58 protein-coding genes and 1 tRNA gene (1 of these 59 only partly in view) are annotated in these 56784 nt (G+C 58.0%); 53 read left to right on the top strand and 6 right to left on the bottom strand.

The window, feature by feature from the left end:
• The 25 genes from QMX84_RS01265 to QMX84_RS01145 all read left to right on the top strand — a co-directional run.
• A protein-coding gene (locus QMX84_RS01265) for a phage major capsid protein, P2 family (RefSeq protein WP_282362909.1) crosses the window boundary here: on the top strand, nt 1-779 show its 3' portion. Its footprint begins 241 nt before the window's first position; the window shows 779 of its 1020 coding nt (coding positions 242-1020); its start codon lies off the left edge, out of view; the stop codon is at nt 777-779.
• Complete coding sequence (gene gpM, locus QMX84_RS01260; RefSeq protein ID WP_282362908.1) at nt 776-1492, top strand: phage terminase small subunit; 717 nt, start codon at nt 776-778, stop codon at nt 1490-1492. Before QMX84_RS01265 ends, gpM begins: the two co-directional genes overlap by 4 nt.
• 100 nt (nt 1493-1592) lie before the next feature.
• A complete protein-coding gene (locus QMX84_RS01255) occupies nt 1593-2063 on the top strand; it encodes a head completion/stabilization protein (RefSeq protein WP_282362907.1) in 471 nt (156 codons plus the stop codon).
• Nucleotides 2060-2512, top strand: a complete 453-nt coding sequence (locus QMX84_RS01250) for a phage tail protein (protein WP_282362906.1) — start codon at nt 2060-2062, stop codon at nt 2510-2512. The genes QMX84_RS01255 and QMX84_RS01250 overlap by 4 nt, the downstream gene beginning before the upstream one ends.
• Nucleotides 2502-3182: a phage virion morphogenesis protein gene (locus tag QMX84_RS01245; RefSeq protein ID WP_282362905.1), complete on the top strand. Its 681-nt coding sequence runs from the start codon at nt 2502-2504 to the stop codon at nt 3180-3182. Before QMX84_RS01250 ends, QMX84_RS01245 begins: the two co-directional genes overlap by 11 nt.
• Before the next feature lie 11 nt (nt 3183-3193).
• On the top strand, nt 3194-4309 hold the full coding sequence (locus QMX84_RS01240) for a DUF2586 domain-containing protein (RefSeq protein WP_282362904.1): 1116 nt from the start codon (nt 3194-3196) through the stop codon (nt 4307-4309).
• A gap of 6 nt (nt 4310-4315) precedes the next feature.
• Nucleotides 4316-4765, top strand: coding sequence for a phage protein (locus tag QMX84_RS01235; RefSeq protein ID WP_282362903.1), 450 nt, complete (start codon nt 4316-4318; stop codon nt 4763-4765).
• A complete protein-coding gene (locus QMX84_RS01230; RefSeq protein ID WP_282362902.1) occupies nt 4765-4977 on the top strand; it encodes a TraR/DksA family transcriptional regulator in 213 nt (70 codons plus the stop codon). The genes QMX84_RS01235 and QMX84_RS01230 overlap by 1 nt, the downstream gene beginning before the upstream one ends.
• Nucleotides 4974-5177, top strand: coding sequence for a hypothetical protein (locus QMX84_RS01225; protein WP_153350329.1), 204 nt, complete (start codon nt 4974-4976; stop codon nt 5175-5177). Before QMX84_RS01230 ends, QMX84_RS01225 begins: the two co-directional genes overlap by 4 nt.
• The gene (locus QMX84_RS01220) at nt 5177-5644 is read left to right on the top strand and encodes a lysozyme (protein WP_282362901.1); all 468 of its coding nucleotides are present in this window, start codon (nt 5177-5179) and stop codon (nt 5642-5644) included. Before QMX84_RS01225 ends, QMX84_RS01220 begins: the two co-directional genes overlap by 1 nt.
• A complete protein-coding gene (locus QMX84_RS01215) occupies nt 5641-6090 on the top strand; it encodes a lysis system i-spanin subunit Rz (protein ID WP_282362900.1) in 450 nt (149 codons plus the stop codon). Before QMX84_RS01220 ends, QMX84_RS01215 begins: the two co-directional genes overlap by 4 nt.
• Before the next feature lie 45 nt (nt 6091-6135).
• Nucleotides 6136-6423: a putative phage tail assembly chaperone gene (locus tag QMX84_RS01210; protein WP_048369575.1), complete on the top strand. Its 288-nt coding sequence runs from the start codon at nt 6136-6138 to the stop codon at nt 6421-6423.
• Between the two features lie 23 nt (nt 6424-6446).
• The gene (locus tag QMX84_RS01205) at nt 6447-6587 is read left to right on the top strand and encodes a hypothetical protein (protein ID WP_282362899.1); all 141 of its coding nucleotides are present in this window, start codon (nt 6447-6449) and stop codon (nt 6585-6587) included.
• 6 nt (nt 6588-6593) lie between these two features.
• Entirely contained in the window at nt 6594-8576 is a 1983-nt protein-coding gene (locus tag QMX84_RS01200; protein WP_282362898.1) for a phage tail tape measure protein, read from the top strand.
• On the top strand, nt 8573-8890 hold the full coding sequence (locus QMX84_RS01195) for a DUF2590 family protein (RefSeq protein WP_282362896.1): 318 nt from the start codon (nt 8573-8575) through the stop codon (nt 8888-8890). The genes QMX84_RS01200 and QMX84_RS01195 overlap by 4 nt, the downstream gene beginning before the upstream one ends.
• Complete coding sequence (locus QMX84_RS01190; RefSeq protein WP_282362895.1) at nt 8887-10062, top strand: baseplate J/gp47 family protein; 1176 nt, start codon at nt 8887-8889, stop codon at nt 10060-10062. The genes QMX84_RS01195 and QMX84_RS01190 overlap by 4 nt, the downstream gene beginning before the upstream one ends.
• On the top strand, nt 10055-10666 hold the full coding sequence (locus QMX84_RS01185) for a phage tail protein (RefSeq protein WP_282362894.1): 612 nt from the start codon (nt 10055-10057) through the stop codon (nt 10664-10666). The genes QMX84_RS01190 and QMX84_RS01185 overlap by 8 nt, the downstream gene beginning before the upstream one ends.
• Nucleotides 10656-12269 (top strand): phage tail protein, encoded by a 1614-nt coding sequence (locus QMX84_RS01180; RefSeq protein ID WP_282362893.1) that lies wholly within the window; start codon nt 10656-10658, stop codon nt 12267-12269. Before QMX84_RS01185 ends, QMX84_RS01180 begins: the two co-directional genes overlap by 11 nt.
• Nucleotides 12270-12277: 8 nt before the next feature.
• The gene (locus tag QMX84_RS01175) at nt 12278-12988 is read left to right on the top strand and encodes a phage tail protein (RefSeq protein ID WP_282362892.1); all 711 of its coding nucleotides are present in this window, start codon (nt 12278-12280) and stop codon (nt 12986-12988) included.
• Nucleotides 12985-13905, top strand: a complete 921-nt coding sequence (locus QMX84_RS01170; protein ID WP_282362891.1) for a hypothetical protein — start codon at nt 12985-12987, stop codon at nt 13903-13905. Before QMX84_RS01175 ends, QMX84_RS01170 begins: the two co-directional genes overlap by 4 nt.
• On the top strand, nt 13902-14453 hold the full coding sequence (locus tag QMX84_RS01165; protein WP_282362890.1) for a DNA-binding protein: 552 nt from the start codon (nt 13902-13904) through the stop codon (nt 14451-14453). Before QMX84_RS01170 ends, QMX84_RS01165 begins: the two co-directional genes overlap by 4 nt.
• Before the next feature lie 2 nt (nt 14454-14455).
• Nucleotides 14456-15160 carry a hypothetical protein gene (locus QMX84_RS01160; protein ID WP_282362889.1) on the top strand — a complete coding sequence of 235 codons (705 nt, stop codon included), beginning with the start codon at nt 14456-14458 and terminating at the stop codon, nt 15158-15160.
• Nucleotides 15133-16086 (top strand): hypothetical protein, encoded by a 954-nt coding sequence (locus tag QMX84_RS01155; protein WP_282362888.1) that lies wholly within the window; start codon nt 15133-15135, stop codon nt 16084-16086. The genes QMX84_RS01160 and QMX84_RS01155 overlap by 28 nt, the downstream gene beginning before the upstream one ends.
• Before the next feature lie 15 nt (nt 16087-16101).
• Nucleotides 16102-17799 (top strand): hypothetical protein, encoded by a 1698-nt coding sequence (locus QMX84_RS01150; protein WP_282362887.1) that lies wholly within the window; start codon nt 16102-16104, stop codon nt 17797-17799.
• Nucleotides 17796-18680 (top strand): hypothetical protein, encoded by an 885-nt coding sequence (locus QMX84_RS01145; RefSeq protein WP_282362886.1) that lies wholly within the window; start codon nt 17796-17798, stop codon nt 18678-18680. Before QMX84_RS01150 ends, QMX84_RS01145 begins: the two co-directional genes overlap by 4 nt.
• Before the next feature lie 1330 nt (nt 18681-20010).
• Here QMX84_RS01145 and QMX84_RS01140 read toward each other — a convergent pair.
• Nucleotides 20011-20095, bottom strand: a tRNA-Leu gene (locus QMX84_RS01140).
• Nucleotides 20096-20201: 106 nt separating this feature from the next.
• On the opposite strand from QMX84_RS01140, the gene queA reads away from it, so the two are divergent.
• The 6 genes from queA to QMX84_RS01110 all read left to right on the top strand — a co-directional run bounded on the left by queA (nt 20202) and on the right by QMX84_RS01110 (nt 26282).
• The gene (gene queA / locus QMX84_RS01135; RefSeq protein WP_048367107.1) at nt 20202-21263 is read left to right on the top strand and encodes a tRNA preQ1(34) S-adenosylmethionine ribosyltransferase-isomerase QueA; all 1062 of its coding nucleotides are present in this window, start codon (nt 20202-20204) and stop codon (nt 21261-21263) included.
• An 11-nt stretch (nt 21264-21274) separates the two neighbouring features.
• A complete protein-coding gene (gene tgt, locus QMX84_RS01130) occupies nt 21275-22390 on the top strand; it encodes a tRNA guanosine(34) transglycosylase Tgt (RefSeq protein ID WP_082148614.1) in 1116 nt (371 codons plus the stop codon).
• A 42-nt stretch (nt 22391-22432) separates the two neighbouring features.
• A complete protein-coding gene (gene yajC, locus QMX84_RS01125) occupies nt 22433-22771 on the top strand; it encodes a preprotein translocase subunit YajC (RefSeq protein ID WP_048385865.1) in 339 nt (112 codons plus the stop codon).
• Between the two features lie 66 nt (nt 22772-22837).
• Nucleotides 22838-24706 (top strand): protein translocase subunit SecD, encoded by a 1869-nt coding sequence (gene secD / locus QMX84_RS01120; RefSeq protein WP_048385866.1) that lies wholly within the window; start codon nt 22838-22840, stop codon nt 24704-24706.
• Between the two features lie 9 nt (nt 24707-24715).
• Nucleotides 24716-25630, top strand: a complete 915-nt coding sequence (gene secF, locus QMX84_RS01115) for a protein translocase subunit SecF (RefSeq protein ID WP_153350430.1) — start codon at nt 24716-24718, stop codon at nt 25628-25630.
• A 124-nt stretch (nt 25631-25754) separates the two neighbouring features.
• The gene (locus QMX84_RS01110; protein ID WP_048367100.1) at nt 25755-26282 is read left to right on the top strand and encodes a glycine zipper 2TM domain-containing protein; all 528 of its coding nucleotides are present in this window, start codon (nt 25755-25757) and stop codon (nt 26280-26282) included.
• Between the two features lie 150 nt (nt 26283-26432).
• Here QMX84_RS01110 and suhB read toward each other — a convergent pair whose 3' ends face one another.
• The gene (gene suhB / locus QMX84_RS01105; protein WP_047273836.1) at nt 26433-27248 is read right to left on the bottom strand and encodes an inositol-phosphate phosphatase; all 816 of its coding nucleotides are present in this window, start codon (nt 27246-27248) and stop codon (nt 26433-26435) included.
• Between the two features lie 143 nt (nt 27249-27391).
• Here suhB and trmJ point away from each other — a divergent pair, with 143 nt between their 5' ends.
• The 21 genes from trmJ to QMX84_RS01000 all read left to right on the top strand — a co-directional run bounded on the left by trmJ (nt 27392) and on the right by QMX84_RS01000 (nt 46310).
• Nucleotides 27392-28162: a tRNA (cytosine(32)/uridine(32)-2'-O)-methyltransferase TrmJ gene (trmJ, locus tag QMX84_RS01100; RefSeq protein ID WP_048367099.1), complete on the top strand. Its 771-nt coding sequence runs from the start codon at nt 27392-27394 to the stop codon at nt 28160-28162.
• Nucleotides 28163-28164: 2 nt separating this feature from the next.
• Complete coding sequence (gene cysE, locus QMX84_RS01095) at nt 28165-28941, top strand: serine O-acetyltransferase (RefSeq protein WP_048385870.1); 777 nt, start codon at nt 28165-28167, stop codon at nt 28939-28941.
• Nucleotides 28942-29205: 264 nt separating this feature from the next.
• Nucleotides 29206-29697 (top strand): Fe-S cluster assembly transcriptional regulator IscR, encoded by a 492-nt coding sequence (gene iscR, locus QMX84_RS01090; RefSeq protein WP_047273839.1) that lies wholly within the window; start codon nt 29206-29208, stop codon nt 29695-29697.
• Nucleotides 29698-29746: 49 nt separating this feature from the next.
• Complete coding sequence (locus QMX84_RS01085) at nt 29747-30961, top strand: IscS subfamily cysteine desulfurase (protein ID WP_048367095.1); 1215 nt, start codon at nt 29747-29749, stop codon at nt 30959-30961.
• Between the two features lie 94 nt (nt 30962-31055).
• Nucleotides 31056-31442 carry a Fe-S cluster assembly scaffold IscU gene (gene iscU, locus QMX84_RS01080; protein ID WP_003443374.1) on the top strand — a complete coding sequence of 129 codons (387 nt, stop codon included), beginning with the start codon at nt 31056-31058 and terminating at the stop codon, nt 31440-31442.
• A 66-nt stretch (nt 31443-31508) separates the two neighbouring features.
• On the top strand, nt 31509-31832 hold the full coding sequence (gene iscA, locus QMX84_RS01075; protein WP_153328862.1) for an iron-sulfur cluster assembly protein IscA: 324 nt from the start codon (nt 31509-31511) through the stop codon (nt 31830-31832).
• Between the two features lie 8 nt (nt 31833-31840).
• On the top strand, nt 31841-32362 hold the full coding sequence (hscB, locus tag QMX84_RS01070) for a co-chaperone HscB (protein ID WP_262126434.1): 522 nt from the start codon (nt 31841-31843) through the stop codon (nt 32360-32362).
• 51 nt (nt 32363-32413) lie between these two features.
• Entirely contained in the window at nt 32414-34276 is a 1863-nt protein-coding gene (hscA, locus tag QMX84_RS01065) for a Fe-S protein assembly chaperone HscA (RefSeq protein ID WP_153336026.1), read from the top strand.
• 2 nt (nt 34277-34278) lie between these two features.
• Nucleotides 34279-34620 carry an ISC system 2Fe-2S type ferredoxin gene (fdx, locus tag QMX84_RS01060; RefSeq protein ID WP_048367090.1) on the top strand — a complete coding sequence of 114 codons (342 nt, stop codon included), beginning with the start codon at nt 34279-34281 and terminating at the stop codon, nt 34618-34620.
• Between the two features lie 14 nt (nt 34621-34634).
• Nucleotides 34635-34835: a Fe-S cluster assembly protein IscX gene (iscX, locus tag QMX84_RS01055; RefSeq protein WP_153389539.1), complete on the top strand. Its 201-nt coding sequence runs from the start codon at nt 34635-34637 to the stop codon at nt 34833-34835.
• 94 nt (nt 34836-34929) lie between these two features.
• Nucleotides 34930-35355: a nucleoside-diphosphate kinase gene (ndk, locus tag QMX84_RS01050; RefSeq protein WP_019408668.1), complete on the top strand. Its 426-nt coding sequence runs from the start codon at nt 34930-34932 to the stop codon at nt 35353-35355.
• Between the two features lie 28 nt (nt 35356-35383).
• On the top strand, nt 35384-36532 hold the full coding sequence (rlmN, locus tag QMX84_RS01045; protein WP_048367086.1) for a 23S rRNA (adenine(2503)-C(2))-methyltransferase RlmN: 1149 nt from the start codon (nt 35384-35386) through the stop codon (nt 36530-36532).
• Between the two features lie 12 nt (nt 36533-36544).
• Nucleotides 36545-37303 (top strand): type IV pilus biogenesis/stability protein PilW, encoded by a 759-nt coding sequence (gene pilW / locus QMX84_RS01040; protein WP_153336028.1) that lies wholly within the window; start codon nt 36545-36547, stop codon nt 37301-37303.
• Nucleotides 37303-38286: a RodZ family helix-turn-helix domain-containing protein gene (locus tag QMX84_RS01035; RefSeq protein WP_282362885.1), complete on the top strand. Its 984-nt coding sequence runs from the start codon at nt 37303-37305 to the stop codon at nt 38284-38286. Before pilW ends, QMX84_RS01035 begins: the two co-directional genes overlap by 1 nt.
• Nucleotides 38287-38289: 3 nt before the next feature.
• Nucleotides 38290-39399, top strand: a complete 1110-nt coding sequence (gene ispG / locus QMX84_RS01030; protein WP_019408672.1) for a flavodoxin-dependent (E)-4-hydroxy-3-methylbut-2-enyl-diphosphate synthase — start codon at nt 38290-38292, stop codon at nt 39397-39399.
• 22 nt (nt 39400-39421) lie between these two features.
• Nucleotides 39422-40711 (top strand): histidine--tRNA ligase, encoded by a 1290-nt coding sequence (hisS, locus tag QMX84_RS01025; RefSeq protein WP_262126437.1) that lies wholly within the window; start codon nt 39422-39424, stop codon nt 40709-40711.
• 40 nt (nt 40712-40751) lie between these two features.
• Nucleotides 40752-41393, top strand: a complete 642-nt coding sequence (locus tag QMX84_RS01020; protein ID WP_048367082.1) for a tetratricopeptide repeat protein — start codon at nt 40752-40754, stop codon at nt 41391-41393.
• On the top strand, nt 41386-42537 hold the full coding sequence (gene bamB, locus QMX84_RS01015) for an outer membrane protein assembly factor BamB (protein WP_153336037.1): 1152 nt from the start codon (nt 41386-41388) through the stop codon (nt 42535-42537). The genes QMX84_RS01020 and bamB overlap by 8 nt, the downstream gene beginning before the upstream one ends.
• 138 nt (nt 42538-42675) lie before the next feature.
• Nucleotides 42676-44145, top strand: a complete 1470-nt coding sequence (der, locus tag QMX84_RS01010) for a ribosome biogenesis GTPase Der (protein WP_262126438.1) — start codon at nt 42676-42678, stop codon at nt 44143-44145.
• Nucleotides 44146-44379: 234 nt separating this feature from the next.
• Nucleotides 44380-45528, top strand: a complete 1149-nt coding sequence (locus QMX84_RS01005; RefSeq protein WP_262126439.1) for a pyridoxal phosphate-dependent aminotransferase — start codon at nt 44380-44382, stop codon at nt 45526-45528.
• Nucleotides 45516-46310 (top strand): amidohydrolase, encoded by a 795-nt coding sequence (locus QMX84_RS01000; RefSeq protein ID WP_282362884.1) that lies wholly within the window; start codon nt 45516-45518, stop codon nt 46308-46310. Before QMX84_RS01005 ends, QMX84_RS01000 begins: the two co-directional genes overlap by 13 nt.
• A gap of 961 nt (nt 46311-47271) precedes the next feature.
• Here QMX84_RS01000 and leuA read toward each other — a convergent pair.
• The 4 genes from leuA to xseA form a co-directional block, all read right to left on the bottom strand.
• Nucleotides 47272-48951, bottom strand: a complete 1680-nt coding sequence (gene leuA / locus QMX84_RS00995) for a 2-isopropylmalate synthase (protein WP_048367074.1) — start codon at nt 48949-48951, stop codon at nt 47272-47274.
• A gap of 382 nt (nt 48952-49333) precedes the next feature.
• Nucleotides 49334-53539 (bottom strand): DUF6543 domain-containing protein, encoded by a 4206-nt coding sequence (locus QMX84_RS00990; RefSeq protein WP_282362883.1) that lies wholly within the window; start codon nt 53537-53539, stop codon nt 49334-49336.
• Between the two features lie 147 nt (nt 53540-53686).
• Nucleotides 53687-54511 (bottom strand): peptidoglycan DD-metalloendopeptidase family protein, encoded by an 825-nt coding sequence (locus QMX84_RS00985; protein ID WP_262126442.1) that lies wholly within the window; start codon nt 54509-54511, stop codon nt 53687-53689.
• A gap of 4 nt (nt 54512-54515) precedes the next feature.
• Entirely contained in the window at nt 54516-55895 is a 1380-nt protein-coding gene (gene xseA / locus QMX84_RS00980) for an exodeoxyribonuclease VII large subunit (protein ID WP_262126443.1), read from the bottom strand.
• A 79-nt stretch (nt 55896-55974) separates the two neighbouring features.
• On the opposite strand from xseA, the gene QMX84_RS00975 reads away from it, so the two are divergent.
• Nucleotides 55975-56721 carry a sulfite exporter TauE/SafE family protein gene (locus tag QMX84_RS00975; RefSeq protein ID WP_282362882.1) on the top strand — a complete coding sequence of 249 codons (747 nt, stop codon included), beginning with the start codon at nt 55975-55977 and terminating at the stop codon, nt 56719-56721.
• Nucleotides 56722-56784: the final 63 nt, after the last annotated feature.

Here is a 56784-nt window from a genome sequence, read left to right as displayed (position 1 = left end):
GAACTGACACCAAGGAAAATGACCGTACTGCCAAGGATGCATCGGCACTCGGCAACTCGCTGTACGAGTTGTTTTCAACCGAGTCCGACGTGGGCATGCCATACGCCAAGATCGACGCCTGGGCGAAGTTCCCGGACTTCCACGATCGTTATTCAGCAGCCGTGCAAAAGCGTATTGCCCAAGACCGTATCGTGGTCGGTTTCCACGGCACGCATGCGGCGGTACAGACCGACATCAAAAAGTACCCGCTGCTTCAAGACGTCAACAAAGGCTGGCTGCAGCAATTGCGCGAGTTGGCGCCGCAACAGGTGCTCAAGGAAGGCAAAGAGCCGGGTAAGGTCACGCTGGGCGAGGGTGGAGACTATGCCAACCTCGACGCACTGGTGCATGACACCAAGCAACTGGTTGACGAGATCTTGCGTGAGGATGGGGATCTGGTCGCAATCATCGGTTCTGACCTGCTCGCCGCTGACAAAGCCAAGCTCTACACCAAGCAGGGCGCTACTCCAACCGAGAAAGAACGCATTGAAGACGCCCAGGTCATCGCGACCTATGGCGGTCTGCCGGCGTTCAGTGTGCCGAACTTCCCGGTGAACGCCGTGCTGGTCACCAGTTGGGACAACCTGTCGCTGTACTACCAGGATTCCAGTTGGCGTAAGCAGGCTGTCGATAACCCGAAACGTTCCCGCGTTGAGGATTACAACAGCCGCAACGAAGGCTACGTGATCGAGCAGATCGAGAAGATCGCTCTGACCGAAAACGTGGAGCTTCTGCCGTGAGCCTGGCCCTGGCGCACAAGCGCCGCCTGTTGGCAGCAGGCGCAGCCGCAGTAGTCGCAGCAGCCAGTGCGCCGGTGGCCTATTCGCCGGAATCCGCCCTGACCAGCCCAGCCAATGCCCGCAAGAATCTGCTGCTGCAGGAAGCAGCCTTGGATCAAGACCTTGAACGCCTCAGTGCAATCAATGGGTTGGCTGGTAAGCAGGCACTCAAGCGTGACGAGTTACTGCCCAAGTACCAGGACTATGTACAGCGCTATTGCGAGTCGGGTTTGAACTTCCCGAATCGCGTCCTGGTACAGGTGATGATTTGGCTGTTCGACACGGAAGAATTTGACGACGGCATGGAGCTGGCCCACTTCGCGATCGGGCAAGGGCAGCAGATGCCCGAGCTATTTAAGCGCGACATCCAGACCTTTGTTGCGGACGCCGTGTGCGATTGGGCCTATGCGGAGTACAAGGCCAATCGCAGCCCAGAGCCTTACCTGTCCGACTTGTTGCCACTTGTTGACGGTGAATGGCAACTGACTGAGCAGATCCCGGCCAAGTTTCACAAGTTGATCGGCATCCGGGCTATGGAAGGCAAGGAATGGGCAACTGCGCTGCTGCATTTCAATCGTGCCACTGAGTTGTATTCGAGCATCGGCGTGGGTGTTCGCGTCGAAAACTGCCTGCGTGCCCTGAACAAAAAACAGGCCAAACCGGTCACCGAATAACCGACTACCCCCCCCCGGCGAGAAACTGTGGATGTGAGCCAACCATTTATGGCCATGCCCCACTGAAACAGTTTCCTCGCCCCTATTTGAGCGGCCAGCGATGAGCTTTTCAGGCAACCCCACCACGTTTGTGGAGCGTCAGATCGAGAACGACGGATTTTGGCCCGACCTCTCGCTGACTGAGTTTCAGAAGGCCTACCGCCTTCCAGGGGAATACCTGGTCGAAACGCTGGTCGTTGGTTTGATCTCGGCAATGACCGAGGTCAACGAAGACCTAGCACGCGTGAAAGACACCCTGCTGGCTGCTGGTTTATCGAACCTTGAGACTGCTGCAGGTGTAAGCACACCTGCAGAATGGGCCTACGCCCATAAGGTTGAGCTATACAAGCGCGCCGTGTACTGCCGCGCCAAAGCCAACCTGTTGACCCAGTTCGCTACCATCACCCGCCGCGAAAGCGCCGAAAACACGGGCAAGGAAGCCCCGGAGCGCGCCGAAACCTTTTTGGCATTCAGCCAGGCCGCTGTCCGCTCGCTGCAGGGCCGTGGCCGCATGACGGCGGTGCTGCTGTGATCAAGCTTATTGCCCTGACCAAGTTCCTCAAAGAGCGCCAGTTAGTGTTGCCCGAACAGCTCGACAGCTGGACCGACCAGGTCACGCTCGATCTGTTCTGGAAACCTGACGTTGACGGCTTGCACATGGGCGACATGCGCTACAGCGCAACGATCGCTTTCGAACGCTTCGCGGATCACCCCGCGCGCCTGATGGCGTTGGTGGGCAGTTGGCTGGAAGGCAACGATACCGACCGCGATCGCCGCTACGACCTGCCAGCGCCGAAGTTTGATGTATCGATGCTGGACAACGATCTGGCTGACGTCGAAATCACCCTGGAATTCATCGAGCCGCAGTATCTGGCCGAGGATCCCAACGGCGAGATCAAGGCCTTCGGCAAGACCTGGGCGTTTGTTCCGTTCGATCTGTGGGTTGCTGAGCACGGCGAGGTGGCCGCCCGTGGCCGCTAATCCGCTGAACCTCGATGTTCGGGGCCTGCTCAGCGTTGAAGCCCAAATGGCCTTGCTTGAGCTGTCGCCCCAGTTGCGCCGCCGGCTGCTGAACAACGTCAGCAAGCGCGTACGTACGCAAAGCCGCAAGCGTGTGCGCGAACAGCAGAACCTGGACGGCACACCTTTCGCTGAGCGCAAAGGCTCGTCCAAGGGCAAAAAGAAGATGGAAGCCGGGCTGGCCAAGCTGCTGCAGGTGACCCGTGTCAGTTCCGATGAAGCCGAACTGGGCTGGAAAAACGCCCTGACGCGCTGGGTTGCCTCACAGCAGCACAACGGTGTCAGCGAACGCCGTACGGCTGCGCAGATGCGCCGCTGGAACAAGGTCCCGCCCGGTATTGCCTGCACCGACAAACAAGCCAAGCGCCTGCGCCAAGTGGGTTTCCGCGTACACGTGAAGGGCAAAAAGGCCATGGCCAAGCCCTCTGTGGCGTGGATTCAAGAGCACGTGAACTACGCGAAGGCGGGGCTGCTGATTCGCATCTTGAACGATGAAAGAAAAGCGTCCTCGGGTGCGCAAAGCTGGGACATCACCTTGCCCAAACGCCAGTTCTTGGGCGTGAACACCGGCAATGAAACCAGCGATCTGGTTAACCAGGTCTTTCAACAAATCCTTAACTCACCCCGCTAACGAGGCATTGCATGTCACTCGGCCAAGTCACCGTTAACAATCTCAATCTGGGCCAGGGTGCCGTGACTGAGATCGAACGCTATTTCCTTTTCATCGGCCCCGGCGCGAAGAGCGTCGGCGAGTTGATCCCTTTGAACACCGACAGCGATCTGGAAAGCACCCTGGGCATTCCGGCCAGTGACCTGAAAACCCAGATCACTGCCGCCAAACTGAACGGTGGCGATCGCTGGGCCTGCCTGGCGGCGCCGATCGCTGCAGACGGTGACTGGGCTAAAGCGCTGGAAAAGGCCATGCAACAAGGCCATTCGGTTGAGGCCGTGGTGATCACCAAGCCGGTGAAAGCCGCCGCCGAACTGTCGGCCATGCATGACGCGGCCATTGCGCTCAATAACACGTATGGCCGCCGGGTGTTTGTGATGGCGGCCAGTGTCGGCATCACCGCGCTGCAGACGTGGAATCAGTACCTCACTGAGCAGCGTGCCATCACCACGGGCCTTGTCGCGCCGCGTGTTCTGGTCGTGCCTCAGTTGCACGGCAATGACCTGGGGGTGCTGGCCGGTCGACTGGCCAATGCTGCCGTAAGCGTTGCTGATAGCCCGATGCGCGTCGCGTCCGGTGCGCTGCTGGGCTTGGGCGCTGTTGCTGTGGACAAAGACAGCGTACCGCTTCCATCGGCGATCCGTGCCGAGCTGGACAAGGCTCGTTTCTCGGTTTCGCAGACCTATCCGGATTACTCGGGCGTGTACTGGGGCGACGGCAACATGCTCGATGCACCGGCGAGCGACTTCCTGGTGGTCGAGTACCTGCGCCTGGCTGACAAGGCTGCGCGTCAGGTACGCCCACTGCTGATCCGCCGTGTGGGTGACCGTCGCCTGAACAACACGCCCAACAGCATGGCCGCTGCTGTCAGCGCCTTCATGACCCCACTGCGCCGGATGGCCAAGTCCGTGACGTTCGCCGGTCAGGTGTTCCCGGGCGAGATCGAATCGCCCAAAGACGGCGACATCGTTCTGGTGTGGCTCAGCAAAACCAAGGTTGAGATCTATATCAAGGTCCGCCCACTCAACTGCCCGAAAGACCTGACGGCCAACATCGCCCTCGATCTTTCCACCGACGATTCGGAGTAACCCCCTATGTCACGTATTGGCGGTAAGAACTTCGATGTGAACCTGGGCGACCTGCAGGTTCACGTTGAAAACATCACCCTCGACATCACCGACAACACCGCTGTGGCCAAGAGCCGTGGCGTTCCTGATGGCTACGTTGACGGTGACGTCTCGGCCGCAGGCGAGATGGAGTTCGACACCAACAACTTCAACATGCTGGTCGAGGCGGCGCGCTCTGCAGGTAGCTTTCGCGGGCTTGCGCCGTTCGACACCGTCTTTTTCGCCAAGGCAGGCGACGAAGAACTGCGCATTGAGGCGTTCGGCTGCAAGTTGCGGGTTTCCAGTCTGCTGGGCGTAGACCCAAAAGGCGGTGAAAAGACCAAGCACAAGGTGCCGTACGACGTCACCAGCCCGGACTTTATCCGCATCAACGGTGTGCCGTATCTGGCCTCGACTGAGATCGAGGGCCTGCGCTGATGGTTTGCCCGTTCGATCGCTCCCAAGCGCTGGAACAACGCGACCGTGACCGTGCGATCGCTGCCCAGTTGGCCAAGTCGCGTTCGAGCGGGCCAAGCCTTAGCGAGTGCCAGGACTGCGGTGGTGACATCCCCAAGGCGCGGCAAGCGTTTGGCGGGATTGTGCGCTGCATAGGCTGCCAGACCATTTTCGAGAAAAGGACTACCCGATGAGCACGAATCAGGCCGCTCAGGACACTGTCATCGCTGTGGCCAAGGCCGCACCGGCCATTGGTGTGGCGGCCACCGGCGCGACTGGGGCTGTCGATTGGTCGGCAGTGGCCTACATGCTGACCGCGTTCTACATGGTGCTGCAGATCGTGCTGTTGGTGCCCAAGTACCGCCAGATGCTGCGTGACTGGAGGGGCAAGTAATGAACCTGCGCAGCAAGATTGTCGTGAGTGCGCTGACTGGCGTGCTGGGCATGACCGGCGCCCTGGTCAGTTGGTTTGAGGGCCGCTCATTGGTGGCCTACCTGGACCCTGTGGGCATTCCTACCATCTGCGAAGGCGTCACCCAGGGCGTGAAGCTGGGCGATCGGGCGACACACGAACAGTGCGACGAGCTGCTGCAGCGTGAATTGCGCATCGCGTTAAACGCGGTTGATCGCCAGGTACGCGTGCCGCTGCCTGAAACACGCCGCGCTGCCCTTGGGTCATTTGTTTACAACGTGGGGGAGGGTCAGTTTGCCAGCTCAACGTTGTTGCGCCTGCTGAACGCGGGTGATGCACGTGGTGCCTGCGCCCAGTTGTCGCGCTGGACCTATGCCGGGGGCAAGCAATTGGCCGGGCTGGTGAACCGCCGCGCGGCTGAACGTGAGCTGTGCGAGGTCGGCCTATGAATTGGCTCACTGCTGCCTTGTCGTGTCTGGTTATTTGGTTTGTTGCTGACGGCCTCATCGATGAGCGCGACAGCGCACGCATTGAGCGCGACACCGCCCAAAAGGAGGTGGCCGACCTGCGCGAAGCGGCCCGTATCAGCGGCGAAATGCTCGCCGATCGCGACGAGATAGATCGCACCCGCACCCAGGAGTTGAACCATGCACGTTCTGAAATCGCTGACCTGCAGCGCGCTGTTGACGCTGGCACTCAGCGGCTGTTCATCAAAGCAGCCTGCCCAGTCACCGTGCCCGCCAAAACCGGCACCGGCGGCGTGGCTGATGGAGCCGCCGCCGAACTCTCAGCAGACGCTCGATCGGATTATTTCACCCTCAGAGATCAACTCGCCGTCAGCCGCGAAATGATCCTGGGCTTGCAAGACCACATGCGCCGGATCTGCCTGCGCTAACAGCATTCCCTTTTTGATCACTGACCCTTTACCGGAGTACCCCCCATGACTGAACGCCGCGAAATCACCCTGGAAGTAGGCGACAAGGAATTCACGTTCACTGTGACCCCGCAGGACGCGACCAAGTACTTCAACAGCCTCACTCAGACCAGCAAGGTGGCCCCGGCCAACAACCTGCTTATGAACACCGTTAAGCAAGAAGAACGCGCCACGCTGAAAGAACTCCTGGCCAACCCTGTACTGATCATGCAACTGGCCGGCGCGCTCCTGGAAGAGTACGCCCCGGACGTTGAAATCATCGTAAAAAAGCACTCGACCACGCTGAGCGCCTAAGCGAAGACGGGCTGGGCCAGTTAATGGCCCTGACCAACCGCTGGATGCCCGGCGCCGAGCCCTCGATCGAGAACATGGGCACGGCCAAGTGGCTTGAGGACGAGTACTGGCGACGGATGGAAATCGCCGTGGCCAATGGCATTGCCATAGCACTGAACGGATAAACACACATGGCAGATCGCAGCGCCCGTCTGGCTTTCATTCTCAGCCTGACCGACAAGGTCACCGCGCCGTTGAGCAAGGTTAAAACCAGCTTTTCGGACTTGGCTGAGCAAGGCCAAAACAACATCAAGACCATGGGCCTTGGGCTTGGCGGTCTGGTGGGAGCGGGGGCGGCGATCAAAGCGTCACTGGAGCCTGCACTGGAGATGAATCGTGCCCTGGGCGAGGTTCGTTCCCTGGGCGTGGCCGAAGACGCGCTGGATGCGCTCAATCGCAAGTCGCTGGAGTTTTCGGTGGCCTACGGTGAAAACGCCCGGGACTTTGTCGCCTCGGCGTACAGCATCGAGGGCGCTATCAAGGGCCTGACAGGCAGCCAGCTGGCCACCTTCACCAACACCAGCAACCTGTTGGCCAAGGCCACCAAAACCGACGCCGGCACCATGGGCGACTACGTGGGCACCATGTACAACCTGTTCAAGAACCAGGCTGATGCGATGGGCAAAAGCCAGTGGGTCGAGAAGATGGGCGGGCAAACGGCCTTGGCGGTGCAGCTGTTCCGCACAGACGGCGCCCAGCTTAAGGATGCGTTCAAGGAGTTCGGCGCGATCGCGACCACTGCAGGTGTCGACCTGGCCGAGCAGTTCGCGGTGATTGGTTCGCTGAGCAGCACTATGGAAGGTGGCGACGCCGGCGGCCTGTACAAATCGTTTTTCGAGAACATCGGCGCCGCTTCGCAGAAGCTTGGGATGAAGTTCACTGACCAGAACGGCAAGTTGCTGCCGATGCTCGACATCATGGACAAGCTGCAGGGCAAGTTTGGTGACCTGACCAGTGCGGCCAGTGGTACGGCGTTAACGGATGCGTTTGGCGGCGAAGGCGCGCGTGTGATTGGTGCGCTGGCCAAGGACACTGACCGGCTGCGTAACGGTCTTAATCAACTGGGCAATGTCCGTGGGCTTGAAAGCGCCCAAAAGATGGCGCAGGCCATGGTTGATCCATGGCAGCAGTTCGCTGCTGCAGTGGAAGCGCTGAGGATCGCGTTTGGTCAGGCCCTGATTCCCATTCTTGGGCCGCTGATGGCCAAGCTGACCAGCGTGGCGCAAACACTGACGCGTTGGTCGCAACTGTTCCCCAACATCACCCGCGTTATCAGCATTGCCTCGCTGACCATCCTCACGATCACTGCCGCCATGTCGGCGCTGACCCTGGTCGTGGGTATGAGCAAAATGGTGTGGCTGGGCATGGTGGTGGTCTGGAAAGTTCTCACCTGGACGGGTTACCGCAGCATTGCCATGTTCCTGTTCCACACGGCCATGGCCGTGGCGTTTGTGGCTGGGCTTGTCCTCATGTACAGCTGGATGGGCCTGGTTAAGGTCGCGATGTTGGCTTGGCAGGGTGCGATCTGGCTGGTCAACGCCGCCATGTATGCCAACCCGGTAGGGCTGATCATCGCTGGCATTGTCGCCTTGGTTGCGGTCGTCGGCGCCGCGATCTATTTCTGGGATGAATGGACGTCTGCGCTACTCAACAGCGCGGCGTTCAAGTGGGTCAGCGAGCAGCTCGGCGCGATGTCGGACTGGTTCAACTCCATGGGCGGCTGGTCGGGCATGGCGAAAGCCGCTTGGGACAGCATCGCCAACGTGTTCAAGCAGGCCATCAACGGCCTTATCGACATGATGAACAAGATCCCGGGTGTGAACATCGAAACCCGCTTTGGCGATCTGCCGCCGGTACCGGGCGCCGAAGCGGCGATAAAGGCCGCAGACACGGCCAGTTCAGCGGACAAAGCCCAGCAGACCATCAATGCGGCTATCCCAAGTCTTTCGCCGTCGCGACCTTCGGCTGTGCCCCGTGGCGGGCTGTTGACCAGCATTCAGAACACCAGCAACCAGACCAAGGGCAATCACGTTGAGAACGTGAACATCAATAACGCCAAGCCAATGACCCCGTTGGAGCTGGAAAACATAGTCGCCATGGCGGTGGGCGGATGAGCCTCTATATCGATCTGCTGATCACCCACAACGATCTGACCCTGGACCCTTCAAACCAGCCCTTGCTGGTGGATGACCGTATCAGCATTGCCCAAGACATCGGCCACATGATCCGCGAGAGCGGGCTGTTGGTGACGCTGGTGGCCGAGCGCGATCGCTTTCGTCGTGCCGACTGCATTCAGCAACTGGAACTGCTGGTGGAGACGGACGTGCGCCTGGTACCGGGATCCGTGCAAATCACTGAAGAAGGCAAGGGCAAGTACTTGGTAGGCGCAAAAACCGTTGATTTTGGATCTGTCGAGGTAGTGTTGTGAGCGACGTAGACTTTAAAAAGGCGCTGAGTGACGCCGGTATTCCGACCACCGAGGCCAAGCTGCGCGCCGCCTGGGAATCAGAAGTCGTCGCCCAGGGCAGCAAGTTGAGCAACACCAGTGCCTGGTCGCCGTTCTGGCGAGTCATCACCGCACTGGTGACCAAGCCTGTTATGTGGCTGATCGACTTTCTTGCCGGCACGGTGCTGCCCAACTTCTTTGTGAAGACGGCCATCGGTGCCTGGCTGGACATGCTGGCTTGGGCGGTCAACGTCACCCGCAAACCTGCCACCAAGGCCGAAGGCATGCTGCTGTTCACTCGGAGTGCCTTGGCGGGCCTGTTGGAAGTGCCCGCCGGTACCCGCGTGCAGTCGATTGCGATCAACGGCAACGTGTACGAGCTGGTCACCGTGGCAGCGGCCAGCTTTGAAGATGGCGAGTCACAGATCCGCGTGCTGGCACGGGCCAAGCAGGCGGGCAGCGGGTTCAATCTTGCACCTGGTTACTTTTCGATTCTGCCGGAGCCGGTGGCAGGCGTGGTTCAAGTGGTCAACGCTGACGGCTGGCTGACGCAACCTGGTGCAGACACCGAGCCCGACGACGAGCTGCGCTTGCGGGTGCGCAACCAGTTCTCGGCGGTCAACCAGTGGCACACCGATGCGGTATACCGCGCCATGATTTCAGGGTTTACCGGTGTGCAACCGGATGGTGTGTACTTTGAGCACAACGCGCCCCGGGGCCCAGGCAGTGCCAACGCACTGGTGCTGTTTGAAGCTGACTCGCCGGCAGACACCTTTTTGGCTGAGATCAACAACTACATTCGTGACCAGGGCAACCATGGCCATGGTGATGACCTGTTGGTGTTGGAGATGCCCGCCACGCTGCACAACGTGAAGCTGAGCGTCTGGCCCAAGGCCGAAGTGGGCACTGAGCGCTGGCCAGCGTTGAAGTCGGACATCGAACTGTTCATCCGTGCCGCCTTTCGCGAGAGCACGGCCAGTGATTATCAACCGACACTGACGCACCCGCAGTCACGGTTTTCGTTTAGCCGTCTGGGCGAGGAACTGCACCAACAATTCGCCGGTATCGAGTCACTGCATTTTGACAACGCCGACATCCTGTCAGAACTGACCATCCCGCGCCTGGCTGGGCTTGAGGTGGTGCTCAATGCTTAAGCTGAGTTTGCCGTTTTGGCTCGATGGCCCTGAGTTGGCCAAGCTCCAAGCCGCAGCCCAGTCGTGGTGGGGCAAGGTCGAAAACTGGCTCAACTGGCCACTGCTGCAGTTGGATGCCGAAACCTGCCACCTGAGCGTGCTCGATCTGCTGGCTTGGCAGCGTGACATTCAGCGCTTTCATGGCGAGCCCGAAAAACTCTACCGCCTGCGGGTCAAGTACGCGTTTATCAACGCCGTGGACGCGGGCAGTACCGCCGGCATGGTTCGCATCTTTGAACGCCTGGGCGTGGGCTATGTGGAGATCGAGGAACGGTTACCGGGCCTTGATTGGGACGTGGTGCTGCTGCACCTCTCCGACACGCAGTTGAGCGAAAACCCGGTGTTGCTGCGCGTGCTGATGCAGCAATACGGCCGCACGTGCCGCCGGTACGACTTCGTCACGATCACGCCGGTGAAACTCAACATCGCCGTGGCCGACTTCAACGATGACCAGCAGACCCTGATCGCCACCCTGGACGATAGCGCGAGCCGTCTTGTGGTGATCAACGAACTGGCTGTGCTCACCTTTTTGAACGATACCGTTAGGAGCCCCCATGGGAGCTAGCATTACCCTTGCCGGCGAAAGTCTGATTGCCCAAAAGCAGGGCGCCGGGGAAAAACTTGATATTGCCCGTTTCGTCCTGGCCCTTGTGCCAGGACTTGATCCGAATGCCCCCGTGGATCGCGCCGCCGGCAAGCCGCCTGCCGATCAAATCGTCTACACCAAGGGCTACGACCGCAAAGGCTATGTCAGCCCCAACCAGGTGGTTTACAGCCTGATGGTGGGTTCAGACGTCGGCGATTGGGACTTCAACTGGATCGGCCTTGAAGCGGCAGAAGGCGTCCTGCTGGCCGTGGCCACCGTGCCGGTGCAGCAAAAGCGCAAGAACATCCCGCCGCTGCAGATCGGCAACAACGTTACCCGTAACTTTCTGGTGGAGTTCAACGGCGCCCAGGAGCTGACCGGCGTCACCGTCGACGCCAGTACCTGGCAGCACGACTTCACGGTGCGACTGAACGGCATCGATCGGCGCGAGCGCTTAAGCAACCGTGACGTGTTTGGCCGTGCGTGCTTTTTGGCCGACAGCCTACAGATGGAGCGCAGCTTTGGTCTGTACCAGGTCAAAGCAGGCATTGCCTACGTTGAGGGGATCCGGGTCGACCTGGCCGAGCCGGTGCATGCGCAGTTACCTGTGTTGCCCGCCAAAGCCTGGCTGGACGTTGCACTGGCACGTGAGGGCAGCGATAGCGTGGCCACGTGGAAAGTGGTCTTTGGCGAGGCTAAAGCGGACTACGTCGACAGCAACGGTACCGCTCATTACGTGGTGGAGCTGGCCAGCGTGGATGTAGCCGGCGACATCACCGACTTGCGGGCCAGCGAGCCCATCACCGGCGCCCTGGTCAAACAGTTCGCCTTGCGCAACGGCGACTACGAGCATCTGCGCGCCCGGGCTACCACGAAAGAGGACGTAGGCCTAAGCGAGATCCCCAACGCCAAAAGCGACGATCCCGGAACGAACAGCAGCGAGATTCTGGCGACCACCAAGGCACTCAATATGCTGCGTCAACTGATCGCAGAGTCTGAGGTCGGCGAAGTATTCGCGGTGGCCATGGATACGCCGCCGTCTGGCTCTTTGAGGGCCAATGGGGCGGCGGTGTCTCGTACGGCTTATGCCAGGTTGTTTGCCAAGATCGGGACCCGATACGGCGGCGGTGACGGGGTCAACACCTTCAATCTACCTGACCCACGTGGTTTACACCTGCGCTACCTGGATGACGGGCGTGGGATCGATGCAGGCCGGGTACTGGGCAGCTATCAAGCGGATGCCATTCGTAGCCACACCATCACAGGCACGACCAACCCGGGCGGGGCGCATACGCCCACGGCGCGAACAGGCGCCTCTGGCAAGCATGCTCATAAAGTTCGATCGGGCGTGTTTACCCCTGATGGGGTTGACCAAGAAGGCGACATCGATGAACCGCGCAACATCGTCAATTACGCCGATGCCGGGGTTCATGACAAGTCGACCAGTGAGGACGGCGAGCACACCCACCCCGTTGTGGTCGATCCGGTACCCAACCACGACCACCCGTTCACCGCTACCTATGTCGGCGGGCTTGAAACGCGCCCGCAAAACATCGCCTTCCTTGCCTGCATTAAGTACTGAGGCCCCTCATGAGCACGAAAGTCGTCTATCAAACCGATCACCTGGGCATCTACACCGGTACCACTGTGGCGGATGAGTCGCCGTTAGAACCGGGCGTTTGGTTGATTCCGGGCGGGTGCGTTGAAGTGGCGCCGCCGGCGGTACCAGAAAAAAAGGCTGCGTTGTGGGATGGCCGCAAATGGCAACTGGTCGACTCGTATCAGGGGCTAACCGTCTACAGCACAACCACCCGCGCACCCGTAGTCATTGATCGGGCCGGTGCGCTGCCTGAAGGGTACACCCTTGAAGTGCCGGGTCCTGGTCAGGTCTGGAGTAATGGCCACTGGATCGATGACATGCCGACGGTGCTGGAGCTGCGCTATAGCGCTCAACTGGCAGCGGTGAACAAGGCGTGCCTGCAGGAGATCACTGGCGGATTCTGGTCAGCAGCGTTGGGCGAGCGTTTTTTCTATGACGCCCAGGTCGAGGATCAATTGAACCTGACCGGCTTGATTTTGCGCGGTTTGGGCGGTGGTTATGCCTGCCGCGATCAATCGGGCGTGCAGGATCTTCGCGATCACACGCACGAGCAACTGCTGCAGGTGAGCAATGAGTTCACCGGGTTCAAACTGCAGCGCCTGCGCAAGGCCAACGACCTCAAGCAAGCCTTGGCAGCAGCCCGAGCTGATGCGGATCTGGACGCCATCAACGCCGTGTCCTGGGAATCGGTGTTGCTATGACGTGGGGCCCTATCAAGCTGCGTTGGCCTGAGCAGTCCACCCAGTGGCTGAGCGACCTCGATGCCGCCAAGGACCTTGCCAGCAGTGAGTTGGCCAGCGCTGGGCAACGACTGGCCGATCTGGCGGACATGGCCACCACGTCACCAGGCCCAGTCGGCGCTGCTGCAGAAGCGGCTGTCGCGGCGGGCCGTGCCGGCTTAAGTGAAGCCCTGGGAGAAATACCGTCTTGCCTGGTGGTGACGCCATTTCAAAGTGGCGTGGGGCAGGGCCGCGGTTATCAGCGCTACCTGTCTGCACCCAACTTGCTGCAGCAACTGGGCGAAAAGCTTGAAGACACCGGCGACGACAGCCGCCCGGCGGGCTCGCAATACGCGCTTGTGGTGATGTTCCTGGGCACCCGTTACGACAAGTTTGCCGCGACCTTGGCCCACTTCAATGCTGTGCTGCCAATGCCGGACCTGCAGCGCGCTGAACGTCGGGCCAAAAACCTGTTCGCCCTGGACGCCGAAAAATGGGAGTTGCCCAACGCTGGCACCTTGCCGCGCTGGGGGGCTTTGCCGCTGGAGCGCTGCACTGTGACCAAAGCGGCCACCCAGGCACTGAATAGCCAACTGTCGGCACTGGAGAGCTACGCCGACAGTTCGCCCATGGCTGACCTGGCCAAGTTGGCCGCTCGCAAAGCCAGCCAAGCTCAGGCGCAGGCTCAAAAGCTGCTCGATCTTAAATCGATGTTCGACGGCGCCGAAGCGGACGACAGCATGCGCGCGCGGTTGATCGGCCCGGGCAATGCGGCCGAGTTGCGCCGGCAACTGCTGCAGGGTGATGCACCAGGTCACGAATGGGGGCTGTCGGCGGGTTTGATGTTGGTCGGATCCCTTAAGGGGTTGAGCTTCGTTCGGGAGTTGGTGGGCCTATGACCTTACTGCTCGATGGCGAACAAGTGCGTGGCAAAAACATCAAGGTCACGGCCAACCTGCAGATCGAAAGTGACGATCTGTCGGGCCAGACCAGCAACACGGACTCGGCTCACAAGGGGTTCAAGCCCAAAACGCTGACGGTCACCCTGCAGATCCCGTTCGTCGACAGCGCGTACCTGCGCAACATCATGCGCTTGGCCGAAGCGACGGGTAGCGGTGGCCAGCGCAAAACCTATCGAGTGGTTAACGACACCGCGTCAGCGTTTGGTGTGCGTCAGGTGGAGTTTTCTGACGGCGTCAGCGCCCGTGAAGACGACAACCTACGGTCGTGGCAGGTGCAGTTCACCCTGTCTGAAAAGCTCTCAAACCCCGAGCGGGTCGAGACGCGCCGCGCTGGCAACGGAGTAACGCAACAAGGCGCCCAGGGTCAGTCAGTGACAGGTCCAAACGCAGGGGCAGGCGGCGCAAATGGCGAGTCAGTTCAGGAATTGACCGGCTTTGAAGCCACCCTGAAAAAGCTGGATAAGTACCTGGCCGGTGTCTTGTGAGCATGAAACTGCACAAGGTGCTGACCATCGGCGGTGTGGTCTACCCCTTGGTCAGTGATGACGTGCGCCTTGAGTTGCGCACGCCAGGCCGCGCAACCCTGACCATTCAGGCGACGGCGCCGGTGAAAGGACTGGTGACGCTGGACATCGGCTACAACGACAACCCGCTGCAGCGCCACTTTATCGGCTACGTCGAGCGCTGCACGTCGTCCAACGCGATCGAGCAGGTGCTGTTCTGCCGCGAGCTGGCCGCGATCCTGTCGCAACCGTTGCCGCTGAACCTGCGTCACGCCGATCTGACCACCGTACTGGCCGAGATCAACCAGAAAACCGGCCTGAGCTTTCGCGTTCCGGACAAGGCATACGCCAAGGTTAAAGCCCCGTTCTTCTACAACCTGGCCGCCGGTTACCAGGCCATGGACAGTTTGCCCCGGGTTTTCGGCATCACGGACTTTATGTGGCAGCAGCAGGGCGATGGCGAAGTGTTTGTGGGCAGTTGGGCCGACAGCTTCTTTGGTGCTCGATCGCCGCTACAGCTGCCCGTGGAGCTGTTCAACGACTACCAAAACAACCAAAGCGCGATGATTGCGGCCCTTCCCGGGTTGCGACCAGGTGCATCCATCAACCAAGGCGAGCGCATCACCCACGTGACGCTCTCCGGCAACCAAATGGCGATCCGATGGAAGACGCAATCCGCCGCAGTGTAGAGCGGCAATTTCCTGAACTCACTGGCGGTTATCACCTGCCGCGCTTTGCCCAGGTTGTCGGTATCGCTGACGCCCCGGCCAATGCCGGCATCTGCGACGACTTCCGTCCGCGCTTTGCGGTGGATCTGCAGCTGCTGGACGAGAACGACGAACCGGACACCGCGCTGCCTATGCTGGCCGGTGTGCCACTGCCAATGTCTGTGGGCGGCGATGAAATGGGGTTCTTGGGCTTTCCCGAGGAAGGCACCCGCGTTGTGGTGTGCTTTGCCTACGGCCTGCCCAACAAGCCCTACGTACAGACGATCTTGCCGCACGGGCTGAGCCTGCCAAAGGTGCCGAAGGGTGACCAGGTGTGGCAGCACAGCGAAGGCGCGCAACAGCGCGTTGACGCCGATGGCAACTGGCTTCGCCAGACCGATGGCCGGATCCGGGACAAGTCGATCGAGCGCGACGTTGAGAGCTTGACCAACGCGGAACGCCACCAAAGCAGCACGGTAGAGGTTGAAGACCATTCAAGGGAGTCAGTCGGCGGGGTCAAGACGATCGAGGCGGTCGGTGCGCTCAAGCTGCTATCGGGTGGGGCCGCGAGTCTGGCTGCGCTGGATGACTTGAACATGGCCAGTGGCCGCGACCTCAACCTGGTGGTGGCCAAAAAACTAAACGCCACGATCGGCGGCGACATGCAGGAGCGAATCCAAGGCATGCGCAGCAGTCTGGCCAACAAGACATGGCTGGGTTCCGAAGGCGTGAACGTGCTGCAGATCCTGTGCGATCTGCTGGACCTGGTGCAGGCGATGAACACGCAGTTGGCCAGCCACACCCATGTGCCCGGTCCCGCACCCGGCCCAACCGATGCCGCTGGATTCACTGAAAAGGCCGCCCAGGCACTGGTGCTGGCCACTCAGTTGAAACCCATCACCGCTTAATCGAAGGAACACGACGTGGAATTAAAGAACTTTTTCGCCCAGGACGACCAAGGCAACAAGTTGCCAGGTGCGACTTGTTATCTTTATCAGCGCGGTACTGAAAGCCCGGTACTTGGAATGTTGAAGGCCAATGGTATTGAGTTGGTGAACCCATTCTTTGCCGATAAGAACGGTTTGGTTCAGCTCGCTGCGCCTAATGGCTTGTACGACATACGAGTGGTAAGTGGTGCAAGAGATTATCGCTTGCAACTGCAGTTCAATGATGTGACCGAAACAGTCGAAGCCGCTGAGGCCGCTGCTTTGCGTGCAGAGACGGCCCAAGATGCTGCAGTGATTGCAGTGGGAGTAAAAGACGATGTCGCTCACGGATTGGCTACCACTTCACCAGGTGAAAACTTCCAAGCCCTGAGTCCTGGGTCGGATAAGTACGTCACCATCTATAAAAACAAAGGTAGTGGTGTTGCAGAACCATTGGCTAGTTACCCGAACACCAAGGCTGTCACGGATTTGACAGATGATTACCAGACCACGATTGCGAAAGGTGATTCGAATCGCTCTCTGTATTGGGGCGGCATCTTGTCGAAGTCTGGCATGGTAGGTGTTGCCTTCCGCAAAACCGATGGCCATCCGATTTTTGCCGATGGACGTGACCTGCTCGGTGATGTTTCAGCTCTACGCAGTCGGATAAAAACAGTGAGGGCTCTACGCAGCGGCGTTTTGATGGGGTTTGCAACACCATCCGGTCGTCTCTTAGGGCATTTTGATGCACACACCGGTGCCTGGATAACGGGAGGTCGTGACGCGTTGGCAGAGATAGATCTAGTGAACGTGCGTCTGCAGGCGGTGGAGGGCGCGCTGGGCAATCCACTCGCTGATTTCCCTATTGCTGACTGGGCGATGTGGGGGGATTCACTTGTCGCACCTGGCTCATCGGGTGATTGGGTGTCTAAATTCGCCGCGTCCATCAGTGTCAATGCCTATAACGGCGGGCAAGGGGGGGAAGGTATTCGGCAGATAGCGGCGAGACATGGTGCGGTTCCTGCGCTAATGACCGTCGTAGGTGGGGTCATTCCCGCGTCCGGGCCCGTGGCGGTAACCACCAACGCCTACTTTCCAGCCTCCAACGGAAGGAGCACCCTCGGGTCACTTTCTGGAGTTTCGGGAACATATGCGCGCTCAGCGGACGGCTTGTCTGCGACTTTCACCCGGACAACTCCCGGCGCAGCGACACCAAGTTCGGCGAACTCAAAATTCACGCCTCTCTTCGGCGCAGTTATGCGAGACCGGAACATCATTTTTTTGGCGGGTCGTAACTCGTTCCTGTACGGAGCGGACCCGTTCGAAACAATCCAATGTATGCGGCAAATGATTGACTACCTTACCCCACGGGTGAAGCGGGTCATGATTTTCGAAATCCCTCCTAAGAACACTGAGGTCATTGGGAGTAATGATCGAAAGACCCTGGACACTATCAACACACTTCTGAAGACATCCTTCCCGGAATACTTTGTTGATATGGCGTCTTGGTTGCGCACGCAGGCAGCGGCTACAGCCGCTGGAATTACTTTTACCCCGCAGGACTTAACGGATATTGCAAATGGAGTTACGCCAACTTCATTTACCTCAGACGGACTTCACTTTACTCAGCCATGCGGTACAGCCATTGCTTACCGCACCCAGCAAGAAGCTATTAAACGAGGATGGATTGCATGAGCACTTTTATGTTTGCGGACAGTGACCCTATCCAGCCTGCTGCGGGGATGCCCTACCTGGAGAAGGATGGGGCCATCTTGCGGGGAGTTACCAAGGCGTTTTTTGACTACTCGAACCCAGAGACTTACGCCGGGACTGGCCCATTGGCCATTGGTGTGGTGTTCAATAATCTTGTGGAAGGTGGAGGCTCCGGTGGTGTTACGGGCGCAGGTGGTACAACTTTCCCTCCGATTTATCACGGGACTGTACGCACCTTGGGTATGGTTACAGGCGCCAACGGTTCGAACCTGACGCTACCCACCTCTTTTATGCTGTCTGGGACGTCTACCCGCTTCTTGAGTGTCTTCTGGCTGCGCATGTCCAAGGTGGGCTGGCCTGCGGTTTCTACCCCAAAAGGTCTGATGGGATGGGGGAGTGGATCGCCTGCCGCTACGCAATACGCTGTGACAGTGGTTTTCGATGCCACTGGAGCGGTTAGCGCTCTGCGCTGGACTGTTTACGGAATGTCTGGGGTTACGGTGCAGACGATTCAACTCCAAGTAACTAGCGCTGCGGTACTCGATAAGATTCTAGATGGGACGCTGCATCAAATCGGTTGTGCGTTCGAAATCATTGGCGGGGTGGGTATTCCGTCGCTGTACGTGGACGGGGAGTTGGTTGCTACTGGAGTAGGCGGTGCTATTGCAGCGCTTAACGTAGTTGCGACGCAGGGTCAGCTCTTTGGCTTGTCCGCGGCCGGTAGCGTAACTCAGCCGGGCTACCATGAACTGGACACCCGCATTGGACGGCCTCAGTTGCACGACCTCACGTCCCACCCTGAAATTGCCTTCACCGACATTCTTAAGCGAGACAAGAACTCTGCATACGGATACTTGAGCTGATAGGTCGGCCCCGGGCCTGTCCGCTTACACGGCTGGCTTCAACCACTAAGCATCATCCCCCGCCAAGTGCGGGGTTTTTTATAACTGGAGGAAAATGCAGAAAGCCCGCAACTAATCGGGTCGTATCTTGTGTTTTATGTAAAAAGTATCGTCACCCTCTAATTATACCCCTGCTGAGTAGGTGTTAGGAGTATTTGAGCGCCCAGTCTGAAAATTTATTTAATGCCATTCAAATGCGCTCGTGCGGGCTCAGGTGGGGTGTGTGGCGGGTCATTTGCACCAGGTGCGGCAGATACTTGCCCGATTGGTCGGCAAGTGGTGGCGTTGGTCTGAAAAATCGTCGCGGAAAGAAAAATTCCAAAGAAAAAGCACTTATCCCCCTCCCGCCGACGGGCCTTGTGTCCTTTTTTTGTGCAAATTCAACTGTAGTGCAAACCATCCTGCAGACCAGGCGGGCCGTGGGGCTCTGCAGCCGATCGTCATTTGCACAGAATGCAAAGTTTTGACAAGAAATGCAGCGCGCTTGCACAGAGGCACACGGCGCGGTCAGTGAAGCGGTTGCGGCCAAGTGCCCGGATTCATTGGGCGAAAAATTTTAAAACTCAGGTTTCGATGGGTTTTCAAAAACGCGCACGATCTTTTTGCGGCTGGTATTGGTGATGAGCGGGGGAAGGCTGAATTCCCTGTAGGCCGCGTGCTGCGTGGCTTTGCGCTATATCGCTCGGTTGCACGGGCTTTCACTGCTTGGTGGGGTTTATTGGTGAGCGAGCGACGGGGCAGGGGGAGTGCTGAAAATAAGCTTTTCTAGGTAACCCCCTCCAGACGCGTATGTTGTGTCGGGAGTGTATGAAAGCGGCTGAAAACCCCGTGTTTACTGGGTTTGGTCAAATACAGTCTGAGTGTATAAAACTGTATGTGTAAATCACTGTGTAAAAAAAGCCTTATAAATCAAGGGTTTGAGAATTTATTATCTTACAGTCAAAAACTGTAAGCCAAAAACGGCTAGCAGACACTTTGCTTACAGTCTTGAGGATGGGTAAAGCCCTTTGTTTATAAGGCTTACAGAGAACTTATGAATCTCACTTACACTTCTTACATGTTTTTGAGGTCAGGCCCAGAGATTTTTTTCCCTCGCATAGGGTGGGTGTGGGTGATGCGTGGGCACTCAGGTTTGGGCTTTAGAAATCGGGCCTATCACAGGCGCCTATCTCGCTGGCTGGCCTAGTCGCTTGCGGTAGCTGCTAGGCGCGTAGGCAGTGTTTGCGGTTACGCCAACTTTACGCCAGGCGAAAAAAAAGTCCTTGATAATCAAGGACTTTCTTCATTGTCTTGGTGCCCCGAGGGAGACTCGAACTCCCACTTCTTGCGAAAACGGATTTTGAATCCGCCGCGTCTACCAATTCCGCCATCAGGGCTCAATGGCGGCGAAGTATAGAGATGACATTTAGGTCGGTCAACAACTTATTGGTCTATTTTTACTAAGTCCGTTAAACTCCCCGGCCCTGCTAGACGAAACCTATCATGCGCGTTGCTGACTTTACTTTCGAGCTCCCTGATTCACTCATCGCACGCCATCCTTTGGCGGAGCGCCGTAACAGTCGCCTGCTGACCCTGGATGGGGAGAGTGGCGCACTGGCACATCGTCAATTCACTGATTTGCTTGAGCATTTGCGCCCAGGCGATTTGATGGTGTTTAACAATACCCGGGTGATTCCAGCCCGCTTGTTCGGCCAAAAGGCGTCGGGCGGCAAGCTGGAAATTCTGGTTGAGCGGGTGCTCGACAGTCATCGGGTGCTGGCGCATGTGCGCTCCAGCAAGTCGCCAAAACCAGGCTCAAAAATCCTCATTGATGGCGGTGGCGAAGCTGAGATGCTGGCCCGCCACGATGCGTTGTTTGAGTTGGGCTTTACCGATGAGGTGTTGCCGCTGCTCGATCGCGTCGGGCATATGCCGCTGCCGCCGTATATCGACCGCCCGGACGAAGGTGCCGACCGCGAGCGTTATCAAACGGTCTACGCTCAGCGCCTGGGCGCCGTGGCCGCGCCGACCGCGGGGCTGCACTTTGATGAGCCGCTGATGCAGGCCATCGCTGCCAAGGGCGTCGAAACGGCGTTTGTCACGCTGCACGTGGGCGCGGGTACGTTCCAGCCGGTGCGCGTTGAGCGCCTTGAAGACCATCACATGCACACGGAATGGCTCGAAGTCGGCCAGGATGTGGTCGATGCCGTGGCGGCGTGCCGTGCGCGTGGCGGGCGGGTGATTGCGGTGGGCACCACCAGTGTGCGCTCGCTGGAAAGCGCGGCGCGTGACGGTGTGCTGAAGCCGTTCAGTGGCGACACTGACATTTTCATCTTCCCGGGCCGCCCGTTTCATGTGGTCGATGCCCTGGTGACGAACTTCCATTTGCCGGAATCCACGCTGTTGATGCTGGTTTCGGCGTTCGCCGGTTATCCCGAAACCATGGCGGCCTATAAGGCTGCGGTTGAGCATGGATACCGCTTCTTTAGTTACGGTGATGCAATGTTCATCACCCGCAATCCCGCGCCGACGGCTCCAGCCCCGGCCCCAGAGGATCAAGCATGAGCAACTGTCGTATGTCCTTCGAGCTGCTGGCCACTGATGGCAAGGCTCGTCGTGGTCGCCTGACCTTCCCCCGTGGTGTGGTTGAAACCCCGGCTTTCATGCCTGTGGGCACCTATGGCACGGTCAAGGGCATGCTGCCGCGTGACATTGAAGCCATCGGCGCGCAGATGATTCTGGGCAACACCTTCCACCTGTGGCTGCGCCCGGGCACTGAGGTGATCAAGAAGCACGGCGACTTGCACGATTTTATGAAGTGGCAAGGTCCGATCCTGACCGACTCCGGTGGTTTCCAGGTGTTCAGCCTGGGCGCCATGCGCAAGATTAAAGAAGAGGGCGTGACCTTTGCGTCCCCGGTTGACGGCGCCAAGGTGTTCATGGGGCCGGAAGAGTCGATGCAGGTTCAGCGTGACCTGGGCTCTGACGTAGTGATGATTTTTGACGAATGCACCCCGTACCCGGCCGATGAAGACGTGGCTCGTGTGTCCATGGAGCTGTCGCTGCGTTGGGCGCAGCGCTCGAAAATCGCCCATGGCGACAACACCGCAGCCTTGTTCGGCATCGTTCAGGGCGGCATGCACCAGAACCTGCGTGAGCGTTCGCTCGAAGGCCTGAACAAAATCGGCTTCGACGGCCTGGCCATCGGTGGTCTGTCGGTAGGCGAGCCCAAGCACGAGATGATCAAGGTGCTGGATTACCTGCCCGCGATGATGCCTGCTGACAAACCTCGTTACCTTATGGGGGTTGGCAAGCCAGAAGATCTGGTGGAGGGTGTGCGCCGCGGTGTGGACATGTTCGATTGCGTGATGCCAACCCGCAATGCCCGCAATGGGCATCTGTTTATTGACACGGGTGTTTTGAAGATCCGCAATGCGTTCCATCGCCATGATGATTCGCCGCTGGATCCGACCTGCGATTGCTATACCTGCCAGAACTTCTCTCGCGCTTATCTGCATCATCTGGACAAGTGCGGCGAAATGCTGGGTAGCATGCTCAATACCATCCACAATTTACGGCACTATCAGGTGCTGATGGCTGGTTTGCGCGAGGCTATTCAACAGGGTACATTGGCCACCTTTGTCGATGCCTTCTATGCCAAGCGCGGGCTTCCTGTGCCGCCTTTGGACTAAGTTTCGTACCTCTAAGAACCAACATTGCAACTGGAGTGCTTAATGAGCTTTTTCATCTCTTCCGCTTTCGCGGACGGTGCAGCACCTGCCGCTGCTGCCCCAATGGGCGGCGGCTTTGAATGGATTTTCCTGGTCGGCTTCCTGGTCATCTTCTATCTGATGATCTGGCGTCCACAAGCCAAGCGCGCCAAAGAGCAGAAGGCCCTGTTGGGTAACCTGCAAAAAGGTGATGAGGTTGTGACCACTGGCGGTATCGCCGGCAAAATCACTAAAGTTTCCGACGCTTTTGTTGTCATCGAAGTGTCTGACACTGTAGAGCTGAAAATTCAGAAGGGCTCGGTTGCAGCCACGCTGCCTAAAGGCACGCTGAAAGCGATCTAAGTTTCAACTTTTAACAATCGACGGGGCGCGCAAGGCGCCCCGCGTTTTAAGCGGGCGGCGTGATTGATGCTGAACAAATACCCTCTGTGGAAATACATACTGATCCTGGCAGTGCTGGCGATCGGTTTTATTTATTCCGCTCCCAATCTGTACCCGGATGACCCGGCCATTCAGGTGTCGGGTGCGAGCACGGCATTGCAGGTGACTGAAGCTGATCTGGACCGTGCAAGCAAGGCGCTGACCGACGACGGTATCGTTGTCAAAGGTGCTTCCCTGGCTCAGAACGGCAAAACCGGTTTGCTGCGTCTGGCCAAGAAAGACGACCAGTTGCCAGCCAAGGATGTTGTGCGTAAAGCGTTGGGTGATGACTTTGTCGTTGCGCTCAACCTGGCGCAGACAACGCCTCAGTGGCTGCGTAGCCTAGGTGCTCACCCAATGAAATTGGGTCTGGACTTGTCGGGTGGTGTGCACTTCTTGCTGGAAGTGGACATGGACAAAGCCGTTGATGCACGCATGAAAGTGTACGAAGGCGATGTCAAAAGCCTGCTGCGTAAAGAGAAAGTGCGTTACCGCAGCCTGCCGCAACTCAATGGTGCCATTCAGCTGGGTTTCAGCGATGAAGCAACCCGTGAGCAAGCGCGCGGCCTGATCCGCAAAAACTTCAATGACTTCGACGTAACGGCAGCGGACCTCAATGGCCAGCCGGTTCTGCGTCTGGCGATGACCCCGGCCAAGCTGGCGGAAATCCGTGAATACTCCATCAAGCAAAACCTGACAACCGTCCGTAACCGGGTTAACGAGTTGGGTGTTGCCGAGCCTCTGGTTCAGCGTCAGGGTGCCAACCGCATCGTGGTTGAGCTGCCGGGCGTACAAGACACCGCCGAAGCCAAGCGTATTCTGGGCAAGACGGCCAACCTTGAGTTCCGTCTGGCCGCTGAGCCGGGCGCATCGAAAGCCACTTCCGAGACTTTCGAATTCCGCGAGGGCAATCGTCCTGCCGCCCAGATCGAGCGCAGCTTGATCATTACGGGTGACCAGGTGACTGACGCTCAGGCGGGCTTTGACGAGCACGGCCGTCCCCAGGTGAACATCAAGCTTGATGGTCATGGTGGCGAGCTGATGAGCCGTTCGACGCGCAGCAACGTGGGTCGCAGCATGGCGGTCATCTTCATCGAGCAACGCCCGGTGACGACCTACACCAAGCAAGTGGTTGACGGTGTTGAGAAGGACGTACCGGTTCAGTCGTTCAAAGAAGACAAAAAGATCATCAGCCTGGCGACCATTCAGTCGCCGCTGGGCAGTCAGTTCCGGATCACCGGTCTGAATGGTCAGGGTGAAGCGTCGGAACTTGCACTGCTGTTGCGTGCCGGTGGTCTGGCGGCACCGATGTACTTCGCTGAAGAGCGCACCATTGGCCCGAGCCTGGGTGCGGACAACATTGCCAAAGGTGTTGATGCTTCGCTGTGGGGCATGCTGTTTGTGTCGATCTTCATCATCGCCATCTACCGCTTCTTCGGTGTGATCGCGACGGTGGCGTTGGCGGGCAACATGGTCTTGCTGCTGGCTCTGATGTCGATTCTGGGTGCAACCCTGACCCTGCCGGGTATTGCCGGTATCGTGCTGACGATGGGTATGGCGGTCGACGCCAACGTACTGATCTTCTCGCGTATTCGTGAGGAAATTGCGAATGGTCTGACACCGCAGCGGGCGATCAATGAAGGCTTCAATCGTGCATTCACGGCGATTGTCGACTCCAACCTGACAACCCTGTTGGTCGGCGGGATTCTGTTCGCCATGGGTACCGGGCCGGTTAAAGGCTTTGCGGTCACCATGTCGCTCGGTATCTTCACCTCTATGTTCACGGCCATTATGGTGACCCGAGCATTGGTCAACCTGATCTACGGCGGTCGGGACTTCAAGAAGTTGTGGATTTAAGGGGCTGCCATGTTACGTACTATCAACTTCATGGGCGTGCGCAACGTTGCGTTCGGCGTCACTGTGCTGCTTACCGTGCTGGCGCTGTTCAGCATGTTCCACAAGGGCATGAACTACGGCCTGGACTTCACCGGCGGTACGCTCATCGAGCTGACCTACGAGAAGCCGGCTGATCTGACCAAAGTGCGTGATGAGCTGGCTACGGCCGGCTTCCACGACGCCGTGGTACAGAGCTTTGGTGCGACAACCGACCTGCTGGTGCGGATGCCGGGTGATGACCCGCTACTGGGCAACAAGGTAGCGGCGGCGCTGGGCGAGGCCGACTCGGCCAACCCTGCGGTCATCAAGCGCGTTGAGTTCGTCGGCCCGCAGGTCGGTGAAGAGCTGCGCGACCAGGGCGGCCTCGGCATGCTGATGGCGCTGGGCGGCATTATGCTGTACCTGGCCTTCCGCTTTCAGTGGAAGTTCGCGGTCGGTGCGATCGTTTCTCTGGTGCACGACGTGATCGTGACCATGGGCGTGCTGTCGTTCTTCCAGATCACCTTCGACCTGACGGTGCTGGCAGCGGTGCTGGCGATTATTGGTTACTCGCTCAACGACACCATCGTGGTATTCGACCGGGTTCGTGAGAACTTCCGGGTACTGCGCAAGGCGACGCTGATTGAGAACATTAATATTTCGACCACGCAAACCCTGCTGCGTACCGTGGCAACCTCGGTGTCGACTTTGCTGGCCATTGCCGCACTGTTGATCTTTGGTGGCGACAACCTGTGGGGCTTCTCGATTGCCCTGTTTGTGGGCGTGATGGCGGGTACTTACTCGTCGATCTACATCGCCAACGTGGTGTTGATCTGGCTCAAGCTAAGCGCCGAGGATTTGATTCCTCCTGCGGCGAGCGAGAAGGAAATCGACGACCGTCCATAACGTTCTGTTAATCCCGGTGGTCACCTAAAAGGCGCGAGTATTGAACTCGCGCCTTTTTTTATGCTCCAAGGCTGGGAGTGATGGATGTAGGAATATTCCTACTTGTGATGGTCTGGAGGTTCACGTGAACAAGTCTTTGCTGGTAGGTGCGGTGTTGGGGGCTGTCGGTGTCACTGCCGGTGGCGCTTTTGCCACTTACAGCTTGGTTAAAGGCCCTGAGTCTGCTCAGGTGTTGGCTGTTCAGCCGGTCTCGCAGCAAATTAAAACCCCGCGTGAGGTGTGTAAAGACGTGACTGTCACGCGCCGTGCGCCGGTCAAGGATGAGCACCAAATCGTCGGCAGTGTGATTGGTGCGGTGGCGGGTGGCCTGCTGGGTAATCAGGTCGGTGGCGGTAGCGGCAAAAAAATTGCCACTGTAGCGGGTGCCTTGGGCGGTGGTTACGCCGGTAACCGGGTGCAGGAAGGGATGCAGGAGCGTGACACGTACACCACGACGCAAACGCGCTGTAACACCGTCAACGACATCAGTGAAAAGGTGGTCGGTTATGACGTGCGCTACACGCTTAATGGCAAGGAAGGCAAAGTGCGTATGGATCACGAGCCGGGCAATGAAATTGCCGTGGATAAGCAGGGCAACTTGATCCTGAATTAATGCGCTGATCCGTAGGAGCGAGCTTGCCTCGCGATCTTTTAAAAGATCAATAGATCGCGAGGCAATCGAGCGTCGACCGGCTGCTCATACAGTTAAAGCAGGCCAAAAAAAAGCACCTCGAAAGGTGCTTTTTTTGTGCGCGGCGTTCGCTTAGCGTTTCAGCGAGGCCGGCAGGTGTGGCTGGATTGCAGTCAGCACGGCTTTGAAGCACTTGGTGTTGCCGGCAACGATGTGGCCTTTTTCAAGGAAGTCGTGGCTACCGGTGAAATCGCTGACGAGGCCGCCAGCTTCCTGGATCAGCAGTGCGCCTGCTGCCATGTCCCACTCGGACAGGCCCGACTCCCAGAATGCGTCAAAACGACCGGCGGCCACGTAGGCCAGGTCCAGGCTGGCAGCGCCTGCGCGGCGGATGCCTGCAGTTTGGCCGACCAGGCTGCGGAACATGCCCAGGTAGTTATCCAGGTTGTCCATTTGGTTGTCGCGGAACGGGAAGCCGGTACCCAGCAGGGCGCCTTCAAGGCTGGTGCGACCGCTGACGCGCAGACGGCGACCGTTCAGTTGGGCGCCACGGCCACGGCTGGCAGTGAATTCTTCTTGGCGAACCGGGTCGAGAACAACGGCGTGCTCCAGGCGGCCACGGTATTTACAGGCGATGCTGACAGCGAAGTGAGGTACGCCGCGCAGGAAGTTGGTGGTGCCATCCAGTGGGTCGATGATCCAGAGGTAGTCTGCACCTTCGCCGCTGCCTGCGTGCAGGCCGGTTTCTTCACCGAGAATGCCGTGCGTCGGGTAGGCCTTACGCAAGGCGTCGATAATTTTCTGTTCAGCAGCACGATCGACTTCAGAGACGTAATCCTTGGCGTCTTTTTCGTCAACCTTGATGGTATCCAGGCGCTCGATGGAGCGGAAAATCAATTCACTGGCGCTGCGGGCGGCGCGCAGCGCGATATTCAGCATGGGCTGCATGGACGTTTCACCTAGGTCGTTAAAGAAAGCCGGACATTCTAACAGAAAATTTTGGCAGATGAAGGTTTGCGTTTGCTTACGTAGCTTAAGGTGATGGGCTTAGGTAAGATTTGCTCCCTTTTACCGGTCTGTGAGCGCTCCCATTGCTGTCTAATATTCGTGTCGTTCTGGTCAATACCAGCCATCCCGGCAACATCGGCGGTGCTGCGCGAGCCATGAAAAACATGGGGTTGTCGCGTTTGGTGCTGGTCGAGCCAAGGGTCTTTCCGCACCACGAGGCCGATGCTCGGGCGTCCGGCGCGGGCGATATTCTTGAAAATGCGCAAGTCGTCGCTTCATTGGAAGACGCGCTGGTAGGCTGCAATCTGGTGCTGGGTACCAGTGCCCGTGACCGCCGTATCCCTTGGCCGCTGCTGGACCCGCGCGAATGTGGGCAAAAAGTCGTCGAAGAGGCAGGGCAGGGCGCTGAAATCGCGTTGGTGTTCGGTCGTGAAGACTCCGGCCTGACCAACGAAGAGCTGCAGCGCTGTCATTATCACGTGCACATCCCGTCCGACCCTGAGTTCAGTTCCCTGAACCTGGGCGCAGCCGTGCAGGTGTTGAGCTACGAGATCCGCATGGCCTGGCTGGCCGCGCAAGGTCAGCCGAGCAAGATTGAAAAAGAAGAAGTCGCCTCCACTAAAAGCACTGAGCTGGCGACCATGGATGAGCTGGAGCGCTTTTACGAGCATCTGGAGCAGACATTGGTGGCTATCGAATTCCTCGATCCGGAAAAACCGCGTCATCTGATGGCGCGCCTGCGCAGGCTGTACGGTCGCAGCTCGGTCAGTCGTGCGGAAATGAACATTTTGCGTGGCATTCTCACCGAAACCCAAAAAGCGGCCCGTGGCGAGCTGCTAAAGCGCAAGGATTAATGATGTTCGAGCGTCTGCGTGAAGATATTCAAAGCGTTTTCCATCGTGACCCGGCGGCGCGCAATGCTTTCGAAGTGTTGACGTGCTACCCGGGCATGCATGCGATCTGGATTCATCGCCTCTCGGGCATGTTGTGGGGCGCGGGCTGGAAGTGGCTTGCGCGCCTGGTGTCGAACTTTGGCCGCTGGCTGACCGGGATTGAAATTCATCCGGGTGCCAAGGTCGGGCGTCGTTTCTTTATCGACCACGGCATGGGCATTGTGATCGGTGAGACCGCTGAAATCGGTGATGACGTAACCCTATATCAGGGCGTAACCCTGGGCGGCACCAGTTGGAACAAAGGCAAGCGCCACCCGACACTGGAAAACGGTGTGGTGGTCGGTGCGGGCGCCAAGGTACTGGGCCCGTTTACCGTCGGTGCGGGGGCCAAAGTAGGCTCCAATGCGGTGGTGACCAAGGCGGTACCTGCGGGCGCGACCGTGGTCGGCATTCCGGGCCGGATCATCGTCAAAAGTGATGATGAGGCCGAGGCGAAGCGCAAAGCCATGGCCGAGAAAATCGGCTTTGATGCTTATGGTGTGAGCGAAGACATGCCAGACCCGGTGGCGCGTGCCATTGCCCAGTTGCTGGACCACTTGCAGGCGGTTGACGGCAAGTTGGACGGCATGTGCGGGGCCTTGAAAGACTTGGGCAGCCCTTATTGCGCCAAAGAACTGCCAGAGCTGCGCGAAGAAGACTTCGCCTGCGTCCAGGGCAAGGACGAAAGCAAAGCGGTGTAATTGGCCGGTGGGAGCGGGCTTGCTCGCGATAGCCTCTACGCGGTTTGCATGAAGCGCCGCGTCGAAGCCATCGCGGGCAAGCCCGCTCCCACATTGATTGTGTGTGGCCGTTGGATCTGCTTCATGTGCCATTACGCCGCAGACCCTGCTACAATGCCGCCGCTCTTTGCGGGTAATCCCGACTAAAGTACTAGGTCTAATAGTTGACTTAAACAGTCGGGAATAGCATACTCGCCTCCATTCCGAATTCCGTGGTACCTGTCCATGAGACTGACTACAAAAGGCCGCTACGCCGTAACTGCAATGCTCGATTTAGCGTTGCACGCACAGCACGGGCCGGTGTCCCTGGCTGATATTTCCGAGCGCCAGGGCATCTCTCTTTCCTACCTTGAGCAACTGTTCGCCAAATTGCGCCGCAGCAGCCTGGTCTCCAGCGTTCGTGGCCCTGGCGGCGGCTATCAGCTGTCGCGCGACATGCAAGGTATTCAGGTTGCCCAGGTGATTGATGCAGTGAACGAATCGGTCGACGCCACGCGCTGCCAGGGCCTTGGCGATTGCCATGCCGGCGACACGTGCCTGACCCACCACCTGTGGTGCGATTTGAGTCTGCAAATCCACGAATTTCTCAGTGGTATCAGCTTGGCTGATCTTGTTACTCGCCGTGAGGTACAAGAAGTAGCCCAGCGTCAGGATCAGCGCCGCTGTAATGGCAAAGCGCCGCACCTGGATAAGATCGAAGCGTCCGCCGTCGAGTGATTGCATAAAAACGACGGTGCGCCAGCCAGCCTGATTTAGGAGATAGTCCATGAAATTGCCGATTTACCTTGATTACTCAGCCACCACCCCGGTTGATCCGCGCGTTGCCCAAAAAATGAGCGACTGCCTGCTGGTTGACGGGAACTTCGGTAACCCGGCTTCGCGCTCTCACGTCTTTGGCTGGAAAGCTGAAGAAGCGGTAGAAAACGCTCGCCGTCAGGTTGCTGATCTGGTTAACGCCGACCCGCGTGAAATTGTCTGGACCTCCGGTGCGACCGAAGCGAACAACCTGGCAATCAAAGGTGCAGCACACTTCTATGCCTCCAAGGGCAAGCACCTGATCACCGACAAAATTGAGCACAAAGCCGTTCTCGACACCATGCGTCAGCTGGAGCGTGAAGGTTTTGAAGTGACTTACATCGAGCCAGGTGAAGATGGTCTGGTCACCCCTGCCATGGTTGAAGCTGCACTGCGTGAAGACACCATTCTGGTGTCGATCATGCACGTCAACAACGAAATCGGCACCATCAACGACATCGCAGCCATTGGCGAGCTGACTCGCTCGCGCGGCGTGTTGTTCCATGTGGACGCTGCCCAGTCGACCGGCAAGGTTGAAATCGACCTGGCCAAGCTGAAAGTGGACCTGATGTCCTTCTCGGCTCACAAAACCTACGGCCCTAAAGGCATCGGCGCACTGTACGTAAGCCGCAAGCCTCGCGTGCGTATCGAAGCGGCCATGCACGGCGGCGGTCACGAGCGCGGCATGCGTTCGGGCACCTTGGCCACCCACCAGATCGTGGGCATGGGTGAAGCGTTCCAGATCGCCAAAGAAGAAATGGCCGCCGAAAACGTCCGCATCAAAGCCTTGAGCGACCGTTTCTTCAAGCAAGTTGAACACCTTGAAGAGCTGTACGTTAACGGCAGCATGACCGCCCGCGTTCCGCACAACCTGAACCTGAGCTTCAACTACGTTGAAGGCGAGTCGCTGATCATGGCGCTCAAGGATCTGGCAGTATCGTCCGGTTCGGCGTGCACGTCTGCTTCCCTTGAGCCGTCCTATGTATTGCGCGCCCTGGGCCGCAATGACGAACTGGCACACAGCTCGATCCGTTTCACCTTCGGCCGTTTCACCACTGAAGAAGAAATCGACTACGCCGCGCAGAAGGTTTGCGAGGCTGTTACCAAGCTGCGCGCCCTGTCGCCGCTGTGGGACATGTACAAAGACGGCATCGACATTTCGAAAATCGAATGGGCGGCGCACTAATAACTTAAGTCGCCGCAAGCAGACGCTGCAGAACGCAGCGAATAGCAGTTTTACAGCGTCTGAAGAGCGACTCTGATGAGTGAGGATTAGTACCATGGCTTACAGCGAAAAGGTCATTGACCACTACGAAAACCCGCGCAACGTCGGCAAGATGGACGCGGAAGACCCGGATGTCGGTACCGGCATGGTGGGTGCACCGGCCTGCGGCGACGTCATGCGTCTGCAAATCAAAGTGAACGAGCAAGGCATCATTGAAGATGCCAAGTTCAAGACCTATGGTTGCGGTTCGGCAATTGCTTCCAGTTCCCTGGCAACCGAGTGGATGAAAGGCAAGACTCTGGATGAAGCAGAGACCATCAAGAACACTCAGTTGGCTGAAGAACTGGCCTTGCCACCTGTAAAAATTCACTGCTCGGTACTCGCAGAAGACGCCATCAAGGCCGCCGTTCGCGATTACAAGCAGAAGAAAGGTTTGATCTGACCCGAATGGCCCGTGCCTTAGATGGCAGGGGCCGGTGATGATACTGGCGAGAGGTAAGGAGTCACGATGGCTATCAGCATGACAGAGGCGGCGGCCAAGCATATTCGCCGCTCCCTTGATGGGCGCGGCAAAGGTGAGGGGATTCGTCTGGGTGTTCGCACCACGGGCTGTTCCGGTCTTGCCTATGTGCTGGAGTTTGTCGATGAAGTGGGCGCAGAAGATCAAGTCTTCGAAACCCATGGCGAAAAAGTGATCATTGATCCTAAAAGCCTGACCTACCTTGACGGCACCGAGCTTGACTTCGTCAAGGAAGGCCTCAACGAAGGCTTCAAGTTCAATAACCCCAACGTGCGCGGCGAATGTGGCTGCGGCGAGAGCTTCAACATCTGAGGCCAGTCGTGGGTACTCCTTGTCATTTTGCTTTGTTTGAACTGCAGCCGGGCTTCAATCTGGACCTCGATCAGTTGGCCACGCGTTACCGTGAGTTGGCGCGTGGTGTGCACCCGGACCGCTTTGCTGATGCTTCCGAGCGTGAGCAACGCTTGGCCCTTGAGCAATCCGCCAGCCTCAATGAGGCGTATCAGACACTCAAAAGCCCCTCTAAACGTGCGCGCTACTTGCTCGCGATGAGCGGTGGTGACATGCCCCTTGAAGTCACGGTGCATGACCCCGAGTTTCTGATGCAGCAGATGCAATGGCGCGAAGAGCTTGAAGACCTGCAAGACGATGCCGATATAGCGGGTGTTGCCGCATTCAAACGTCGTCTTAAAGCCGCTCAGAACCAATTGAACGAAAGCTTCGCTGCCTGTTGGGATGATGCTGCACAGCGTGAGCAGGCTGAACGCCTGATGCGCCGCATGCAGTTCCTCGACAAGCTCACCTACGAAGTGCGCCAGTTAGAAGAGCGCCTCGACGATTAACCCAGTGCCGCCACGGTTGCACGCCTGATATACAGATAAGTCCTGATCACAATGGCCCTACTGCAGATCGCCGAACCCGGCCAAAGTCCTCAACCGCACCAGCGTCGTCTGGCTGTGGGTATCGACTTGGGTACTACCAATTCGCTGGTCGCTGCATTGCGCAGTGGTCTTTCTGAGCCGCTGGCTGATGCCGAAGGTCGAATCATCCTACCTTCTGCGGTGCGTTATCACGCAGACCGCGTCGAGGTAGGTGAGTCCGCACGCCTGGCGGCCTCCAGTGACCCTTACAACACCGTGTTGTCAGTCAAGCGCTTGATGGGTCGTGGTCTGTCCGACGTCAAGCAATTGGGTGAGCAACTGCCTTACCGCTTTGTCGGCGGTGAGTCGCACATGCCGTTCATTGACACCGTACAAGGCCCGAAAAGCCCGGTAGAAGTGTCGGCGGACATCTTGAAGGTGCTGCGCGAGCGCGCCGAAAAGACCTTGGGTGGTGAATTGGTCGGGGCGGTGATTACCGTTCCTGCCTATTTTGACGATGCTCAACGTCAGGCCACCAAAGATGCTGCGCGTCTGGCCGGGCTGAACGTGTTGCGCCTGCTCAACGAGCCGACGGCTGCGGCAGTGGCTTACGGTTTGGATCAGCAGGCAGAAGGCGTTGTTGCGATCTATGACTTGGGTGGCGGTACGTTCGATATCTCGATCCTGCGTTTGACCGGCGGTGTGTTTGAAGTTCTGGCCACGGGGGGCGACAGCGCCCTGGGCGGCGACGACTTTGACCACGCTATTGCGAGCTGGATCGTCGAGCAGGCCGGTTTGTCGGCGGACCTTGATCCGGGGGCTCAGCGCCAGCTGTTGCAAATTGCCTGCTCGGCCAAAGAGGCGCTGACCGATGCGTCCTCGGTGCCGGTCAGCTATGGCGATTGGCAGGCAGTGCTGACCCGTGATGCCTTCAATGCATTGATTGAGCCGATGGTTGCGCGCAGCCTCAAAGCCTGCCGCCGCGCTGTGCGCGACGCCAATATTGAGCTTGAAGATGTTCAGGCGGTGGTGATGGTCGGTGGTTCGACCCGTGTGCCGCGTGTTCGCGAAGCGGTGGCTGAGATGTTTGGCCGTGAGCCGCTGACGGACATCGATCCGGACCAAGTGGTTGCCATCGGTGCTGCGATTCAGGCAGATACCCTGGCGGGCAACAAGCGCGATGGTGGCGAGTTGCTGCTGCTTGACGTGATTCCCTTGTCGCTGGGTCTGGAGACCATGGGCGGCCTGATGGAAAAAGTCATTCCGCGTAACACCACGATCCCGGTGGCCCGTGCGCAAGACTTCACCACTTACAAAGATGGCCAGACGGCCATGATGGTTCATGTGCTGCAAGGCGAGCGTGAGCTGATCAGCGATTGCCGCTCTCTGGCGCGCTTTGAGCTGCGCGGTATTCCGCCGATGGTGGCGGGTGCTGCGAAAATCCGCGTGACCTTCCAGGTCGACGCCGATGGCTTGCTCAGTGTCTCGGCCCGCGAGTTGGGCTCGGGTGTTGAGGCCAGTATTCAGGTCAAGCCGTCGTACGGTCTGACTGATGGCGAAATCGCCAAGATGCTCAAAGATTCGTTCCAGTACGCCGGTGACGACAAGGTTGCCCGCGTCCTGCGCGAGCAGCAAGTTGATGCCCGGCGCTTGATCGAGGCTGTGCAAGCCGCCCTTGAGGTCGATGGCGAGCGTTTGCTGGATGCCGAAGAGCGCATGGTCATCGAGCTGCAAATGCAGGAATTATCCGAATTATTAGAAGGCACCGATGGCTATGCTATCGAGCAACAGACCAAGCGTCTGTCGCAAGTGACCGATGCTTTTGCTGCCCGCCGCATGGATTTGACCGTCAAAGCCGCTCTGGCGGGGCGCAACCTGAATGAGATTGAGGAATAACAATGCCGCAGGTCATTTTTCTGCCCCATGAGAAGTTCTGCCCGGATGGCCTGGTCGTAGAGGCTGAGCCCGGCACTTCGATCCTTGAGTTGGCGCATGAGCACCACATCGAGATGGAAAGCGCCTGTGGCGGCGTCTGTGCCTGTACCACGTGCCATTGCATCATTCGCGAAGGTTTCGACTCGCTCGAAGAAGCCGATGAGCTCGAAGAAGACTACCTGGACAAAGCCTGGGGGCTGGAAGCGCACTCGCGTCTGGCGTGCCAGGCGCTTGTCGGTGAAGAAGACCTGACCGTCGAAATCCCGAAATACTCACTCAACCATGCTGCCGAAGCGCCGCACTGATTCAAGGAATTGTCATGAGTCTGAAATGGGTTGATGTACAAGAAATTGCTATACAGCTGGCTGAAGCTCACCCGGATGTTAATCCGCTGACGGTGAACTTCGTCAAGCTGCGTAACCTGGTTATGGCGTTGCCGGAGTTCGACGACATCCCGGATCGCGGCGGGGAGAAAGTCCTCGAAGCCATTCAGGGTTTGTGGATCGAAGAGGCTGACTAAGCCCGCAACGTTCGTAATTATGCAATACCCAAGAACCCGCGTATAATTCGCGGGTTTAATTTTTCGCTTAAATCACTGTTTCTGGAGTTACACCATGGCTGTTCAACGTACTTTCTCCATCATCAAGCCTGACGCCGTTGCTAAAAACGTTATCGGCAAGATCGTTACTCGTTTCGAAGACGCTGGCCTGAAGGTTGTAGCTTCCAAACTGAAGCAACTGTCCAAAGCAGAAGCTGAAGGCTTCTACGCTGAGCACAGCGAGCGCGGTTTCTTCGGCGACCTGGTTGCTTTCATGATCTCCGGTCCAGTTGTTGTTCAGGTTCTGGAAGGCGAAAACGCTATCGCTCTGAACCGTGAGCTGATGGGCGCTACCAACCCTAAAGAAGCAGCTGCTGGCACCATCCGTGCTGACTTCGCTGAATCCATCGACGCTAACGCTGTTCACGGTTCCGACTCGGAAGCAGCCGCTGCACGCGAAATTGCTTACTTTTTCGCAGCTACTGAAGTAACCACTCGCTAAGCATTGGCTTGTGAGTGAGGGTGAAGACATGATTGCAACGACTGGCAAAACTAACCTGTTGGGTCTGACTCAGCCGGAAATGGAGAAATTCTTCGACTCAATCGGGGAGAAGCGTTTCCGTGCCGGTCAGGTCATGAAGTGGATTCACCACTTTGGCGTCGATGATTTCGACGCCATGACTAACGTCAGCAAAGCCTTGCGCGACAAGCTCAAGGCTATTGCTGAGGTTCGTGGACCTGAAGTCGTCAGCGAGGACATCTCCAGCGATGGCACCCGTAAGTGGGTGGTGCGCGTTGAGTCCGGCAGCTGCGTCGAGACCGTTTATATTCCCCAGGGCAAACGCGGCACTTTGTGCGTTTCGTCCCAGGCTGGCTGTGCCCTGGATTGCAGTTTCTGCTCCACCGGCAAGCAAGGTTTCAATAGCAACCTCACCGTGGCCGAAGTCATTGGCCAGGTGTGGATTGCCAACAAATCCTTTGGCAGCGTCCCGGCAACCATCGACCGAGCCATCACCAACGTGGTGATGATGGGCATGGGTGAGCCGCTGCTGAACTTCGACAACGTGATCGCCGCCATGCATCTGATGATGGATGATCTGGGTTATGGCATCTCCAAGCGCCGGGTGACCTTGTCTACCTCGGGCGTGGTGCCCATGATCGATGAGCTGTCCAAGCACATCGACGTGTCCCTGGCGTTGTCGCTGCACGCACCAAACGACGAACTGCGCAGTCAGTTGGTGCCGATCAACAAGAAATACCCGCTCAAAATGCTGCTTGAGTCCTGCCGCAACTACATGTCGAGCCTGGGCGAAAAGCGTGTTCTGACCGTTGAATACACCCTGCTTAAAGGCGTCAATGACCACGTCGATCACGCGGTACAAATGATCGAACTGCTCAAGGATACGCCGTGCAAGATCAACCTGATCCCGTTTAACCCGTTCCCGCATTCGGGCTATGAGCGTCCAAGCAACAACGCCATTCGCCGATTCCAGGAACTGCTCCAGCAAGCGGGTTACAACGTGACTGTGCGCACTACCCGTGGTGAAGACATCGACGCGGCTTGCGGGCAGTTGGTCGGTCAGGTCAATGACCGCACCCGCCGTAGCTCGCGCCTGATCGCCGCACGCGAACTCAATGCTGAGACTGATCTGGCGCAAAACGCTGCGGCTCAGCCCTGAGAGAGGAAACCTATGATCTTGCGCGCTGCGCTCCCTGTCCTCATGGTCGGCCTCTTGGCTGGCTGTGTCTCATCGGGTGATTCAAACCCGTTGAGCAGCGACAAGGGGCGTGAAGAAGCGCGCCAGGCCTATGTTCAGCTAGGGCTTGGTTATCTCCAGCAAGGGATGGCCGAACAAGCCAAAGTCCCCCTCAGCAAAGCCCTCGAACTCAACAAGACGGACCCGGACACTAACGCCGCACTGGCCTTGGTGTTTCAGTACGAAATGGAGCCGGTGCTTGCAGAGCGGGCGTTCCAGACGGCGTTAAGCGGGCGGCCGACTGACACGCGAATCATCAACAACTACGGCAGCTTCCTGTTTGAGCAACAGCGCTATCAGGACGCTTACCGCCAGTTTCTAAAAGCCTCAGCAGATAGCCTGTACCCTGAGCGTTCGCGTGTTTACGAGAACCTTGGGGTGACCTCGCTCATGCTGGGGCAGCGTGAGGTGGGGCGCCAGCAGCTTGAAAAAGCCTTGCGCCTGAACCGTCAGCAACCCCGTGCACTGCTCGAAATGGCTGAGATGTCTTACGAAGACAGGCATTATGTGCCAGCACGTGACTATTACGATCGTTTTAGCCTGCTTAGCGGGCAAAATGCACGTAGTCTATTGCTCGGTGCGCGACTGGCGACTGTTTTCGATGAGCGCACCTCCACAGCCAACTATGGCCAGCAACTACAACGACTCTATCCCGGCACGCCGGAATATCAGCAATACCTGTCGGAGCAATGATGAAAGCGGCGCAACCCGAAGTTCTAGCAGCGACTCGTGTCAATCCCGGTGAGACCTTGCGTCTGGCCCGTGAAAACAATGGATGGACCCTGGCTGAAGTCGCCCTGAAACTCAATCTCACGGCCAGTTCCTTGAGCAACCTTGAGACGGGAGCGTTCGACAAACTGCCGGGCCATACCTTTGCCCGTGGTTACATCCGCGCCTATGCCAAATTGCTTGGCATGGACCAGGCCAGCCTGGTGCATGAGTTCGACGTGTACACCGGCACCGATGCCAACGGCAGCAATGTGCACAGCCTGGGGCGTATTGAAGAGCCCGTACGCGTGTCGCATACCATTTTGCGCATCATTAGTTTGTTACTGCTCATTGCCGTCCTGGGCGGTGGTTTTTTCTGGTGGCAGGACCAAACGTCCATGCGCGCCAAAGACCTGATTGGTCTGGCACCCGAGCACGTAGAAGTTGAAGGCGCCGATGGCACCACCCAGATCCATCCGCTCGATGAGCCGGAAGACCAGGCGGTGGCCCAGGCCAATGTAGAAGGCGAAGCCGCGCCGCAACCGTCGGCTGAGCAAGCCGCCAGCACTGACCTGCCATTGCCTGCTACCGGGGCTGCTTCAACGCCAGCAGCACCAGCCACTTCAGTGGCCCCTGTGCAGCCAGCGGCTCCAGCCGCTGCCACGCCAGTTGCTCCGGCTGCCGTACCCGCTACCCCACAAACCGCCAGCACCGCGCCCGTTGCGGGTGCCGGCAAGGTCAATATCAACTATGTCGCTGATTGCTGGTCTCAAGTCACTGATGGCAACGGCAAAGTGCTGTTCAGTGGTCTTAAACGCAAGGGCGACACGCTTGATGTGACCGGCAAGCCGCCTTTCAGCGTCCGCCTGGGCTATGCCCGCGGCGCGCAGGTGACCTACAACGGTCAGGTTGTGGATGTGGCTCCTTTCACCAGTGGCGAGACCGCTCGCCTGAAGTTAGGTCAATAAGTCATGCACGGCGAATCACCAATTAAACGTCGCGAATCGCGCAAAATCTGGGTTGGCTCGGTACCGGTAGGCGGCGATGCCCCTATTGCTGTACAGAGCATGACCAACAGCGACACCAATGATGTGGCTGCAACAGTGGCGCAAATCAACCGCCTGGAAGCTGCGGGCGTCGATATCGTCCGGGTTTCTGTGCCGGACATGGACGCCGCTGAAGCCTTTGGCCGTATCAAACAGCTGGTTAAAGTGCCGTTGGTCGCCGACATCCACTTCGACTATCGCATCGCACTGCGCGTGGCGGAGCTGGGCGTGGATTGCCTGCGGATTAACCCGGGCAACATCGGTCGCGAAGACCGCGTGCGTGCGGTGGTCGATGCTGCCCGCGATCGCGGTATTCCGATCCGTATTGGCGTTAACGCCGGTTCGCTCGAAAAAGACCTGCAAAAAAAATATGGCGAGCCGACACCGGCCGCATTGGTTGAGTCGGCCCTGCGTCACGTCGAGCACCTGGAACGCCTGAACTTCAAGGATTTCAAAGTCAGCGTTAAGGCTTCCGACGTGTTCATGGCCGTTGAAGCCTACCGCCTGCTGGCCAAAGAAATCGTCCAGCCACTGCACTTGGGCATCACTGAGGCGGGTGGTTTACGCTCTGGCACAGTGAAATCTGCCGTGGGCCTAGGTATGCTGCTCGCCGAGGGAATTGGCGATACCATTCGCATCTCGTTGGCAGCAGACCCGGTCGAGGAAGTAAAAGTCGGCTACGACATCCTCAAGTCCCTGCATTTACGTTCACGTGGCATAAACTTCATCGCGTGCCCAAGCTGTTCCCGGCAGAATTTCGACGTGGTGAAAACCATGAACGAACTGGAAGTTCGTCTTGAAGACTTGCTGGTACCGCTGGATGTGGCGGTGATCGGTTGTGTGGTCAACGGTCCCGGCGAAGCCAAAGAGGCACACGTAGGGTTGACCGGCGGCACGCCCAACCTGATTTACATCGATGGCAAACCGTCGCAAAAATTGACGAATGAAAACCTGGTGGACCAGCTTGAAAAGCTGATCCGGCAGAAGGCGGCCGACAAGGTCGAAGCTGACGCAGCCGTTATCGCGCGCGGCTAACCAAACGAATTAAGGATTTTTTGTGAGCAAGTCTCTGCAAGCCATTCGTGGCATGAATGACATCCTGCCCGAGCAGACGCCGCTATGGCGCTACTTCGAAGGCACGGTTGCGCGTTTGCTGGATAACTACGGTTACAAGCAAATCCGTATGCCTATCGTCGAGTTCACCGAGCTGTTTAAACGCTCGATTGGTGAAGTCACCGACATCGTCGAAAAAGAGATGTACACCTTCGAAGACCGCAACGGCGATTCGCTGACCTTGCGCCCCGAAGGCACGGCTGCCTGCGTACGTGCTGTGCTTGAGCACGGCATCACCGGCGGCGGTCAAGTGCAAAAACTCTGGTACATCGGCCCGATGTTCCGCCACGAGCGTCCACAAAAAGGCCGTTATCGCCAGTTCCATCAGATTGGGGTTGAAGTGTTCAACCTGGATGGACCGGACATCGATGCCGAGCTGATCCTGCTGACCTGGCGCCTGTGGGGCGAACTGGGGATCCGTGATGCGGTCAAGCTTGAGCTCAATAGCCTGGGCACCAGCGAAGCCCGTGGGCGCTACCGTGCCGCTCTGGTTGATTACCTGTCCTCGCGCCTGAGCGAGCTTGACGAAGACAGCCAGCGCCGCCTGAAAACCAACCCGCTGCGTGTGCTCGACACCAAAAATGCCGACACTCAAGCGGTGTTGGTCGACGCGCCGAAACTGGTCGATTACCTCGACGAAGAATCCCGTGTGCACTTTGAGGGCCTGAAGGCTCGCCTGGATGCTGCCGGTATTCCCTACGTGATCAATCCCAAGCTGGTGCGTGGCCTCGATTACTACAGCAAAACCGTGTTTGAGTGGGTTACCGACAAGCTCGGTGCCCAGGGCACGGTGTGTGCTGGCGGTCGCTATGACGGTCTGGTTGAACAAATGGGTGGCAAGCCAACACCGGGTGTTGGTTTCGCCATGGGTATCGAGCGTCTGATTCTGCTGCTCGAAACCCTGGAGCAAATCCCTGAAGAAATTGCGCGGCAGGTGGATGTTTACCTGTGTGCTTTCGGTGAGGCCGCTGAACTGGCTGCCTTGGCCTTGAGCGAACGCGTCCGTGACCAGTTGCCAAACCTGCGCCTGCAAATCAATGCCGGTGCTGGCAGCTTCAAGAGCCAGTTCAAAAAGGCTGATAAGAGCGGTGCGCTGTTTGCATTGATTCTGGGTGAAGACGAATTGGCCCAGCAGGTGGTAGGTGTCAAACCCCTGCGTGGCCAGGGCGAACAACAAACTATTGCCTGGGATGCTCTTTCCGAGCACTTGGCCACCTGCATCGTGCAGGGTTGAAGCGGGTTAACAGCCGATTTATCGAATAAGGAGTGTTGGGGTGTCGAGTAACGATGATGATCAGCTGGGCGAGTTGAAAGACTGGTGGCAGCGCAACGGCAAACCCCTGGTCACTGGCGGCTTGCTGGCGCTGGTGGTGGTGTTCGGCTGGCAGGCTTGGCACAAATATCAGACGAACCAGTCGCAGGGTGCGTCGATTCTCTACCAACAATTGCTTGAAACCGCACTGACGCCTACCGGGCAGCCAGATGCGGGCCGTGTGGCCGAGTTGGCCAACAAGTTGAACAGTGAGTACGGCGGTTCTGCCTACGCGCAGTTTGGCGGTCTGTTTGTGGCCAAAGTGGCCGTAGACACCGGCAAGCTGGATGACGCGGCCACCGAGCTCAAGGCGATTGTCGACAAACCGGCAAACCCGACCCTGGCTGAAGTGGCGCGTCAGCGTCTGGCTCAGGTGTTGGCAGCACAAGGCAAGGCAGACGAGGCCTTGAAGTTGCTGGACGGTGACTCGGACAAAGCATTCCTGGCCAGCCGTGAAGAGCTCAAAGGCGACCTGCTGGTACAGCAAGGCCGCACCGATGACGCACGCGCTGCCTACGAAAAAGCCAAGGCTGCACTGTCTGATGAGGCAGCAGTAGGTGGCTTACAAATCAAGCTCGATGACCTGGCCAAAGGGGATGCGTGAAGTGATGCGTTGGAAACATGCGGCATTGCTGGCTCTGGTCGTTTTGGCCGCGGGTTGCAGCAGCAACAGCAAAAAAGAACTTCCGCCAGCTGAGCTGACGGACTTCAAAGAAGAAGTCGTTCTGCAAAAGCAGTGGGACCGTTCGATCGGTGACGGCCAGGGTAAAACCTACAACATGCTGACGCCAGCGGTTGAAGGTAATACCATCTACGCCGCTGACGTGAACGGTATCGTGATGTCGCTCGACCGCATGAACGGCGACGTTCAGTGGAAGAAAGACCTCGAACTGCCTGTTTCCGGCGCAGTGGGTGTTGGCTATGGCCTGCTCATGCTCGGCACCCTGCAGGGTGATGTGATTGCCCTCGACGCCAGCACCGGCGAAGAAAAGTGGCGCGCTCGCGTTAACAGCGAAGTGCTTGCACCGCCTGCCAACAACGGTGACGTTGTGGTGGTTCAGACCCAGGACGACCACCTGATTGGCCTGGATGCGTCCACCGGCAATCAGCGCTGGATCTACGACAGCACGCCGGGTGTTCTGACCCTGCGTGGTACGGGCGCACCGTTGGTGACCAATCATCTGGCAATTGCGGGTCTTTCGACCGGTAAAGTCGTTGCTCTGGATACCCAAAACGGCGTGCCGGTATGGGAAACCCGTGTGGCTGTGCCACAAGGCCGTTCGGAACTGGAGCGCATCGTCGATATTGACGGTGGTCTGCTGTTGTCCGGTGGCACCTTGTACGTCGCCAGCTATCAGGGCCGCATGGCGGCACTGGAACTGGAAAGCGGCCGTGTGCTGTGGCAGCGTGATGCTTCCAGCTACGCGGGTGTCGCCCAAGGTTTTGGCAACGTCTACATCAGCATGGCTTCCGGCACCGTAGAAGGCGTTGACGAACGTTCGACCACCGTCCTGTGGAGCAACGATGCACTGGCCCGCCGTCAATTGTCGGCACCAGAAGTCTTCTCCAGCTATGTCGCCGTTGGTGACTTCGAAGGCTATCTACACCTGTTGAGCCAGGTTGATGGCCGCTTTGTTGGCCGTACCCGCATTGACAGCGACGGTCTTCGGGCGCGTCCGCTGGTGGTCGGTGACATGATTTACGTGTTTGGTAACAGCGGCAAACTGGAAGCCCTGACCATTCGCTAAGGCGTCTATGCTTGAGACTCTAGAGTCTCAAGCAGCCTTGCTCTTGCAAGGTTTGCGGCACACTTGTGCTGTTCCGAACTCTGGCCGCTGCCTTGCAGCGGCTTTTGTATTTTCTGAAATAACGAAGTGGAGAGCCGCATGGTTCCCGTAATCGCCCTGGTGGGCCGACCCAATGTCGGCAAGTCCACCTTGTTCAACCGCCTGACCAGGACTCGCGACGCCATCGTCGGCGACTTGTCCGGTCTGACCCGTGATCGCCAATACGGTGAGGCCAAGTGGCAAGGGCGTTCCTACATTTTGGTCGACACCGGCGGTATCTCCGGTGACGAACACGGTATGGACGAAAAAATGGCCGAGCAGTCGCTGCTGGCCATCGAAGAAGCTGATGTCGTTCTGTTCCTGGTAGATGCCAAAGCGGGTTTCACTGCCGCTGACCAGATGATCGGCGAGCACCTTCGCAAACGTAACAAGCGCTCTTATGTCGTCGCCAACAAGGTCGACAACATCGACCCGGACATGGCGCGTGCCGAGTTCGCACCCCTGGGCATGGGTGACGCGATTCCTATCGCTGGCGCACATGGCCGTGGTATTACGCAATTGCTGGAAATTGCCCTGGGTGATTTCCCGCGTGATTCTGAAGAGCCAGAAGAAGGCGAAGAAGAAGTCGTTCTCGAAGGTGAGGAAGCCAAGCGCATTCCTGGCCCAAGCGAAAAAGACGGTATCAAGATCGCCATCATCGGTCGTCCAAACGTCGGTAAATCGACGCTGGTTAACCGCATGCTCGGCGAAGACCGCGTTATCGTTTATGACCAGCCCGGCACCACGCGCGACAGTATCTACATCCCGTTCGAGCGTAACGACGAGAAGTACACGCTGATCGACACCGCCGGTGTGCGCAAGCGCGGCAAGATCCACGAAGAAGTTGAAAAATTCTCCGTGGTCAAAACCCTGCAAGCGATCAAAGACGCCAACGTGGTGATCTTTGTGATGGACGCCCGTGAAGGCGTGGTTGACCACGACCTGAACCTGCTGGGCTTTGCCCTGGAAGCGGGGCGTGCGCTGGTTATCGCGATCAACAAATGGGACGGCATGACACCTAGCGAACGCGAGTTCGTGAAGGTCGAACTGACCCGTCGCCTGTTCTTCGTTGACTTCGCCGACATCCACTTCATCTCGGCATTGCACGGCACTGGCGTGGGTAACCTGTACCAATCGGTGCAGAACTCCTTCAAGTCGGCTGTAACGCGCTGGCCGACCAACCGTCTGACCCAGATCCTTGAAGACGCGGTCAGCGAGCACGCGCCACCAATGGTTAACAGCCGCCGGATCAAGCTGCGTTACGCCCACTTGGGTGGGGCTAACCCGCCGATTATCGTGATCCACGGTAACCAGGTTGAGAAGGTTCCGAAGTCTTACGTGCGTTACCTCGAAAACACCTACCGTCGTGTCTTGAAGCTGGTCGGTACACCGATCCGCATCGAGTTCAAAGGTGGCGAGAACCCGTACGAAGCCAACAAGAACTCCTTGACCGACCGCCAGGTCAACAAGAAGCGCCGCATGATGTCGCACCACAAAAAAGCCGACAAAAAGCGTAGAGACAAGCGCTAACACGCTGAAGAGGGTTCCTTTGGGGGAATGCTGCTTGTGTAGGAGCGAGCTTGTCTCGCGATCTTTTGAACGTTTGAAAGATCGCGAGGCGAGCTCGCTCCTACAGTTCAGATTGCAGGTGTCTGCACTGACTGGCATCACACCTTTAGGAGCCCTTTTTCGTGTCTGGCGTTTGGGCTATTCTCGCTAGGTCCTGTGCCGTAGTCAGAGCCGGGAACTCATCAGGGAACGGCCATGATTATCAGCAAGTTGCCGAATGTCGGCACCACCATCTTCACGCGCATGTCGCAACTCGCGGCTGAAACCGGCGCGCTCAACTTGTCTCAGGGTTTTCCTGACTTTGATGGCCCGCAAGCGTTGCGCGATGCCGTCGGCCAGCACATCGCCAGTGGCCATAACCAATATTCACCCATGACCGGCTTGCCCGCCTTGCGTACACAAGTGGCGGCCAAAATTGCCCGTAGTTATGGCGTGCACGTGGATGCCGATACCGAGGTGACCATCACCCCGGGCGCTACCCAAGCCATCTTCTGTGCCATCCAGGCGGTGATTCACGCCGGCGACGAAGTCATTGTGTTCGACCCGTGCTACGACAGCTATGAACCTTCGGTCGAGTTGGCCGGCGGTCGTTGCGTGCATGTGCAGTTGGGGCTCGACGACTTCTCCATCGACTGGCAAAAACTCACCGACGCGCTGACCCCGCGCACCCGCATGATCATCCTCAACACCCCGCATAACCCCAGCGGTGCGTTGATCAGCCGTGCAGAGCTGGACCAGTTGGCGGCCTTGATCGCCGATCGCGACATCTACCTGATCAGCGATGAGGTGTACGAGCATCTGGTGTACGACGGCGTGCCTCACGTCAGTGTTTTGTCGCATCCCGAGCTGTACCATCGTGCTTTCGTTGTCAGCTCGTTCGGCAAAACCTACCACGTGACAGGCTGGAAAACCGGTTATGTGGTGGCGCCGCCCGCGTTGACCGCCGAGTTGCGCAAGGTGCACCAATACGTGAGTTTTTGCGGTGTGACGCCGTTGCAATACGCATTGGCCGACTATATGGCGGCCGTCCCCGAGCACGTTGAAGAACTGCCCGGGTTTTACCAGGCCAAGCGTGATCTGTTCTGTGATCTGTTAAAGCCATCGCGTTTTACCTTCACACCGGTAGCAGGTACGTATTTCCAGTTGGTCGACTACGCTCACATTCGTCCGGACCTCAATGACGTCGACATGGCCGTATGGCTGACCCGTGAACACGGTGTGGCGACCATTCCGGTGTCGGTGTTCTACCAGACCCCGCCCGAAGGGCAGCGGCTGGTCCGTCTGTGTTTTGCCAAACGCGAGGAGACGCTGCGCGAAGCAGCAGAGAAACTATGCGTGATCTAAGTGGTTTACCCGATTTAACCCTGGCGCTGGTGCAAACCACTTTGGTGTGGCACGACCGTCAGGCCAATTTCGAGCACTTCGAAGAGTTGCTTGAGCAGGCCCGTGGCGCAGACCTGGTGGTGTTGCCAGAAATGTTCACCACCGGTTTCAGCATGGAGTCCGAGACCCTCGCCGAGCCAGAAGGCGGGCCGACTACAAAGTGGTTGCGAGCCCAGGCGGCAAAACTCAATGCGGTGGTGACTGGCAGTGTCATTGTCCAGGCGGCAGACGGCAGCCACCGCAACCGCCTGCTGTGGGCGCGGCCTGATGGTGAAGTGCTGCACTACGACAAACGCCATTTGTTCCGTATGGCTGGTGAGCACGAGCACTTTACGCCGGGCGAGCGGCAGGTTCAGTTTGAGGTCAAAGGCTGGCGTATCCGCCCGTTGATTTGCTACGACTTGCGCTTCCCGGTGTGGAGCAGCGACCCCCATGACACAGACTTGCTGCTCTACACGGCCAACTGGCCGGGTGCGCGCCGTTTGCACTGGAACCGCCTGTTACCGGCCCGAGCGATTGAAAACCTCTGCTACGTCGGCGCGGTAAACCGCGTCGGGACCGATGGCAAAGGGTTGGTCTACAGCGGCGACAGCCAGATCCTCGACTTCCAGGGCGAAACCTTGCTCAGCGCGGGCGAGGCCGACGGCGTGTTCCAGGTCAGCCTGAGCGCGAGCGAATTGGGCGCTTACCGTGAACGTTTCCCGGCGTACATGGATGCTGACAACTTCGACCTGAAGTACTGATACACCTCGCGATCTTTTAAAAGATCGCGAGCTGCGTACGCCCGTAGCAGTTGACGAGCCTTGCGAGGCTACGTCCGGCTGCGCAGCAGTCGCAAAACCTGTGCACTGTATCTCCTGAAAAAATCAAAAGATCGCAGCCTGCGGCAGCTCCTACAGGGGATCATGTATCGCAGACATTCCCTGTAGCAGTTGACGAGCCTTGCGAGGCTACGTCCGGCTGCGCAGCAGTCGCAAAACCTGTGCACTGTATCTACCTGAAAAAATCAAAAGATCGCAGCCTGGGGCAGCTCTTATCAAACATGAAATAAGTGATTGATTCTAAAGACTCTGTAGGAGCGAGCTTGCTCGCGATCTTGGCTTTTGATCTTGATCTAAGAGGCCCCGTTAAACCACGCTGGCCGAGCGCAGGTTTTGCGCAGAGGGTAACCCGGCAGGACGCCGGGTTAGCCGCGACACGGCCAGGGATGGCCGATCGCGGCGGCCCTCGGAGCAAAGCCTGTGGTGAGGGCATGCCGAGCCTAAGCGAGGCACCGAGGGGTTGGGGCAAAAAGCGTTTGGCCACTTTGCGCTTTTCAAAGTGGCACGGCGTAAGGCCGGAACCCTAAGTGGCCGTTGCCGCAGCAATGGATATGTACAAAAAATCAAGAGCCCCCTCACCCTAGCCCTCTCCCGAAGGAGAGGGAACCGATTGGGGGATGCTGAAGATATTCGCTGTCCTGTTTGCTGCGCGACAGCGCGGCGTCGTAGACGGTGCGGCAGCTCCTGCAGGGGATCATGTATCGCAGACATTCCCTGTAGCAGTTGACGAGCCTTGCGAGGCTACGTCCGGCTGTAGTCGCTGACGAGGTACGAAGGCTGCGAAAGATAAAAAGATCACGAGGCAAGCTCGCTCCTACAAAAAAACCAACAAAAAAGGCCCTGAGGTTCGCACCTCAGGGCCTTTTTGCGTTTCAGCAGACGTTTATGCAGCTTTAGCGTCGGCTTCGCTCAGTGAGCGGTTCAGGGCGCTGAACAGGGCCTTGAAGCTGGCGGTGGTGATGTTTTCATCAATACCGACACCGTGCACAGCACGTTCACCATTCACACGCAGCTCGATGTAAGCAGCGGCCTTGGCGTTGGTGCCAGCACCGATGGCATGCTCGTTGTAGTCCATGATTTCAGCTTTGACCGGCAGGCCGGCAACCAGGGCTTCCAAGGCGCCATTGCCTTTGCCGTTCCAGCGCAGGTTGGTCTCGCCAGCACCCTTGGCCGACACTTCAACTTCAACTGCGCTGTGGCCGTTTTCTTCCTGCAGGCGATGGCTAACCAGCGCGTACGGGGTGTTGGCCTGCAGGTACTCGCTGTGCAACAAGCTGTGGATCTGCTGCGCGGTCATTTCAAGGCCAAGACGGTCGGTCTCGCGCTGAACCACCTGGCTGAATTCGATCTGCATGCGGCGTGGCAAGCTGATGCCGTATTCCTGCTCCAGCAGGTAAGCAATCCCGCCTTTGCCCGACTGGCTGTTTACCCGAATCACGGCCTCGTAGCTACGGCCAATGTCTGCCGGGTCGATCGGCAAGTACGGCACTTCCCACAGTGCGTCGGGCTTCTGTTGGGCGAAGCCTTTGCGGATGGCGTCCTGGTGCGAGCCCGAGAACGCGGTGTGGACCAAGTCGCCCACATACGGGTGGCGAGGGTGAACCGGGATTTGATTGCACTCTTCAACGACTTTACGCACGCCGTCGATGTCAGAGAAGTCCAGTTGCGGGTCCAGGCCTTGGGTGTACATGTTCAGTGCCACGGTCACCAGGTCAACGTTACCGGTACGCTCGCCGTTACCGAACAGGCAGCCTTCGACGCGGTCTGCACCGGCCATCAAGCCCAGCTCGGTGGCGGCCACACCGGTGCCACGGTCGTTGTGGGTGTGCAGGCTGATGATCACGCTGTCGCGTCGGTTGATGTGGCGACCGAACCATTCAATCTGGTCGGCATAAATGTTCGGGGTGGCGCACTCAACGGTGGCAGGCAAGTTGAGGATCACTTTGTGCTCAGGTGTCGGATTCCAGACCTCGATCACCGCGTCACACACTTCCTTGGCGAACTCCAGTTCTGTGGCGCTGAAGGTCTCTGGGGAGTATTCGAAAGTCCACTGGGTTTCTGGCTGTTGAGCGGCATATTTGACGAACAGCTTGGCCGCGCTGACGGCGATTTCTTTGATGCCGTCCTTGTCCTGATTGAATACGATGCGGCGGAACGACGGCGAGGTCGCGTTGTACAAGTGGACGATGGCTTTTTTCGCGCCGCGCAGCGATTCGAATGTCCGTGCGATCAGGTCTTCACGGCCTTGGGTCAACACCTGAATGGTGGTGTCGTCCGGGATGTGGCCGTCTTCGATCAACGTACGTACGAAGTCAAAGTCGGTCTGCGAAGCGGCCGGGAACGACGCCTCAATTTCTTTTACGCCAACGCTGACCAAGGTCTTCCAGAAGCGCAGTTTTTTTACTGCATCCATCGGCTCGATCAGCGACTGGTTGCCGTCGCGCAGGTCAGAGCTGCACCAGATAGGCGCTTGGGTGATGGTTTTCGATGGCCAGGTACGGTCAGGCAAATCAATGACCGGGAAGGCGCGGTATTTGGAAGAAGGGTCTTTGAGCATGGTCATCAGGCAATCCTTTAATGTGCGGGCCGTATAGCGAAAAGTGGCTCGCTGAAGAAATACAAAGCAGGGGAGGACGAGGCAGCGCGTTTCAGCTTTGCAGTCGTGCACTGACGAGGCAGAGGCTTCGGTGCTGGCGTAATTGAATGAGGGTGTGAGGTGTTTTCATAGGCTCAACCCTAACCATTGCGTCAGAGGTTGGCAAGCGGCCTGAAAAACATTAGGAGAATTGCGCGTTTAAAGCAAAAAATCGAATTTATATGGCGCCTTCAGCTATAAGTAGTGAAAAAAATTGTTCAGATAATGCGTAAGGCATTCATCTTGTGCTGCAAAAGTATTTCGCTAGTTGCCCAAACCCGGCCAGCTAACGGACTGGCCGGTTACTGCTCTAGGTCCGGCAAATAAAGCCCTGTGTGAGACCGTACGGCGGTGTGTTCTGGACGCCTCCCACAAAGGTCAAGAGTTTGCCCTCGGCCCGTGCATTGGTGAGCGCCAGGGATAAGGGTGACAACGGGTTTTTATTGATCATAAGAGTGACCGCATCCTCCAGCTCGATGACAAGCGCCAGCTCCGCTCCGACCGCCCTGTGCAACTGCATGAAGTTGATGGTTTGCATACCTGATCGCCTGAACACCAACTCACTGACCCCGGGGATGTCCGCATAAATGGTGTAGCCGAGCCGCTGAAGCAGGCTACGCATGACTTCATTGAGTCCAGTGGCAGTGCTCAGTTTTAATAAATCGCCGGCTTTCAATGAGAAGTCGATCCGGTCAAACCAGGTCGGTGATGCTCGTGTTCGAACCAGCAACGTTTTAGGGCGAATGCCCAAAGCTGGCGTCAAGAGGGCCAAGGGATCACGCAATGCTCCGGAGCCATGTGTCAAATGGCCGGTAAACCAGCCATACAACGTTTCGGTCAACGTGCGCATACGGGTTTGTGTAAGCAACCAGGTGCTGCTGTCGGACAACATAAAAAGACGCTTGGCCACTACCTGTGCAGAGTCGGGCGTCAGGCCCGGCAGAGACTTGAGGACGTAATGCCAGATCGGTTTTTGCAGCAGCGGCTCCTTGATCGCCCATGCTCCTCTCTCAAATTCGGCCAGGCGCGGTTGCAAGTACTTGTTTTTCAAGATCAGCTTTTCCAGTTGCTCATAGGTTGAGATCACCTGACCAGGTTTTTTCAGGTACACCTGTAAATCCAGTTGCCGGTTGCCCTGAGGCAATATGTCGAACCACTTGCTGTCTTTTTTAATCACTCGAAGATTAGAGCCGCTGCCTATTTCAGAAATGGGCGGATTCAGACTGACCGGGATGTAGGTATCTCCGGGAGCCGTTCGAGCCCAGTTTTGCCACTCGTCACTGCTGACAGTGCCCGGTGCGTAAGTGCTGCTGGAGGGAACCGGTTGAGTCGGTTTTGGTTGTACCGGTTCATCATCCAGGATGGGGCGCTTGCGTTTGTTGCTTAACGGGACGGCTCTAGAAGTATCGGGCTGAGGGGTGAGAGCTTGCGCGGGGGTACCATCGAGCCCTTCCTTGAGAAAGTGCTGGGCCCACCGAGGTAACTCTTTATGTGCGACCAGGAACTCGGCCAGAGCAAGCTCCATCTGGACACGACGAGGGGCAGGAAACTGGTACTGATCGAGCAGTTTTTTGGCTTCTTCCAAGCTCAAGCGTGGTAAAGCCTCGCGCACCCGGAACGTGGCCAGCGAATATTTTCCGCCCCCCAGCAAGCTCAACTCCGGTGTGCCGATACGCCACAGGCCATCCGTGCCCTGACGAATCGGAGAGCGGTACCAGGAGCGTGGTCGACGCATGTCCATCACTCGCCAGGTCAGGCGGTCAGTGTCATACACCACCTGAAACCAGTGTTTTTGCTGATTAATAAAGTATTGGGAAAAACCACCGTGCTTAGGAGGTCTTTCATAGATTCCCGCATAGGCACCATCTGTACGTTTGGTTAGCCCTTCCACGCCCTGCTTGTAGGCCAGTTTCGGATGCAGGGCCAAAGTGCCTTTCGCGGGTAATTTGGCGATAGTCGTTCCAATGTCCACCCCTGCATCCACCCAACGCTCAATCATCCCGACAAAATGCCCGATGGCCTCGCTCTGATTGCCTCGCTTCAGGGCATCAAAGCCGTGCCACATCTCGGTCAAACTGCGCCCTAGGGCAATCATGGCCGTGATTTCAAATGGCAGAATAATCGTGATGATATCCACCGCTGTTTCAATGCCGCTCCACACGGCCAGACGGTCGCTTTCAGTCGTCGACAGGCTTAATGCATCTGCGCTGGCCAAGGCATGCTCGATCTCAGCCAAACACGTTTGCTCTATGAAGTTTCCGGGAATCGCCGCGTCCCGAACATCGACCGCTCTGAGCCCTTCAGTCACAAGCTGCTGGACTCGGGCTTGAGCGCCCTCGCTGACTCGTCCAATCAGATAGCTGGCCATCGCAGGGGCATTGAGGAACTTATTCGCCATGTGCGAGCGATTTTCATACTCGCGAAAACGCTTTCCGTCAGGCGCTTCAGGGGTATAAACGACCATAGCGCTGACGGACGGCAGCGGTTGCGCTGTGATGAGGTGCAAGTGCGCCGGGTCAGGCTCAAATGCGCCAGAGGGCGGTGCCAGAATGATCAGCACCCCGCGCACAGTCGCTTCACCGATCAACAGCTGATGAACCTTCAAGCGATGCCCTTCAACGATGGCGGGTTGCTGCGGGTCATCGACCTCATTGAGAACAGCCTCAACCCAGCGATAACCACGGTCCAGGCGATCAGGCGAATAGTCACCGGATATCTTCGCTTCAAGCGCATCAACGCGCATCTGCGCGATCAGCAGTTGGGCGGCAGTATCGCGCCGAGAGATGGCTTGGGGAGAGTTGATAAACCGGTCGCGCAAGAAGGCATCATAATTGTCGCCGATATTGACCGTGCGAACGATGTGCTTGATTTGTGCTGCGCTCAGGTCGTCCATCCGCGGACCATCAGGGCTGCCCGTTGTGACAGAAGCGGTCAATGCATAGTCAATGTCCAGCTTGCCGACGTTCTCCAGAGCCAACTGCGACAGTGTTCGGGACGTACTCACCAGCCTGATGGACGGGCCCGTACGCGACAGGCTATTCACGGCCGTGTAGGAGGACGTGGCATGGGCACTGATCGGGATAATCGGCCCGGAGCCGCGCTCGGCCGCCGTTGTGGTGACAAAGACGGTGTCGGGGTCAACGATCAGACCGTATTCTGCCTGGATATAGTCTTGTATCTGATCACGGGCATAGCGCAGTAAAAAGGCTTTGTCTCCGTATTGATACGCTGAAGGCTCGCCATTTTCCTGGGCAATGAGACGCATGGTTCGGTAATACGAAGACGCCTCAAACCAGGCCTGACGATCACTGTCGTTGGCTTTGAGCAGCCATTCTCGGGTTTTTTTTTCTAAAAACTTGGCAATGCGTGCATTGAGAGCATTCGCCTGATTGAAGCGCGGCAGGTAGTCCAGCGTATGCTCAAGGTGCTCACCCAACTGGGCGGGCGAGACCGTTTTGGCTAACGACAATGCGTGTTCAAGATTGGCCTGACGCTGATCGTTATGCACCTTGAACCAATAGTCGAACACTGAGTCGTGAATCTCCTTAAAGGTGAATTCAAGCGACGTATCCGCCTTTTCAGCCAGCGCCTGAACCCGCATCAGATCAGTAGGTGCCAAGAGTTCCAGTAATGATTCGAACTCGGTGATTTGCGTGTGGCGGCGGTTCAGCTCGACCTCTAATGCCTGCAATGAAGCAAAGCCCTGCAAACCGCCTGAAGGGGTGTACAACACGGCTTCACCGGCATTGGCTTTGGCGTTGATCTCTACTTCTGTCGTTTTGTCAGAAAGGCGAGTCATGCCTGATGCGTCAAGGGTTGCGGAGCCGTCGCGTGCGGTCATGACCCAAGCTCCCGCAAACACAATTGGTGGTTCTTTTGACTCGCCCTTGAGCGTCAGGGCATAAACAGCCGGGCGCGAACTGACCGGGAGCGCAGCCCGGGTGCTCAGCGAGGGGTAACGCATTACATGATTGATCAGTTGTACCTGGCCCGGTGTCAGCGTGGCATCGTGGGACAGCAGTTCGGTTTCTGCCTTGAGCACGTCTTTGAGCTTGTCGAGCAGCCAGGATTTGCGCGATTGAGTTCCGGTTTGGCTGCTGTTGTCTTGCCAAAACTGCGTCGTGTGGGTCTTGCAGTCACTGCTAAAAAAACGTCTCCCGCGAGATATGAAACTTTGCAAGTCGCCCACCTTCACAGTGACGGGCGATGAATCGTCCACGACCTCAAGCGTGGCCTTCAGCAGGTTGTATTCCGGAGCATGCCCGTCACACAGCGCCTGTAACAGGACATCGAGCACACTGGCGCGCTGCGTATCACCCTCTTCACTGATCAGCAAACGCTCAGGATCAAGCGTTTGCGTGGCGTGGGTAAAAGTAGCCTTCAACTCGCTGTGTATAAATGATTGGAGGGTGGGTTGCTCAGCCAGCAGGGTCTGGATCTGAGTGTCGATTTGCACCCATTTTTTGACACGGTCTTGTTCGTCTTGGGCGCTGACTGCAATCAGGTCGGCGCTCAAGTCTTGCGATAAATGAAATACATCACTCATGGAGTACACCTCACAGAATAGTTGTGAGGAGTATCTGCCCCGGCTCAATCGCGCCTGACATACATAACTAGTGCATGGAGATTTGCCCACGACCAGTGGCCAACCCCCGTGTATTCGCTAAGGCTGAAAGGCTCCAATAAAGATCGCCGGGTCCACGCGGGCGTCGTTCAAGCTGACGTTCCAGTGCATGTGCGGCCCGGTGGCGCGGCCGGTTGAACCGACTTTGCCCACCACATCGCCACGCGCCAACTGCTGGCCAAGCTTGGCGTCGATTTTCGACATGTGGCAGAACATGCTGATAAAGCCCTGGCCATGGTCGACAAACACGGTGTTGCCGTTAAAGAAGTAATTGCCGATCAAGATGACTTTGCCCGCTGCCGGGGTTTTGATCGGTGTGCCTGCGGGCACGGCGAAGTCGAGGCCCGCATGGGGGTTGCGCTCTTCGCCATTGAAGAAGCGGCGCACGCCAAACTTGCTCGACAGCGGGCCGTTGACGGGTTTGTCCAGCAGCAAGTTGCTGGGCGTGTTCGGGCTGAAGGTGCGGTACGCCTTGATCTGCACCGCCAGTTCGTTGTCGATGCGTTTGAGGTCGTCCGGGTTGGGGTTGACCTGACGCTGGTTTTTCAGGGTGATGTGCTGCTCGGGGTACTTTTTGTTGCCCACGTTGAAGCTCAGGCTTCGGCCGTTGGCATTCAGTGTTTGCGTACCCGGCTTGACGGTCAGCGGGATACCGACAATGGCGCGCCAGGTGTCTTGCTCTTTGACCACCAACACCGGTTTGCCGTCGTATTTGGCCTCGGGGCGTTGCGCGCCGGTGCCCAGGTCGATGACCGCCACGCCGCCCGGTACTGGCTTGTTGAGCAGTCGGGTGATGTAGCTGTCGGCGGCCGAGGCATTGAAAGCAAGGCACAGCAATAAAGCAGCAGTTAAAAAGCGTGGCATCAGCTCAATCCAGTAAAGAAAGGGTCACGGGTGTCAGGTGGTTGTCTTCAACCCGCACCTGCAATTCGCCTTCGCCCAGTCGTGCCTTCAGACGCTGGCCATTGTGGGTCTGTTCGGCGCTGCGAATAGCGTTGCCGCGCTCATCGAGCAAAATACTGTAGCCGCGACCCAAGGTGGCCAGCGGGCTGACCACGTGCAGGGTTTGCATCTGGCTGTGCAGCGTCAGGCGACGGGCCTTGAGGCCTTCGCGCATGGCTCGTGGCAGGCGCTCGGCAAGGCTGTCCAGGCGCTGGCGGAGTAAGGCTAGCTGACGACCCGGATGCTGCGCTGACAGGCGTGTTTCGAGACGTATCAAGCGCTCACGGCGGGTATTGAGGCTGCGCTCAAACGCGCGGCGCATGCGCATGTCCAGGTCATCGAGGCGCTGTGCCTGCTGGCGCAGCCGTTCACCCGGATGGCGCAGGCGCCGGGCCAGACCATCAAGGCGCAGGCGGTCGCGCATCAGGCGATCGCGGATACGCATGACCAGTCGGCGCTGCAGGCTGTCGACCCGGTGTTGCAGGTCGCTGGCGTCCGGCGCCAGCAATTCGGCCGCAGCAGACGGCGTCGGCGCCCGTACGTCGGCAACAAAGTCACTGATCGACACATCGGTTTCGTGCCCGATGGCACTGACGATCGGCGTCACACAGGCGTCCACCGCCCGCGCAACGGCTTCCTCGTTAAAGCACCAGAGGTCTTCGAGCGAGCCGCCGCCACGGGCCAGAATCAAGGCGTCAAAGCCCCGCGCATCGGCCAGCTTTAGCGCCCGGACAATTTGCGCGGTGGCTTCGCGGCCCTGCACAGCAGTGGGGATGAGGGTCAGTTCTACTTGCGGCGCACGGCGGCGGAACACGCTGATGATGTCGCGGATCACCGCCCCGGTTGGTGAACTGATAATGCCGATGCGCTGCGGGTGAGCCGGCAGCGGGACTTTACGTTCGGCACTGAACAAACCTTCGGCGCTGAGCTTCTCTTTAAGGGCATCAAAGGCCAGGCGCAATGCGCCGTCACCGGCAGGCTCGACGGTGTCGAGGATCAACTGGTAATCGCCGCGCCCCTCAAACAGCGACACCTTGCCGCGTACTTTGACCGCCAGGCCGTCTTTCAGCGCCTGGCGTACCCGTGCGGCGTTGTTGCGAAACAACGCACAGCGCACTTGGGCACCGCTGTCTTTAAGGGTGAAGTAAATATGCCCAGACGCCGGGCGGGCAAGGTTGGAGATTTCGCCCTCGACCCAGATATTGCTGAACACGTCTTCGAGCAAGACCCGCGCGCGGCCGTTGAGCTGGCTGACGGTCAGGACTTCCCGGTCGAGATTGAGTCGTGCAAAGGGATCTTTAATCATGCCGGCCATCATAAGGGCGGATTGTTTTGACTGCACCTGCTGGTTAAAGTCCGCGCTCCAAAAATAAGGAAGCGCAGCAATGGATTTGCCTTTTACCGGCGGTGAGTGGGTGTTGATTGAGCTGGCCGTAGCGCTGGCTTACATCGTGTTTGGTGTGGCGGGGTTTGGTACGGCACTGGTGGCCGGGCCCATTTTGATCCTGTGCCTGCCGCTGTCGAAGATTATCCCGCTGCTGGTGCTGCTGGATTTTGTCGCCGCCTTTGGCAACTGGTTGCCCGCCCGTCGTGACGTGGCTCGCCCGGAGTTGCTGCGCTTGCTACCGTGCATGGCCGTTGGTTGCATCATCGGTGTGGTGTTTTTGCTCAACCTGCAATCGGACCTGTTGCTGCTGTTGATGGGCGTGTTTGTTAGCGCCTATGCGCTGTACAGCCTGGCGGTAAAAGTGCGGCCCAGCCAAGTGGCGGCGGGGTGGGCGGTGCCGATCGGGGTCATAGGCGGGTTATTTGGTGCGCTATTTGGTAGCGGCGGCTTTTTATACGCGCTGTACCTGAATGCACGGCTGAACAAGGACGCGGCGCGGGCCACGCAAAGTGCGTTGATCAGTTGCAGCACCGTGGTGCGTTTGAGCTTGTTCGTGATCGCGGGTGTGTACACCGACGGCGAATTGTTGTGGTTGGCCGCCTTTCTGTTACCGGCCATGGCGCTGGGGCTGTGGATAGGGCGTAAACTGGCGATCAAATTGTCCCGCGAGGCCTTTGTCCGGCTGGTGACCTGGCTGGTGCTGGCCAGCGGCGTTGCGCTGATTGCGCGCTACTTGAGTGCTTGATTTCTTGTAGGAGCGAGCTTGCCTCGCGATCTTTTAAACGACCAAAAGATCGCGAGGCAAGCT

It is taken from the genome of Pseudomonas sp. PS01297, from assembly GCF_029959305.1.
In the GTDB taxonomy this organism is placed as follows: Bacteria; Pseudomonadota; Gammaproteobacteria; order Pseudomonadales; family Pseudomonadaceae; genus Aquipseudomonas; species Aquipseudomonas helleri.
Note: the sequence above shows the minus strand (reverse complement) of the source record. Positions and strands in the feature narration are given on the sequence as shown.

Excerpts from the sequence above, each read along its gene's own strand:
- QMX84_RS01175 (WP_282362892.1), top strand. The coding sequence starts at position 12,278 with ATGAGCACGAAAGTCGTCTATCAAACCGATCACCTGGGCATCTACACC.
- yajC (WP_048385865.1), top strand. The coding sequence starts at position 22,433 with ATGAGCTTTTTCATCTCTTCCGCTTTCGCGGACGGTGCAGCACCTGCC.
- iscR (WP_047273839.1), top strand. The coding sequence starts at position 29,206 with ATGAGACTGACTACAAAAGGCCGCTACGCCGTAACTGCAATGCTCGAT.
- QMX84_RS01085 (WP_048367095.1), top strand. The coding sequence starts at position 29,747 with ATGAAATTGCCGATTTACCTTGATTACTCAGCCACCACCCCGGTTGAT.
- iscU (WP_003443374.1), top strand. The coding sequence starts at position 31,056 with ATGGCTTACAGCGAAAAGGTCATTGACCACTACGAAAACCCGCGCAAC.
- pilW (WP_153336028.1), top strand. The coding sequence starts at position 36,545 with ATGATCTTGCGCGCTGCGCTCCCTGTCCTCATGGTCGGCCTCTTGGCT.
- QMX84_RS01035 (WP_282362885.1), top strand. The coding sequence starts at position 37,303 with ATGAAAGCGGCGCAACCCGAAGTTCTAGCAGCGACTCGTGTCAATCCC.
- bamB (WP_153336037.1), top strand. The coding sequence starts at position 41,386 with ATGCGTGAAGTGATGCGTTGGAAACATGCGGCATTGCTGGCTCTGGTC.
- QMX84_RS01220 (WP_282362901.1), top strand. The coding sequence starts at position 5,177 with ATGAACCTGCGCAGCAAGATTGTCGTGAGTGCGCTGACTGGCGTGCTG.
- QMX84_RS01230 (WP_282362902.1), top strand. The coding sequence starts at position 4,765 with ATGGTTTGCCCGTTCGATCGCTCCCAAGCGCTGGAACAACGCGACCGT.
- QMX84_RS01145 (WP_282362886.1), top strand. The coding sequence starts at position 17,796 with ATGAGCACTTTTATGTTTGCGGACAGTGACCCTATCCAGCCTGCTGCG.
- iscA (WP_153328862.1), top strand. The coding sequence starts at position 31,509 with ATGGCTATCAGCATGACAGAGGCGGCGGCCAAGCATATTCGCCGCTCC.
- QMX84_RS00975 (WP_282362882.1), top strand. The coding sequence starts at position 55,975 with ATGGATTTGCCTTTTACCGGCGGTGAGTGGGTGTTGATTGAGCTGGCC.
- QMX84_RS01195 (WP_282362896.1), top strand. The coding sequence starts at position 8,573 with ATGAGCCTCTATATCGATCTGCTGATCACCCACAACGATCTGACCCTG.
- QMX84_RS01165 (WP_282362890.1), top strand. The coding sequence starts at position 13,902 with ATGACCTTACTGCTCGATGGCGAACAAGTGCGTGGCAAAAACATCAAG.
- ispG (WP_019408672.1), top strand. The coding sequence starts at position 38,290 with ATGCACGGCGAATCACCAATTAAACGTCGCGAATCGCGCAAAATCTGG.
- QMX84_RS01185 (WP_282362894.1), top strand. The coding sequence starts at position 10,055 with ATGCTTAAGCTGAGTTTGCCGTTTTGGCTCGATGGCCCTGAGTTGGCC.
- cysE (WP_048385870.1), top strand. The coding sequence starts at position 28,165 with ATGTTCGAGCGTCTGCGTGAAGATATTCAAAGCGTTTTCCATCGTGAC.
- QMX84_RS01235 (WP_282362903.1), top strand. The coding sequence starts at position 4,316 with ATGTCACGTATTGGCGGTAAGAACTTCGATGTGAACCTGGGCGACCTG.
- QMX84_RS01205 (WP_282362899.1), top strand. The coding sequence starts at position 6,447 with ATGGCCCTGACCAACCGCTGGATGCCCGGCGCCGAGCCCTCGATCGAG.
- secD (WP_048385866.1), top strand. The coding sequence starts at position 22,838 with ATGCTGAACAAATACCCTCTGTGGAAATACATACTGATCCTGGCAGTG.
- QMX84_RS01255 (WP_282362907.1), top strand. The coding sequence starts at position 1,593 with ATGAGCTTTTCAGGCAACCCCACCACGTTTGTGGAGCGTCAGATCGAG.
- QMX84_RS01215 (WP_282362900.1), top strand. The coding sequence starts at position 5,641 with ATGAATTGGCTCACTGCTGCCTTGTCGTGTCTGGTTATTTGGTTTGTT.
- fdx (WP_048367090.1), top strand. The coding sequence starts at position 34,279 with ATGCCGCAGGTCATTTTTCTGCCCCATGAGAAGTTCTGCCCGGATGGC.
- suhB (WP_047273836.1), bottom strand. The coding sequence starts at position 27,248 with ATGCAGCCCATGCTGAATATCGCGCTGCGCGCCGCCCGCAGCGCCAGT.
- QMX84_RS01225 (WP_153350329.1), top strand. The coding sequence starts at position 4,974 with ATGAGCACGAATCAGGCCGCTCAGGACACTGTCATCGCTGTGGCCAAG.
- QMX84_RS01005 (WP_262126439.1), top strand. The coding sequence starts at position 44,380 with ATGATTATCAGCAAGTTGCCGAATGTCGGCACCACCATCTTCACGCGC.
- hscA (WP_153336026.1), top strand. The coding sequence starts at position 32,414 with ATGGCCCTACTGCAGATCGCCGAACCCGGCCAAAGTCCTCAACCGCAC.
- QMX84_RS01000 (WP_282362884.1), top strand. The coding sequence starts at position 45,516 with ATGCGTGATCTAAGTGGTTTACCCGATTTAACCCTGGCGCTGGTGCAA.
- QMX84_RS00985 (WP_262126442.1), bottom strand. The coding sequence starts at position 54,511 with ATGCCACGCTTTTTAACTGCTGCTTTATTGCTGTGCCTTGCTTTCAAT.
- QMX84_RS01155 (WP_282362888.1), top strand. The coding sequence starts at position 15,133 with ATGGAAGACGCAATCCGCCGCAGTGTAGAGCGGCAATTTCCTGAACTC.
- rlmN (WP_048367086.1), top strand. The coding sequence starts at position 35,384 with ATGATTGCAACGACTGGCAAAACTAACCTGTTGGGTCTGACTCAGCCG.
- leuA (WP_048367074.1), bottom strand. The coding sequence starts at position 48,951 with ATGACCATGCTCAAAGACCCTTCTTCCAAATACCGCGCCTTCCCGGTC.
- ndk (WP_019408668.1), top strand. The coding sequence starts at position 34,930 with ATGGCTGTTCAACGTACTTTCTCCATCATCAAGCCTGACGCCGTTGCT.
- der (WP_262126438.1), top strand. The coding sequence starts at position 42,676 with ATGGTTCCCGTAATCGCCCTGGTGGGCCGACCCAATGTCGGCAAGTCC.
- queA (WP_048367107.1), top strand. The coding sequence starts at position 20,202 with ATGCGCGTTGCTGACTTTACTTTCGAGCTCCCTGATTCACTCATCGCA.
- xseA (WP_262126443.1), bottom strand. The coding sequence starts at position 55,895 with ATGATTAAAGATCCCTTTGCACGACTCAATCTCGACCGGGAAGTCCTG.
- QMX84_RS01180 (WP_282362893.1), top strand. The coding sequence starts at position 10,656 with ATGGGAGCTAGCATTACCCTTGCCGGCGAAAGTCTGATTGCCCAAAAG.
- QMX84_RS01240 (WP_282362904.1), top strand. The coding sequence starts at position 3,194 with ATGTCACTCGGCCAAGTCACCGTTAACAATCTCAATCTGGGCCAGGGT.
- QMX84_RS01170 (WP_282362891.1), top strand. The coding sequence starts at position 12,985 with ATGACGTGGGGCCCTATCAAGCTGCGTTGGCCTGAGCAGTCCACCCAG.
- QMX84_RS01200 (WP_282362898.1), top strand. The coding sequence starts at position 6,594 with ATGGCAGATCGCAGCGCCCGTCTGGCTTTCATTCTCAGCCTGACCGAC.
- tgt (WP_082148614.1), top strand. The coding sequence starts at position 21,275 with ATGTCCTTCGAGCTGCTGGCCACTGATGGCAAGGCTCGTCGTGGTCGC.
- QMX84_RS01160 (WP_282362889.1), top strand. The coding sequence starts at position 14,456 with ATGAAACTGCACAAGGTGCTGACCATCGGCGGTGTGGTCTACCCCTTG.
- secF (WP_153350430.1), top strand. The coding sequence starts at position 24,716 with ATGTTACGTACTATCAACTTCATGGGCGTGCGCAACGTTGCGTTCGGC.
- iscX (WP_153389539.1), top strand. The coding sequence starts at position 34,635 with ATGAGTCTGAAATGGGTTGATGTACAAGAAATTGCTATACAGCTGGCT.
- QMX84_RS01210 (WP_048369575.1), top strand. The coding sequence starts at position 6,136 with ATGACTGAACGCCGCGAAATCACCCTGGAAGTAGGCGACAAGGAATTC.